The sequence below is a fragment of the Anaerococcus lactolyticus ATCC 51172 genome, assembly GCF_000156575.1.
GTDB classification, from domain to species: Bacteria; Bacillota; Clostridia; order Tissierellales; family Peptoniphilaceae; genus Anaerococcus; species Anaerococcus lactolyticus.
Genome location: NZ_GG666046.1, coordinates 66,213 through 123,883, shown reverse-complemented (window position 1 = coordinate 123,883; position 57,671 = coordinate 66,213). Strand labels below are relative to the sequence as shown.

The following is a 57,671-nucleotide window of genomic DNA, read 5'->3' as shown; positions in this document are numbered from 1 at the left end:
AGAATTAATTGCCAAAGACTATACAGATGAAGAAATTCTTGTAAAAAAAGAAACTTGGTATGGGGAAAGAAAAATCGAAGTAAAACTAAACACCCATGCCGAAAAAATTGACAAAGAAAATAAAAAAGTAATAAGCAAAGATGGTGAAGAATTTGAATACGGCAAGCTTTTAATAGCAACCGGATCTCGCGCCTTTGTGCCACCTATCAAAAACGCTGATGCTAAGGGAGTATTTGCTATAAGAAGCTCAGAAGACCTCAAAAACTTCAAAGCCTACCTAGCCAACAAAAAGAAACTAATAATCATCGGTGGTGGTATCCTAGGCCTTGAAGCAGCAAACTCAATTTCTCAATTAGGTATTGAAATTACCATAGTTGAAGCCTTCGACTACCTACTAGCTCGCCAACTTGACAAGGACTTATCACAAAAATTAGAAAAAGCCCTAAATGATATGGGCATGAAGACCCTAACAGGCAAGTTTAGCGAAGAAATCCTAGTAAAAGACGGCGCTGTTTGCGGTCTAAAACTAACTGACGGCACAGAATTAGAAGCTGATGCTATCATGATCCAAGCAGGTATTAGGGCAAATATTGATATTGCTAAAAATTCAGGCCTTGCCACAGACAGGGGCATCCTTGTTGGCGAAAACCTACAAGTAGAAAATGAGGACATCTACGCTGCAGGCGACGTTGCTCAAATAGGAAACTTCTCAATAGGTCTTTGGACAGCATCTATGGAAATGGGTAAGATTGCCGGCGCAAACATGACTGGTGATAATAAATTGTACGAGAAACCAAAACCATTCTCAACCCTCATGCTAGGCGACATCAAGCTATTTTCAGCAGGCCAAAACGCAGGTGATGGCATAGAAGAAGTCAAAAAAGAAGACGGAGAAAAAATCTACAAATTATTTAAAAATAGCGATAAATTTGTAGGTGGCATCCTTTGGGGAGATATCAAATACCAAATGGACGTTAAAAAAATAGTCTTTGAAGGAATAGACCCAAAAGAAACCAAACTCGGTGGGGAAATATTCGGTCTATAAGAATAAAGGTCAGTGCCAAATGGCGCTGGCTTTTTTATTTGAAATTAACTAAGATCTTGCGAATCAAAATTATAAATATATATTTTTGTAAAAAGCTTATTTATATGCTATAATTACTTTAATTAGTTATTTATTAGTGATAAATTGGGGGACATTTAACATTTTTACTTGCCTATGTAAGTGTTAAATAAAAAATATGACAGAATCAAAAATCAAAAAAATATTAAAAGAAATCTTAGACTGGGTGAAGACCATTGCCATTGCCCTTTTGATTACATTTTTCATAAAGTTTTTCATAATAGACCTTACCCGCATTTCGGGACATTCTATGGAAAATACCCTCTTTACTGATGACCTGGTTGTGGTTGAAAAAATCTCGAGAAATATCACCCACAAATATAAGCGTGGGGATGTGATAATCTTTCATAGCCCAACAGAAAATAAACTTTATGTAAAAAGAATAATCGGCATGCCAGGAGACCAAGTCGACCTTAAGGATGGAATGTTTTATATAAATGGTGATGAACTTGACGAACCATATTACACAACAGGAGATTTTACTGAAAGTAAGGGTGAAAATCAGTGGTTCCTAGGCTACGATGAGTACTTCATGGTGGGCGATAACAGGCCAAAATCAAACGACTCAAGAAAATTCGGCCCAGTCCACGAAACTAATTTCCTAGGCAGGGCAATTTACAGAGTTTACCCCTTTGATGAGATGAAGAATTTGAATTAAAATAAATACTAATATAAATATGCTATTAATATTTAGGATCTTAGATATACAATATTAAATTTCAAATCTTTTTCAAAAAAATAGTGTTGGCAAAATTCATCTTTCTTTTACCAACACTATTTATTTTCTTTAAAATATATTTATCCTAATGATTGAATCTATATAAGATAAACTATATGCAATCTTAAGCTATGATAATTTTTTACTATTCATTTTAATATGGAATTTCGGATCTAGAGGAATCTCTGGATTTATTCCTTTTAATTCGGGTATTTCAGCACAAATTACCCAAATAGGAATTATATAACTGAAATGTTTTGAACTAGAATTTTTGGAGTTAATAATTTTAAAATCAGCATTTTCTTTTTCTGAAATTATATAAACTTGTTCAGTCCATTGTTGTAATACCTTTTTTAAATTATCAAACCTTTCTTCTGAACCATCATCTAATATAAAGACATTAGTTTCACTGTTTGTGCTATTATAAATTCCATGAATGAACTGCTCCATTTCGTATCCACTAACCGGTATTCTCATAGCTTCTAATAATTTTAAAGCAGATTCTTCAACGTCTCCATATTGATTATAAGCACTAACAACTTTTATCTCTTTTATTTCTTTAAATTTATCCTTATTTAATTCAACCCAATTTAAAGAATTTTCAATATTTATTTCTATTTTTTCGAAGTCTTCTCTTAAATTATTGACTTCTCCATCGAATACATCTTCACCAATGATGTCGTGAGTCTTTCCATATATTAATGCAAATAATATTAAATTTAGCTTAGTGCAAAAATATCCCTTTGTCTTAGCTCCAGCTTTTTCTTCACCGCATTTTATTTGATAATTATAAGATGCTTCATCATCAATAATAGAAGTTTCTTCACCAGTCATTGATGCTGTAGTTATTCCCATTTTATTTGCAATTTTTAATGCTTGGAGAGTAGAATAACTACTTCCACTTTGTGATATTCCAATTAGTATTTTTTTCTCATCACCAAATTTTAAATCATCTATATCAAAAGTATTTAATACAACAACCTTTTTATTGAGAATTTTTTGAATATAATATTTTACATCCAATGCAGCATTAAAACTTGTACCGGAACCAGTTATATATAGCTCATCAAAATCTAGCTCAGCCACTGATTCAAAAGTTGACTCTGATTGGTCAATTATATGATTTAAATATTTCGGTGTTTCTTTTATATATTCAATAATTTTCATTTTTCTTCCCCTAAATAATTCCAATAAAATGTAAAATCATTCCGCCAATTAGCATAAATACAGTTATTTTTGCAACACTGTGTTTTTTAATAGATTTAAATGTCAAAAATGTAACTACTAGTGCCAAAAGATTTGGTAAAATTTGATCTAATATGTCTTGAACTACGACATCTGCTCCACTAATATTCCATGATAAAGGAGTATTAATATCTAACATTGTAGCTACCATTGCACCAACTACTGTCAATCCAATGATGCTTGCAACAGACATAAGTTTATCCATGACTCCATTTTTGTGAATTTTTTCAAGAGAATTGACTCCCAAATCAAAACCAAATTTTAAACCAAAAACCCTAACTAATATATGTGGAATATTATAAAGTAGCAAAAAGATTAGAGGTCCAACTATATTTCCTTGGCTGGCAAATGATATTCCAATTCCAGCTGCTATAACTCTTAATGTCCCCCAAAATATAGAATCTCCTATACCTGCAAGAGGTCCCATTAAAGATGCTTTGACAGCATTGATAGATTCTTCATTAAAATCTGAATTTATTGAATTTTCTTGTTCCATTGCAGCTGACACACCCATAATAAATGGTGAAACAGCAGGAGTAGTATTAAATATTTCTAAGTGTCTTTGTATAGCTCTTGTTTCTTCAACATCATTGTCTTTATATACTCTTTTTATAACTGGTAACATAGAGTACATATATCCAATATTCTGCATACGTTCATAATTAAATGCGCCCTGTAGAGCAAATGATCTCCAAAATACTTTATTAAGATCTTTTTTATTAACCTTATTATTCAAAATCTATATCTCCTTCCACTAAATTATCTGATACAACTACTGCTTGTTTATCATCTTTTATATAGAATTCTATTATCATTGCAATTGCTGCAATAATTAATGCTATACCAGTGATGTTTACATTAAAGTATGACGCTAATAGAAATCCAACAAAGAAGAATGGAGCAACTTTCTTAGACCATAACATATCCATTAATAGGGCAAATCCTATAGCAGGCAGTAATTTTCCAGCTACTGATAATCCATCTAATACAACTTTTGGAATTGAGTTAATAAAGGCGCTTACATGCTCGGCTCCTAATAGCATAGCTAAAAATGTTGGTAGGAAAGTGCTTAAGAAAAATAAGAAAGCAGGTATCCACATACAAAGTGCTAATCCTTTATAATTTCTCTCAATAGCATATCGGTCAGCTTTATGACTGTAGTATGCATTTATTATTCTTACAAGTACACCTAGCGATTGTGCTAATACTGATATAGGTACTGCAACAGCTAGGGCTATTTCAGCTCCCTTACCAGAAATAATAGCAAAAGCAGTTCCTAAAACTCCTCCGGTAACAATATCTGGAGGAGTTGCAGCGCCAATACCAGCAACCCCCATCCAAATAAGCTCTAATTGTGCCCCTATAATTATTCCTGACTTTAAGTCACCTAATATTAATCCAACAAGTGCTCCTAGAACAAGTGGCCTATCTAGCATAAGTTGTCCTAGTATTCTTCCATCAAGAATTCCTATGCCAGAGACAATTCCTATCAATAATGCTTGAATAAACATAAAATCTCCTATTTACTAAAATCTTCTAGACTTTTTTCGTTGTCGTGTGGCAACATCCTAAATTCAACTTTTATATTCTTAGATTTCAATTCTTTAATCATCTCTATTTCGTATTGATCTAGATATACGTTCTCACTTAATTTTTCTTTATTATCCACCTTATTCAAACCTCCTACATTTATATGCTGTATTGATCCTTTTGATTCATTTGCTAAATAATAGGCATCCTTTATATTTGAAACTATTACTAAAACATGGCTTTTTTGAGAATCTTTAAATTTTTCAACTATATCACAAGATTCTTCTAAGCCCCTCACATAGAGTCTTGTATTGGCTGGTTTTGCCAAATCATAAATCATCGCCTTTGTTTTGTCGTTCTTAACCTCATCATTAGCTATTAGTATGGTATTAATCCCAAGATGGTTTGACCAACTAATCGCTACTTGACCATGCAATAACCTATTATCAACTCTCATTAATGCAATTGTCATAATTCCTCCTTACAATAACGCGCTATTTGTATAATCAATTATATAATATGTATATACAAATGTCAACAGTTATTTCTTTTATTCTATAAAATTCGCAATACTTTTTAGTTGTTCTAATTTAATTTTGAGGTTTAATCATGTATAGTGAAGGATATTAACAAAATTTAAATTTATTTAATTCATTTGTATAATGTTTTATACCGCTTTTATATGAAAAGTTTTGCCCATAATAGATTAAGTAATGTTATATATAATAACTTTATTATCATTAAATCAATGAATCTTTAAAATAAATTAATGATTAAATGTTACTTTTTTTAAAAAGTGCAGGTTCAATTTGTATTTGCTAAATGTATATACATTTTATAACTGCATAAATTTAATATCTACAAGGAGAAAATTTGAGTAAACCAAAATACAAAATTATTGAAGATTACATAGAAAATCAGATAAATAAAAATTTATTAAAGGCCGGAGATCAGATAAATACTGAGGAAGAACTAATTAAAAAATTTGGTTTTAGCAGAATGACGATAAATAAAGCCATAAATAACCTAGCAAATAGAAATCTAATCTACAGAAAACCAGGAATTGGAAGTTTTGTTAAACACAGGCCAATAAAAAAGGAAATAAATAATCTATCAATTAGTTTTACTGAGGATATGACTAATAATGGACTCGTAGCATCTTCTAAGTTACTAGCTTATTGCCTTATTAAAGCGAAAAAAAATGAAAATGTAAAAAAAATTCTTGAATTAGATGATAATGATAACATTCATTATTTTAAAAGGCTTAGATTTGGAAATGGTAGTCCAATTGCAATTAGCGAAAGTTATATTTCAGCTAAAAATATAAGTGATTTTAACTTATCAGCTTTAGATTCATCCTTATACGATTATTTACATTCATTAGGGTTTGAAATTGTAGATTCTCAGATGGAATTTTCTGCAGCTATACCAAATAAGGAACAAGAGTATTTATTAAAACTGGATAACACAGCTTTATTTGTAAGTAAAACCATAATGACAGCAAATTACAATAATATTGAAGAAAAGACTGAATATACAGTAACTTATTATAATGGAGATATATACTCATACAAAATATAGTTTATTATTAATAAAAAAATATGTTAAATAGAATGATATGAAATTATTAATTAAAGCAATCCTAGACCAAGTCAAATCGATTGTCTTCTATATTTTGGTGCAAAAACTATGTGGTATTTGCATCTCCACTTGGTATGTGATAAACTATTCTTGTCCAAGTTTTAACCTCCTTGTTTAATTGTGCATGTGATTATCACAATTATACTTTAAGGAGGTTTTCTTGGTGCTTGAAGCTAAAGCTAAGTCCCTCCACCTGCATAGCAGGTGGTTTTTTGTTTCGCTCTCTTTCGTTCGCTCAACTCAATTAAGTGAACAATAAAAATTTCAAGGCGTCTGGCAATCTTTTTTGCCAATATTTTTCATTATGAATAGCCCCTTGGTCTACGACATACTTTATATCTAACTTGTCTTTCAAAAATCCATAGGCCATTTTTGACAAAGAAACATAAGATTTTTGGGTGATTTCATCATCAAATTCTTTCGTGCCTGTATCTAGATATATTTTTTGATTATTTTTGGAATCATATTTTGCTAAAAACTCGCCCATTCCGACAGGCTCTAGGATAAAATGAGTTGACATGGCCAGAACCTTATCAAAATATTCTGGATAAGCACTTCCCATATATAGGCTCATAATTCCGCCCATTGAAGATCCTCCGATGAGCCTTGATGAGGTTTTTTTATTTTTTTCTACAAGAGGAAGTAGTTCTTCTACAATAAATTTACCAGTCAAAATCCCTTTAGGATTTAGTTTTGCATTAGTTTCTTTATTAGCAAAATTTTTAAAAGGCGAATATTCATTTGTTCTTGCCCTGCCTTCTTCGCCCTCAGCACAGTATATTCCAACAAGATTTGCCCTAAGTCCAATTTTTTCTACGGCCTTATCAAGCGCCCAAATTTCTCCCATAAAGGATTCCTTCTTGTCATAGAGATTGGCACCATCAAAAAAATACAAAAATATATCTGAACCTCTGTCCTCTATAAAAGTATAAGTCACTTCCCTTTCTAAATATTTTGAATATAGCTCTTTTTTCTCTACCATATCTTCCTCATTTCTATTAATATTATATTTTTACCCAAAAAAATCCCCCGCACCTAGGCGAGGAATATTTTATGAAATTTTGTCCTTTACTTTTGTTTTCATTCCCATACTTATAAGGATAAAGACTAAAGAGAAGGCTAGCATTATTCCTATGTTTGGCAGGATTGTTCCAAAGCTAGGGTTTTCTAAGACCATCTCATTATTTTTAATATAGTAATAGGATGGGAAAATTTTTCCTAGTGTCAGAGCTGTTTTTGAAAGTAGGGCTTGAGGTACAAAGGCCCCGCACAAAAATGATGATCCCAAGGACACTACTTGCATAACACCTTGAATGGTGTTTTCATTTGATATTAGGCTTGAAATGAAAACTGCCATGGTCACTACACTGATTGTGAAAACCAAAGAATTTACCATCATTAAATTTATGTGGGCAGCAGAGAAGTCATATTTGTAGAGGATAACAAATAATAAAATATATAGGGCCCACACTATAAGCCCTGTGCTTATGTGGCCTAAAATCAATTCCAGATTCATCCTAGCCCTTGGCATTGGACTTACAGCATTTCTCATGGCTAGGCTTTTCTTTTTATAAACACTGACTATGGTTGACACAATCAAAAGTACCTGGGCTAGGATTAGATAATTAATGAAATTGAAATAAAATACCGAATTATCTTCCTTAGCTAAATCTATTTTGCTTTTTATCTTGACATCGACCTGTTTTGCCAAATCTTTATTTGTGTATTTAATAGCTTCATTTGTAGCAAAACCAACTTTCTCATAGGCATCAACCTGGCTTAGGTACTGGTTTACATGCTCTTTAACAGCCATTCCATACATATCATCAGGTGCCTGTTTAAAATTCACCTTCCTTGTTTGGTCAAAATCTTTTGGTATAACAAGACTTGCGCTTATTATCTGATAAAAAAGCTTATCTTCAACTAGGTCTTCGTCCATCTTCTTAATCACAGCTTTCTTATCCAAATAATCATATAGTCCCTTTGATAAATCAGTCTTTGCCTCATCTTTCAAATAGATATTGGGCCTTACATTTGTATAGAAAGCATTCTTATCAGACTTGGTTGAAAAACTTAGAATGGCAAGAAAAATTAGGGTGTATAAAATTATCGCGACCTTGTGGGCCATGGCTATTTTAAAATAATTTTTAAAGACTCTCATATTCCTTACCCCTCATAAAAAACAAAGATCCAACCAAGAATACAGCACTAATTAGCATTAAAAGACCAAGATTTTCATAAAACCTAGATGTAGAATCGTAGTAATATAAAGAATAAATCGCATCTGTGACCACAGCCACAGGATTGATTTTGCCTAGGATTGGGAAATTCTCTTGAACAATGACTTTCATACTTGAAATCATCATTCCCGATAGAAAACTCATTAGCATGGTAATTGCAATTCCAAGATTTATTTTAAATTCAATATTTTTCTTGTTTGAAACTCCTATAAAAATCCCAAAGGCAACCCCAGTTAGAGATGAAACCAAACATAGAAGTATCAAAAGCGGCTTTCTATCCCCGAAATCAACTCCAAGAGCCCTATCAAGGTAGAAAATAAATACCATGGTGATTATGAAATTTATAAGCCAAGAAACAAGGACAGATGCCAATAGGCTCACCGATTTTTTTATAGGTGCAACTGCATTTCTCTTGGCATTTACTGACAAATTTGCCTCGTATTGGTAGATTACGTAAAGTCCCCACATATAGCCGTAAATGGTAGTCATGCCTATCAAAGTGTAAAAAAAGGCATTAATCGGATCCATATTTTTCCTAGACTCATCTTTAATGTGGTTTTCGACATTTAAAAGTTTTGATATATCGGTATGAGGATTTTTTTCCATTGCCTTTTTTATCATTTCAGATTTTTGGACATAGGTATTTATAATTGTCTCTACAATAGTTTCCTGGATGCCAGATTTTTTAGTAATAATTTTATCCTTTGATTTTATATAGGCCCTGACATCAGGATTTGTATTTAAAATTCCCTCATCTTTTGCCTTTGTAATCCTAAAATAATCCTCATCTTCCATAGTTTCTAGGAAATTTTTAAAATTTTGATCCTTAAAGGCCAATTCGCTAACCCCAATATCAATAGGGTCAAATTTGTTATTATCACTTATGCCTCCAAAGGCCAGTTTAAAAAACATTCCCAAAATTATAGGAAAAACCAAGGCCCAAAAGACCATGGCCCTTTCCCTTAAGAGGAATTTAAAAGTATTTTTAAAAGAATGCCAAAACATACTAGTCCCTCAAATCCTTGCCTGTAAGGTCTAAGAAAACATCATTTAGGCTTGGTTTTTCAACATTAATAGACCTGTAAGTGACTTTAAAACTAGCTAGGATATTTACAAGGTTTATCAGATTTTCTTCTCCCTTAGAAAAAGTCATCTTGCAAGTTTCATCCTTGTAGGCAAAATCTATGATATGGTCCATATTTCTAAGCTTTTCTTTAACCTCATCAGTCAAATCGTTCGCCTCAAATGAAATTTTTTCACCAATTTGAATCATATCCTTAAGCTCATTTGAAGTGCCCTTGGCAATGACTTTGCCCTTATCGATTATAACTATATCATCGCACAAAAAATCGACCTCATCCATATAATGGGATGTATAAATAATGGTAGAGCCTTCCTCGTTTAATTTTTTAATTCCCTCCAAAATATTGTTCCTAGATTGGGGGTCAACAGCCACAGTAGGCTCATCGAGGATTATTATATCGGGTCTGTGGGCAATGCCACAGGCAATATTTAGCCTTCTTAGAAGACCACCTGAAAGTTTTTTGGGCTTAAATTTTACAAAGTCATTTAGGCCAACCAGGTCCAAAGTCCTCTGAATTAGCTTTTCTCTTTCCTTTTTATCCCTTATATAAAGACCACAAAAATAGTCGATATTTTCGTATACAGAAAGCTCGTCATAGACGCCAACGTCTTGGAAAACCACCCCGATTTTTTTCTTTATATCATAGGCATCTGGACTCATTTCCTTGCCGTAAATTTTTACACTACCAGCGTCTTTCTTTAAAAGACTTAGCATGCAGTTAATTGTTGTCGATTTTCCCGACCCATTTGGTCCCAATAGACCTAAAATACGGCCTTTTTTTACATCCAAATCAAGACCGTCAACAGCTGTTAGGTCCTTGTATTTTTTGACAAGACCTCTTACTTCAATTAAACTTTCCATAAGACCTCCCATTTTTAACGTTTTCCCATATTCTTAAGTAAATTATACATGGAAATATTATAGAATCTATAAAAATAATGTAAAAATTTCGTTAAAAAACCACAGGTTCTTAACCTGTGGTTTTTAATTTGATTTGATTTTATAGTTTCATAGAATTTTGTCTTCTTCTAAGTCTTGTGATTGTAGCTTTTTCGTCAATTTTCACCATGGACATATCTATTACGGTATCCTTTGGAATATCAACAATTGCTTCAGTTTTTGGAGTGATTAGACCTATTGGTAGAAGGTCTTCTTCTAGGGATCTTGCGTGGCTAGTTAGTTTGCCAAAGACCTTGTTTGAGCCGATTCCGTCTAATTTTTCACCCTTTTTAATATCTCTTTTTGCAATTGTTACAGTATCTGCCACCTGACCATGAATTGGCGCTATGGTTGGCTCATTTTCAACAACTGCATTGAAAATTGTAATAGGTGCTTCAAGACTTGTTAGGTGGTAAGGTCTGTAAAGCAAATAGTTTGGACCATCGCCAAATCCTAAAAATTTCATCAAATCTCTTACATCTTCTTGATCACTTGTTACGATTATAAAGACGCCTGGTGCCATGCCTGGAGAAAAATCCACAACTCCATATGAATTTAAAATTCCCCCATCTCTTTTTAGCTTAAAGTCTTCCACAACCTTATCAGGACTTGTGGTAATGCCATGGCAACCAAAGGTATCTGGCAAAAATCCTATAGCATTACATACAGAGTTTAGCTCTATCATGGTGTTTGTCCCATCTACAAAGCTTGTTAGCATCCTTGGTGATAATTTTTTAGAATTTGCTTCTGCTTCTAATTCTTCATTGGTAGCGTAATTATTTAGTGGATTATTTTTGCCCTTAGCAGCTACTAGGACTTCAAGACCCATGCCGTAAGCATTGTCCACAAGTTCCATAATAGCTCCTGGTTCATCTCCTAAAATACCAGTATAAACTACGCCTGCTTTTTTCGCCATGTCGTGAAGAACAGGACCAACAGTAGCTTCACACTCAACATTAAAACTTATCATGTGTTTGTGGTATTGGATAGTTTTACGAGCTATGACTGCACCAAAAGGTGGGTTTCCTGTACAATCCACAACAGCATTTATTTGCAATAATTTATAGGAAAGTCTATAATTGGTAGATACTGCTACATAGCCCTTTTCAAGAACTTCGTAACCTTCATTGTAATCATCTGTGTAGATTATTTTATCTTCAGAAATTCCAGCTTGGGTCAAGGCCTTGATAGCCTTTCTTGGATTCCTATCTACAACTAATTTGACTTCCATAGCGTCAAGTTTGGATAATTGGCTAATAAGTGAACCACCCATCTTGCCACAACCGATGATCGCAAGCTTAATGCTTTCGCCATTATCTCTCATTTCTCTTAACTTTCTATTTATTTTTAACATTTATTTCCTCTCTGTTTTTGGCTAATAGGCCTTCTGCACACGCCTTGGCTGACGAATAGGCCCATTGGATATTATAGCCTCCACAAGCCCCGTCCACATCAAGGACTTCGCCTATGAAGTAAAGGTGCGTGATGATTTTCGATTCAAAAGTGTTAGGATCTACAAAATCTGTATCAATGCCACCAATTGTCACCTGAGCATTTTCCTCATCATTTATAGTCGTAACCTTAAATTTCAAATCCTTGATTGTCATGATAAGATTTGCAATCATTTCATCACTCATATCGCCGACCTTCATCTTACTTTTTAATTTTACCCTATTTAGGACATCTATTATAAGTTTTGCGTGCAAAAAACCCATTAAAATTTCTTCAATGGTTTTATTTGGATTTCTCCTTTCCAGATTTTTAATAATCCTGGCAAGTTTTTCTTCTGGATAGGCTTCTAATAAATCAAGTGACACCCAAACCTCTTTTTTATCTAGGAGGGCATATGAAATATGGTTTGAAAGGTCAAGAATAGCTGTGCCTGTAAGACCATAGGCTTGGAAAATCACGTCATCGGTGGATTCCTCGATAAATTTGCCATCCACAAAAAGACGTGCCCTTGCACTTACCCTCACCCCCTTGGCTTTTTTTGATAGGGGATTTGCTGTCTTGTAATTTGTAATCCCATAGCTTAGCCTTGTGACCTTGTGAAATGGCCTTAGGATGTCAAGCATTTTCCCATCTGACCCAGAACCTGGAAGACTAATCCCACCACTTGCTATGACTAGGTTGTCGTAATAAATTTTTGATTTGTCAGTGATTACCAGATGGTTTTTAAAGTCAATGCCTTTTACTTCACTTTCAAAAATAAACTTAGCCTTGGCGTTTAAGTACAAAATATCCCTAATTGTCTTGGCACTTAAGGTTTGCGGATAGCACCTACCTGAAGGGAAGGAAGTTGTCAAAATCCCAAGGTCATTTAAAAAATTTATCAAATCAAAATTGTCATATTTTTTAAGGGCCGCCTTATAAAAATCTTTGCCAGAAGAATTAAACTTATCTAGCGATAGGTTCAGATTTGTAAAATTGCACCTGCCATTGCCTGTAGCAAGGAGTTTCCTTCCAGCAACTTCATTTTTTTCAACAATAATCAGGTCGCCATCGTAGAGATTGGCAAAAAATAGTCCTGCCACACCCCCACCTATCAACACAGTTTTCATATTTTTTCCAAAGTCTCTCTAATAGTCGCTTTTTCATTCCAAGGAGTTTTTTCATTGCCATGTAATTTTATGAAATTTTCCTCGCCCTTGCCCATGAAAAGCACATAATCACCTGGCTTTGCCATCCTAAGTCCTGCTTCGATGGCCTCTTTCCTATCTTTAATTAGGGTGTAGGCCCCATAATTTTCTGCCATGCCAGCTACTATATCCTTTGAAATATTCTCGTATGTGTCAAATTTTGGATCATCTGTAGTTACTATTGCATAAATTCCGTAATCTGAAACAGTCTTTCCAATTAAGTTCCTAAACTCAGGATTCCTGTCACCCTGGATACCAAAAACTGCAATTTTTTTCTTATCCCTTGGTAGGGATTTGAAAATTTCCTCAAAGGCCCTTGGTGTGTGGGCAAAGTCTACGATTATATTTAGGCCCTTATCATTTTCTATATATTCAAACCTAGAGCCTACTCCTGGAAAATCAGTTATTACTTCACTTAGCTCTGTCAAACTTGCTCCCAAGCTCTTTAGGGTGGATATTGCAGCTAGGTAATTATTTAACTCGAAGTCTGCGATTGTTCTTATGAAAAAATCCACGCCATCAATCTTAAAAGAAATCCCCTTGTCGGTTTTACTAATGTCGGTTGCCCTGATGTTGGCTTTTTCGTCCTTGCCAAAGCTTAGGGTGGTTGGGAAAAGTTCTACAGCCTTCTTGCCCCAAGGATCATCTATATTTGCAATTGTAATTTCAGAATTTTCAAAAAGAATCATCTTTGCCTTAAAATATGCGTCCATAGTCTTGTGGTAGTCAAGGTGTTCGGTTGAAAGGTTGTTAAAAATCCCCACCTTAAAACGAACTCCAGCAAGTCTTTTTTGGACTAGACCATGGCTTGAAGCCTCTAGGGTTACATATTTAATTCCCTTTTCTACACATTTTTCTAAGATTCGATTAATTTCAGTTATATCTGGAGTTGTGTTTGAAGTTTCAATTATCTCCCCACCCACATTTGCTCCGTCAGTGCCGATATTGGCACAAGGTCCAAAAACTTTTTCAATCAGATAGGCGATTAGTTTTGATGTAGTAGTCTTGCCATTTGTGCCTGTAACACCGATTACCGATAATTTTTCTGATGGAAAGTCTGTGATTAGATTTGAAATTTCTGCCAAAGTCTGCCTAGGGTCAAAAACTCTTATATAAGTGATATCTTCCCTATATTCAACATCTTCTGTGTGGACAACTGCCTTAGCACCTTTTTTTATGGCCTCGTCAATATACTTGTGTCCATCAAAAATAGACCCCTTGACTGCCACAAAAATAAAGCCCTCTCCTACTTTCAAAGAATTGTTGGTCACTGCTCTGACCTTAAAATCTGCTCCGTGCTTAACGTCTAAATATTCTATTTTCCTAACTAAATCGCTTAGTTTTATCAATGTATTATATATCCCTTCTTGGCTATTACTTCTCTAATTTTATTTGCATGATCCTTGCCATTTGTTTCTAAAGTTAGCTCAACGTTTATGTTTTTAAACCTGCTTGCTTCCTTGAAACCATCGTGTTCGATTGAAATTACATTGGCCTTGGTTTCGGCAATTTCTGTTAAGAGTGCTTGGAGTTTGCCTGGTATATTTGGAAGCTCAACTTCAATCCTTGTGATACGTCCTGTTTCATAAAGTCCCCTATCAATTAGTTGAGAAATGAATGACATGTCGATATTTCCACCAGAAACTACGCAAACTACGTTTTTATTAAAGAAATTTAGCTTATCAAGAGCTGCTAATGGTAGGATACCAGATGGCTCTGCAATTAATTTATGTTTTTCAATTAATTTTATAAAGGCCATAAGGATTTCTTCATCAGTTACTGTTATCCAGTCGTCAACATTATCCTTGCAGATTTCATAATTTAGCTTGCCAACTGTGGCAACAGCAGTACCATCAGCTATGGTATCAACCCCTTCAAGGGTTACAATATGGCCAAGTTTCACTGCTTCTTTCATACTCCTTGCAGAATATGGCTCAACGCCTATCACCTTAATAAGAGGTGAAATTTGTTTCAAACATTTTGCCACACCTGAGATGAGACCACCACCCCCAACTGGCACTAAAACATAATCCACATACTTAAGCTCTTCTACAATTTCAAGGCCGATTGTGCCCTGGCCTTCGATAACGTCTAGGTCATCAAAGGGAGGGATAAAGGTATAGCCTTTTTCTTCGGCAAGTTTTAGAGCGTGGTCTTTGCATTCATCAAAGCTTGCCCCATGCAAAACTACTTCAGCGCCGTATTTTAAAGTGCCATCCACCTTAATCATCGGAGTATGCTCTGGCATACAAATAACAGCCTTCATGCCAAGTTTTTGAGCAGAAAAAGCTACCCCTTGGGCGTGGTTGCCGGCAGAAGCTGTGATAATTCCCTTATCAGCCGACTCTTTATCAAGTTTTGATAATTTATTGTAGGCTCCCCTTAACTTAAAAGAACCAGTTTTTTGAAGGTTTTCTGGTTTTATGTATACGTTATTATTAGATGAATCTGAAAATACCTCCGAATAAATTAAATGGGTAGGATTTATTACCTCATCAACTCTTTCTTTTGCTTTTTTAAAATCGAACATATGTCCCCCTTAAGTTCATTAAGCACAAATTTAAGTAGGAAATTTAATACACCCACTTACCTATTATAATTATATCACGTATTTGTAATTTTTTTAAGGTAAGTGTAAAATATAGTGAAGATTTCAGAAGTCAAGAGGAAAAACAAATGAGATATATTGATAAGAAAAAATTTTATATAGGCTCCTTGCTAATAGGCCTTAGCGTCCTTGCCCTTTGTTTTATCTTTAGATATTCATATATAAATTTTTTGGGTTTTGATAGGCCCCTCAAATTAGCCTGCATTCTCTGCGCCATCCTTGGCACCCTAGGTGCCATCCTTGCCATCGTAGATGGGGTTAATAAAAATTTTAGAAACGGCATCCTCCTTATTGGCATCTTAAATTTGATTATGGCCCTTGCCTATCCAATCTTGCTTACAACAGAAAAAGCCTTGGAGCCTACAAAAAATCCCTATGAAACCACAACACCAGATAAGGGCTATTCCACAAAATTTAAGAGAGATGCGTCCTTCATTATAGAAGGAGAACTTTATAAATTTCCTCTTAGCCTTAAAGATTTTACCAAACATGGTTTTACTTATGATTTAAAAGAAAAAGATAACCATATCGTTGCAACCATCTCAAGGGTTGGGGATTCTTTTGATCCCAAACCAACCTGGTTTACAGACGGGATTAACAATGAAGTCTACAGGGAGTTTTATCTCCTAGAAGCCATCTATGACCTTAGTGAAGACAAAGAAAAAATCGAGAACGCTCCAATAAAAGAGCTAACCGCTTCTGTCATAAATAACAATAGAGACTTTGAGATTATGGGAATTAAGCTAGAAGATTCTATCTATGATATTAAAAAAGCCTTCCCTAAAGAGCTCATAGAAGACAAAAACAACAAGACAGCCTCAATTAAAATCTACTACCTAAAAACAAGTGACGGACACACCGTTAGACTAAACGCCCATAATGGCACCGTCCAGTCAATTGATATTTACTAAGCCCAGCCGGGCTTTTTTTATTATTTTTTTATTTTGTTGTATAGTAATAGTAGAACGGAGCTAAGATGGAAAATATAAGCAAAGTCCTAGTCGATCTTTTTAAAGACGATGCGGAATATATCAAGGAAAATAAAATAAACAAGGAAGTAATATATGCCAAGGCATACTCCTATGACGAAAACTTCCTAAGAAAAATCCTAGGGGAAAACCAATTAAGATCCAGATTTTTTAAAGACTTAGATGGGATTTCTATTTTTAAAATCACTGAATTTATTTCCTTTGTCGGCCAATCTGACCTAACTATAAGGGAAAAATCACTCGAAAATGGAATATCCTATACCTTCTATGAAGATAAGGCTAGGCTTAATAAGTTAAAAATAAAATACAAGGACAACTTGCTTTTAAAAATGAGTAAGGATATTGACTACAAATTTAAAACCAAGTTTCGCGTCTCCTACCTAAAAGGAGATAAGATTACCGGCAAGCTAAGGCTTGGCGATGTCAAATTATATAAGGAAGAAGAAAGTTTTGAAGATACAAGAAAGATAGCCAACCTCAAATACAAGTCCTATAACTTATTAAAGGAAGATTTTAAGGAAAGCTCTGGGCTTATATCAGTTGATTACGGAGAAATTAAAAAATTAAAGACCTACATCACTGTCTTTTCAAGTCCTTCCTACTACTTAAATATGTTAAAGGCCTTGGGAAAAGAAAATACCAGGCAAGTCCTAACAGACTTAAATGACCTAATCTTAAAAGATAGCGACTATTTTGAAAACAAAAATATGGGCTACCACACCATAATCAAGGACTCACTTCTTAGGGAATTTGATGGTTTCAACCTTTCCTTCCTAAAAATTGCCAATGTCCTAAATGATTTTAAGATGACCGATAAAATTTTTGAAATCTTCGCCCTTATAAATAAAAAATTAAAAAAATATCCAGACCTAAATATCATATACGAATTCATAGCCCAGGCCCTTGAAGCTCTTGGCAATCTTGATTTTAATGGTGAAGCAAAGAGCAAAAATTTTTATAAGTCCTACCTGACTTCTTTAGAGTATGAATTTAGGGATAGCCTAAATATTTTTGAAAAACTTAATAATTTTTATAGGATTTTGCCTCAAGATGAAGATAATTTAAGACGATACGAGGAGGCTATTTCTTATGATATAGACAGGATTGTAGAACTTTTGACAGTAAAACCTTCTGACTACGAAAAACTTAAGGATGCTGAAAATAGGATTTCAATTGGCCACTACACTTCCCTCGATATCCTAGGCTACCTTATTGACGGTGATATTGAAGAAATAGATCAAATCTATAGAAACAAGCTAAGACTTACCAATGCAAGGATGATGAACGATCCTATGGAGGGCAAGGCAGTCTTTGAATATTTAAATGATGGCAACGAAGATTATATCAACCTAAACAACTACGGCAACAACAAAATCTACCTCCTATCTGCATCCAATATGGCTGACAGCCTCCCTATGTGGAAACAATACGCAGATGATACCAAGGGAGTTTTTCTTGAATTTTCAAAAGAATTTATAAAATCGATTATAAATGATAAAAAAATCAAATTGGTCAAGGTCTTTTATATAGGTGACAAGGCCATTAACTATAACCAAAAATCTGATGAAATAAATGGTCTTCTTAAGAAGCTAAAGGTGGATTACAAGGCCTACTTAGAAAAAATTTCTGAAACCTTAAATAAGGATTCAACAAATAAAAGCCAACTCTTGAGAAGTTTCAACAACGAAATTTTCTTAAAACTCGATAAGATTTCATACTATTTCAAAAAAGATTCCTATGCCTATGAAGGAGAGTACAGGATAGTTGTTGACCTTGATGAAGACGAATCTCGCGATCATTTCAAGGAAATAAAATACCACAACCCAAATTTCCCACTCCCATTCTTGGGCACCTATCTTACAGACTATGAACTAAGGTACCAAAGGCTCATCTTTGGTCCAAAGGCAATCGACAAGGACTATCTCGTTCCTTACATCAAATACTGCCTTGGCAAGGACATAGAAACTGTAAATTCCAAGATCAAATACAGATAATAAAAATTTCCAACCTAAAAGACCTGCTAGCATAGCAGGTCTACTTTATTTCAATTTTTCTTCTATAACTTTTTTGTCAAAACCAACAATATCTTCGCCGTCGATGTTAATTACAGGCACTCCCCTATAACCCTTTTCGATTAGGTAGTTGACAGCTTCCTTGTCTTCGTCAATATTTCTTTCTTTGTATTCAATATTATTTTCCTTGAAATATTGTTTAGCCGCCTTGCAAAATACGCAAGTGTTTGATGTGTAAATTGTAATATCGTGCATAATAACCCTCTTTCTATTTCTCTATTTTATATATACCCAAAAAATAAAATTAGTATAAAATAAAAGTAAGACCCAAGTCTCAATTAGAAGTATACCCCAAAATTTGACTTATAAACAAGGAGGAGTCATGAAAAATCAAAATTTTTCCTATAAGCACCTTAAAAATCTACTAGAAATAGGCCATGAAATTGAATTTGTCTATAATGGTGTATTTTGTTCTGTCAATAACTGGACAGATGAAAATAACGAAAGTGCCTGGTTTTTTTCTACCAATCAAAAAGGCGAGTATACCAATACTTTCCTTGCTGAATTTGATGACAGGAAGACCCTGCTCGAATCTCTAGATATAATAAAAATCAAAGAAAAAAGCCTAGAAGAGATCATAGATAAAAAACTCTATGACCCTTCCAGGCTAACAATTTTCTAATTCATTTACAATTTTTATATAATCATCAAGAGAAAGATTTTCTGCCCTGAGATTTTCCTTTAAATTTAAAATCTCAAAAACTTTTTTGAGGTCATCTTTTTCAGCTACAGCCGATAGGGAATTTAGGATGGTCTTGCGTCTTTTTAAGAAGCCCGCCTTAACTAGGGCAAAAAGCCTTTCCTTATTTACTTTTTCATCATAAATCCTCAAATCAAGTCTTAGGACAGATGAATCTATCTTTGGTTGAGGCATGAAAACTGATTTTGGAACCTTGGTTAAAAGCCTAGCCTCAGAATAATATTTCACAAAGACAGACAAAGACGAATAGTCCTTGTCTTTTTCTGTGGCGAGCATCCTATCTGCCACTTCTTTTTGGACCATGATAGTCATGGAGTGGCAATCAAGGTCTTCTTCAAAGATTTTTTCGATAATTGGTGTTGTTATATAATATGGAAGGTTTGATACAAAGTCAAAAGCCTCCCCTCCAAAATATTCGTCTTGAATCTTTTTTAGGTCAGTTTTTAAAATGTCTTGGTGGATGATTGTGACATTATCAAAGTCGGACATATTTTCTTCCAAAATCGGAATAAGACTTGAATCAATTTCAATTAGGACGAGCTTTTTACAAGTCTTTGCCATTTCATAAGAAATTGTTCCAATGCCTGGACCTACTTCAATCACGTTTTTGCCGGCTATATCAGCGCCTTCTACGATTTTATCAACAAAATTTTTGTCAATCAAAAAGTTTTGGCCCAAAGATTTGGAAAACCTAAAGCCATAGAGGTCGATTATGTCCTTTACCACCTTTGGTGAATATAATTTTCTCATAAGCTTTCTACCGCCCTTTCAAATTCTTCACGGCTTACCCCAAAGGAATTTAGCTTTGCCAAAAGTCCCTTGGAATTATAATATCCAATCCCCAATATTTCTCCAAGCTTAGCTCTTTTTTCTCTAGCACCATCCCCGATTGAAAGACCATTTCCAACCAAGTCTGCCATGCTAAATTCTTCCCTGCGAGTAGTTTCTTCTGCCTTAGCCCTTTTTAGGGCATCTATAATTACCTCTGGTTCTGCATTTTCAACGCCCAGGTCGCCCTTTTTGATGGCTTTTTTCCTGTCGATGTAGGCGTGTTTGGCAGTCGGGATGTGACGAGCAATCCTTGCCCTAATTCTTTTTCCTGCATAATCGGGGTCGGTTAGGATTATTATTCCACACCTAGCATTTATTTCTTCAAGCCTTTTTATAAGGTTATCTCCAAAGGCTAGGCCATTTGTGGCAATCATTTCGCAATCTACTGCCCTTTTGACATTGGCTATGTCATCTTTTCCTTCAACTACAATTGTCTCTTTTATCATAGGTCAAAAAACTCCCTGGCATTTTTGCTTGTCCACTTAGCAACTTTTGACAATTTCATTCCCCTTATTTCCGCAATTTTTCTTGCCACTTCTATAATTTTTCTAGGATCATTTCTAAGGCCCCTATAAGGCTCAGGAGTAAGGTAGGGACTGTCTGTTTCAAGCATGAGTCTTTCTATAGGAACAAGGGCTGCTGCCTGCTTTTCGTTTAGGCCAGTGTTGTAGGTCACAACCCCTCCGATTGAAATATAAAAACCCCAATCCATAAAGGTTTTTAAAGTTTCTTCATCTGTCGAAAAGCAATGGATTTGAACCTTTAAGTCCTTATAATTTGATAAAATCTCCATTATATCTTCAGTTGCTTCCCTATTGTGGATTACAACTGGTTTCGCAAGTTTCCTTGCCATATCAAGCTGGGCAATGAAAACTTTTTTCTGTAAGTCCTTGGTTTCTGTAGTCCAGTAATAATCAAGACCAATCTCCCCGATTGCTACAGCATCTTTTGCGAGTTTTTCAATCTCAGCGAGGTCGTTTTCTCCCATTTCCTCCACGTCTGATGGGTGGATGCCTACCTGGGCATAGAAATTTTTAAATTCCTTTGCAAGCCTTACATTTTCCCTTGAATTTGCGAGATTAACCCCCGGATTAATTACAGCTTCTATAGAGAAATTAGACAGGTCTCTTATTATAAAGAGCCTGTCTTCGTTAAATTCTTCGCTTGTTAAATGGGCGTGTGAATCAATCAAATTCATTAAGAAACCTTACTTCCTGGTTTGATGTCCGCAAGTGTTGAAAGCATGGTCAAGTCTTCACCAAAATCTGCTGCAAGAAGCATGCCTTGAGATTCGATTCCTCTCATCTTTCTTGGCGCGAGATTTTTAACCACGATTACATTTTTGCCGATTAAATCTTCTGCCTTGTACCATTTTTTGATGCCTGATACAATTGTTCTTACTTCAGATCCGATATCAACCTTGAAAACTAAAAGCTTATCAGCATTTGGATGGTCATTGGCTTCGATAATTTTTCCTACAACTAAGTCTAGTTTTGTGAAGTCTTCGTAGGTAATTTCTGGTTTTACTTCCTCTTCTACTGCTGGTTCTTCTTCTTTTTTATCAGCAAGTCTTTCGTGGATTAGGGCATTATTTTTTTCATGAAGTTTTACTAATTCTTCCTCTACATCTAGCCTATCAAAGAGGTTTTTGCCCTTAGAAACTTTGGCACCTTCTTCTAGAAGACCAAATTCCTTGGCAGATTCAAAGCCCTTGTTGTCTGTGCCGAGTTTTTCTAAGATTAATTTTGTAGTATCCTTCATGGTTGGCTCTATTAATTGAGCAACAATCCTCAAAGTCTCTGCAAGGTTGTATAAAACCCTGTTTAATCTTGGAAGATTTGCCTCATCACGACCTAAAATCCATGGCTCAGTTTCATCTACATACTTATTAGCACGACGAATTAATTTCCAAATTGTTTCTAAAGCTTCGTTGAATTTGAAAGAATCCATTAAGTCTGTAAATCTTGTGTAGGTTTCTTTAGCAAGAGCGATTAATTCGTCGTCAAATTTGCCTTCTTCAGTGCCCTTTTCAATCACTCCACCGTTGTATTTTGAAATCATTGATGTTGTTCTTGAAACAAGGTTACCAAGGTCATTTACAAGATCTGAGTTATACCTATCCATAAATTTCTTTGAAGAAAAGTCCCCATCAGAACCAAAGTTAAATTCCCTAAGCATGAAATACTTAAGGGCGTCGTTGCCGTAAAGTTCTACAAGTGGCTCTGGATACATGATATTACCCTTTGACTTACTCATCTTGTCGTTTTCAAACAAAATCCAACCGTGGGCAAAAACTTTTTCTGGAAGTGGAAGGTCAAGGGCCATCAAAAGTGCTGGCCAAATTATAGTGTGAAATCTCACTATATCCTTACCGATTAAATGAACGGAAGCTGGCCAATATCTTTCAAATTTCTCCTTATCATCCCCATAGCCAATGGCTGAAAGGTAGCAAGAAAGGGCGTCAATCCACACATAAACAACGTGCTTATTATCAAATGGCACGTCAACTCCCCAGTCAAAGGAAGTCCTGGTTACAGAAAGGTCTTCAAGTCCCTTGTTTATAAAGTTATTAAGCATTTCCTTTTGCCTAAAGGCAGGCTCAAGAAATTCTGGGTGGTCTTTGAATAATTCTTTGAGTTTATCTGCATATTTGGATAATCTAAAGAAATAAGTTTCCTCTTCTTGGTAATTAACGTCCCTGCCACAATCAGGGCACTTGCCGTCTTCTAACTGGCTTTCAGTCCAAAAAGTTTCACAAGGTGTGCAGTAATATCCCTTGTATTCTCCCTTATAAATATCGCCTTGCTCATAGAGTTTGTTGAAAATATCTACTACGTCTTTTTCGTGTTGTTTACCTGTTGATCTTATAAAGGTATCGTAGTTAATATCAAGCTTTTCCCATAATTTGATGGTCTCAGCTGCGATTTTGTCTACAAATTCTTGAGGCTCCTTGCCATGGGCATGAGCAGATTCCATAATCTTTTGACCATGCTCGTCAGTACCTGTTACAAGGTAGGCCTCGTAACCTAAAAGGGTCTTATATCTTTTTAAAACATCTGCAATTATTGAAGTATAGGTATTTCCTATATGTAAATTGGAGTTTGGATAATATATTGGTGTTGTAATATAATAAGGTTTTCTATCTGTCATAATAATCCTTTCATAATTCTAATGAATATACTTATTTTATCATACTTCAACCAAGCCTATAAATCATTAGGAATTTACTCTTTTACCTATCTATTTTGATATTAGTTTTTTTATAAACTCAAAATTCGTAAAAAATTTCTAAGATAAATTTCTAAAATATTTTGCAATAATGATAATCATTATTGATTATTTTTAAAAAATGTGCTATACTATAAAAGTAAAAAAATATATAATGAGGTGAAAATATGAAATTAACCCAAGAAATAAAAGACTTAATTGGTGAACAGCTTGCTTATATGGCAACTGTCGATGAAAATGGCAATCCTAATATAGGACCAAAAAGAACTATGAGAGTTCTTGATGACGAACATCTCATCTATTGCGAAAATACCGATGGCAAGCACCATGCCAATATTAAAAATAACGGCAAGGTTGCTATCGCCTTTGTAAAAAGAGAAGACAACAAGGGCTTTAGGATTGTGGGCACAGCCAAATCCTATACTGACGAAGAGCATATGAACCTAGCCAAGGAAAAGGCTGGTGTTATGCCAAAGGCTGCAGCCGTAATCATAGATATTGAAAAAATCTATACCCTTGATTCAGGTCCTATTGCAGGAAAATTATTAGAAGCATAATTCCCCATAGTTATTTATAGTCTACAAAAATGTCTGGTGCATGAAATTTCATGCACCAGCATTTTTTTACCATAATTTTTAGCAAATGAACTTATTTATTCTCTGTATTTCAAACTAATAAATATTTAAATTTCGATTTCGGACAATTTTCTTTAGGAAATTTCAAATACTTCCTTAAGCAAATTAAGAAATTTTTCCTTCAACATAGGCAATTTGCCTTAGGACTTCTTCGGGAGCAGGTCCACCTTGGGATTTTCGGTTTTTTAGGCAGGTTTTTAGGTCAATGGCTTCGTAAACATCCTCTTGAAAAAGATCAGATTCTTTTTTATAAGTTTCTAGGTCAAGGTCTTCTAAGGCGATATTTCTCTCTATTGCGTATTTTACAAGCCTTGCTGCTATGTGATGAGCATCCCTAAAGGCGACTTGTTTTTTTACTAGATAATCTGCCAGGTCAGTCGCATTCAAAAACCCAACCTTGCATGCTTCTAGCATTTTTTCTTTATTTACACTTAGACTTTTGATTTGCCCTGCCATTATTTTTAAGGAAATTTTTATGGTGTCGATGGAGTCAAAGATAAATTCCTTATCTTCCTGCATATCCTTGGCGTAGGAAAGCGGAAGAGCCTTCATCATTACAAAGGCCTGGTTCATATTTCCAATAATCCTTGCTGATTTTCCCCTGATTAGCTCTGCCATATCAGGATTTTTCTTTTGAGGCATAATAGATGAGCCAGTTATAAATTTATCATCTATTTCTATAAATTTATAGGCTGGTGAAGACCAAATTATAAGCTCTTCTGACAACCTAGAAAGGTGGGCGGCTATTATTGATAAAACCGAAGCTAGGTCCATGACATAGTCCCTATCGCTTACCGCATCCATGGAATTTCCCATGACTCTTTCAAAACCAAGGTCATTTGCCACAAAATCTCTGTCTATGTCATAGGTTGTTCCAGCTAGGGCACAGGCTCCAAGTGGGAGTTCGTTTAACCTTTTGATGCAAGCTTCCATCCTAGATATGTCTCTCAAATTCATGAAGGCATAGGCCATTAGATGGTGGGCGAAACTTACTGGTTGGGCAGCTTGAAGGTGGGTGTAGCCAGGCATGATGGTCTCGGTATGGTTTTTGGCAAGGTTGGTTAGGCTTTTGCTATAAATTTTTAAGTAGTTAATTATTTCCAATCCTTCCTTTTTTATATAAAGTTTTAAATCGGTTGTGACTTGGTCATTTCTAGACCTTGCTGTGTGCATCTTTTTGCCCACTTCCCCTATCTCAGAAATTAAAGCTCCCTCTACAAAGGTGTGGATGTCTTCGCAAGCCATGTCGATTTCAAGAGTCTTTGCCTTCAATTTTTCTTCTATTTTATTAAGGCCTTTGATAATTTTATCCGCTTCATCTTCCCCGATAATTCCTTGCTTTCCGAGCATTTTTACATGGGCAATCGATCCAGTTATATCATCAAAAACCAATCTCTTATCTATTTTTATCGACGAGTTAAAAATTTCTGCATCCTTATCCAAAGACCCGTCAAGCATCCCACTCCATAGTTTCATTTACTTCTTTTCTCCTTCTTTCATGGCCTTTGCATAAATTTTTGTTGATAGACCAAATAAATTTATAAAGCCTGTAGCATCTGATTGGTTGTAAACATCATCTTCTTCAAAGGTTGCATATTCTTCTAGGTAAAGAGAATTTGCCCCATATATACCAGCTGGTTGCATAGCACCCTTGTAGAGTTTAACTTTGACTTTGCCTGTCACATTTTCCTGAGTTTTTTCTATAAAGGCATCCATAGCCTCTTTAAGGGGTGTCATCCACTTACCTGCATAAACGAGTTTAGCATAGTCAAGGGCCATTTTTTGCTTGTATTGAAGACAATCTGGGTGGAGGGTGACTGTTTCTAGCTTTTCGTGAGCAAAGTATAAAAGGCTTGCTGCCGGATTTTCATAAACTCCCCTAGACTTCATGCCAACCATCCTAGATTCAACAATATCATCTATTCCAATTCCATGCTTGCCTGCAAGGTCATTTAATTTTTTAACCAGGTCAGAACCCTTTAATTTTTCACCATTAAGCCCAATTGGTTTGCCTTTTTTAAATTCAATTTCTACTATCTCAGCCTTATCTGGTGCTTTTTCAGGTGGTGTCACCCAGTGAAGGATTTTTTCTAAGTTTGCTGGATTTTCTGGGTCCTCAAGGTCAAGTCCTTCGTGGGATAAGTGCCAGATATTTTCATCCATAGAATAATCTTCATCTTTAGTGAAATTTAAGTTTATACCATGGTCCTTGGCATAAGCTTCTTCTTCGCTACGTCCTTTGATATCCCAGAACCTCCATGGAGCGATAACTTTCATATCTGGAGCTATAGCCATTATTGAAAGCTCGAAACGGATTTGGTCGTTGCCCTTACCGGTGCAACCGTGGACTATTAAGTCTGCTCCTTCTTTATTAGCCACATCAACCAATACTTTTGAAATTAGTGGACGGGCTATGGCTGTGCCTAGAAGATAGACATTTTCATATTTGGCCCCTGCCATTAAGGATTTAAAATCGTACTCTTCAACAAATTCATCTTCTACATTGATATTATAAAACTTCTTTGCACCTGATTTTATGGCCTTTTCTTCCATGGCCTTAGGGTCTTTTACCTGGCCTAAATCAACTGACACACAAATGACTTCTTTGGCCCCATTTTCCATAAGCCAAGTTACCATCACAGATGTATCAAGGCCTCCAGAATAGGCCAAAACTACCTTCTTTGCTTCTTTTAAAACTTCATATTCATTCTTTATCATATTTTCCTCCTAATTTTTTATCAAAACTAGTCATTTGTGCCGCTTTTTTGATAATAAAAAAAGCCTCCGTCCCAAAAAGGGACGAAGACTCGTGATACCACCCATATTCATCTATTTCTCACAAAATAGACCTCTTCAAGTACTAACATACTCTAACTCTGTAACGGGAGTGCCCGTATAAGTCTCCTTGTATCGACCTATAAGCTCTGAGGTTCTTTTCACAATCTCTCACCTTATCCCCTCACACTCTACGGGATTCGCTGTAAGCCTTAAGAAAGTTACTCTTCTCTTCAACACTTTTTCTAACTAATGATTTGATTGGTTATATTGTAACCTGGTATTTATCCTTTGTCAAATAATTTTCCCAAAATTTAGCCGATATTTTTTAAAAATTTAACTATCTTATTGAAATTTCAGGATTCTGTAAAGATTTATTTTTTATTAAAATCCAGATTTTTTTATATTTATGACAGTAATCCTAGATTTTCCTAGAATTCTAATTTCATGGATGATAAAGCTGAGACATTTCTAATATTGGCTATAAAGGACCTTAATATTACCAAAAATTCGTCTTCAGAAATACCAGAGGATTCTACCAAATATTCATTATCCAAATCTTTAAACTCAGCCCTATATAAACCTCCCTCTTTATAGGAAGAAAGTAGCATTTCTTGGCCATAGAAATTAGAGATTTTTTTATCTTTCAAGGAATAATCGCTCCAGGTTTCTTCATCCTTGCCTGCCATCTGAAAGAGGATTTGTGAGTCATCCCTAGTTAAATAAATTTCCACAAAAAGTCTCTGATCATAGGCACCTGATTTCGACTTGCCCAAGACTTCTGTTGGTTCTCCAAGCTCATATCCATCAAGATTTTCCACAAGTTTCTTTACTAACTTTCCGCCATTTGCATCAGTAAGTTCCCTAGATTGGGCATCTAGTTTAGCACTTGAAATTCCTTGGTTAAAAACAATTGTATCTTCTGCCCCGCAAGACTCAATTTTCTCAAAGCTTAATTCAGGCTTATAGATCATTTTCAAGGTCTTTTCATTTGTGAAGTCACTATCAGCAAGGCCCAAAGAATTAAAATAATCACGCGCATTTTGGAGAGTGATTGCCCATTTTTCGTAATGATCTACCCAACTAGCCTTGGTAAACTTTCCAAAAACAGGGTCGGTCATGGTCTTAACTTCCTTCCACCTAGCCATGTTTTTATCGCCAAACTTATACCAGACAATAAGATTTTGGTAATATTTGTTGTATAGCTTTATCAATTTCTTAACCTTAGGTCTTTGAAGGACTGCTTTTTTCTCTTTTTGAGATATCTTTCCTACCTTGCTAGCTCCATAAGGATGGACCTGCCTACCCTTTGTTACACCAAAATGATATAGGGCTGGTAAATACATGCCATCTTCATAGGTATAATCTCCCTTAAAATCATCCGAACCTGCCACATCCTTTTCGTCGGCAAAGGCACTTGCATTTGGAATTAAAAATATAAGGGCAAGGGCTCCTGCCAAAAATTTCTTTTTCATGATTGCTCCTTTCTATTATTATCAATCGTTTTCTTATTATAAATATACCCCCTCTTGCGAGGTTTCAATAATTAAATACCTCAATAAAGTGAGATTTATTTGACAAAAGTTCGCCTATAGTGTTAAATAGTCTATAAGAATAAAACTTACAATGAATTCAAGTAGGAAGGGCCTGGAATGGCTTTTTTGAAATTACACTTTCATTTTGTTTAAGGCAAGCCAAGTTGTCTGTACTTGGCAATGAGTATAAAAAAAGCTGGTACCGCAAGTCTTTGCGCTTTTATGCTCTTTTTTTGTGCCTATTTTGAATTAGAAGTCCTGTTTTTATGGGATTTCTCGCTTGAATTCCATATGACACACAAAAGAAAAGAAAGGAAGATTTATGAAATTTACTTACGAAAAAGAATACGATAATGTTTTTGATGAGCTTGTAGATCGTGGCTACTACGAGCAAGCTACAAACGAAGAAGAATTAAAGAAAAAACTTGCCACAGAGTCTGTAAAATTCTACTGTGGTTTTGATGCTACTGCAGATTCCCTAACTGTTGGCCACCTTATCCAGATCATGGTTATGATGCGTATGCAAAACTACGGTCACAGACCAGTTGCCCTTCTCGGTGGTGGTACAACCCTAATCGGTGACCCATCAGGCAGGTCTGACATGCGCCAAGTTATGACAGTTGAAAGAATCAACCACAACGCTGAGTGCTTCTACAAGCAATTCCAAAGATTTTTAGACTTCTCTGATGAGGGCGGAGCAGAAATGCTAAACAACAAAGATTGGCTACTTGACCTTAACTTTGTTGGATTTTTAAGAGATGTTGGAAGCGAATTTTTGGTAAATGAAATGATCAAAAAAGATGCCTACAAAAACAGGATGGCAGCTGGTGGTCTAACATTTTTTGAATTTTCTTATATGCTTCTCCAATCTTACGACTTTTTGAAAATGTACAGGGAAAATGGCGTAACCCTTGAAATGGGTGGGTCTGACCAATGGTCAAACATCATCGGTGGTGTTGATTTAATCAAAAAACATGAACAAGGCGACGCCTACGGCATGACCTTTGCCCTCCTTACAACAGCTGACGGAATTAAAATGGGCAAATCTCAAAAAGGTGCAGTTTGGCTTGATAAGGAAAAAACAAGTCCATTTGAAATGTTCCAATACATGAGAAATGTAGATGACAGGGACGTGGAGAAATTCCTCCTCCAATTAACCTTCCTACCAACAGCTGAATGTAGAAAATTAGGACAAGCAACAGAAGCAGCCGAAATAAACAAAGCAAAAGAAATCCTAGCCTACGAAGTTGTTAAACTCGTCCATGGCAAAGAAGAAGCAGACGCTGCCCTTGATGCAGCAAAGGCACTTTTCTCTGGCAAAGGTGATGAGAGCGCCATGCCAACAACACAAATTTCTGCATCTGACCTACCAAAGGGCCTTTTAGCCCTCATGACAGAAGTAGGCCTAACCAAATCAAATGGTGAAGCAAGAAGAACTGTCCAACAAGGTGGCGTGTCAATCAACGATGAAAAAATCACAGACCCAGCCTTTGAAGTCACAGAAGAAATCTTTGAAGATAACAGAATAATAATCAAAAAAGGCAAGAAAAACTTCCACAAGGTGGAATTAGCCTAAAAATTTTCCTCCAAAACTTTGGTTTTGGGGGAATTTTTTCTCTTAATCTTGTATAATAATCCTAGGTGCTAAAATGAATAGAAATGAAGAATACTTAAGTAAAAAACGTGCCAAAGAACTTTGGGATCTTGGCCTTATAAATAATTTTGAGGTTGGAACTTTTAAATCTTTAAAAGACATCCACGCCTATCTTTTCCAAGACGTCTTTGACTTTGCTGGCAAAATTAGGACTGTAAATATTTCCAAGGGGAATTTTCGTTTTGCACCCTTGCTTTTCCTAGAATCAAACCTTGCAATTATTGAAAAAATGCCAGAAACAACTTTTGATGAGATTGTGGACAAATATGTTGAGATGAATATAGCTCATCCTTTTAGAGAAGGAAACGGAAGGGCTACAAGGATTTGGCTTGATTTAATCCTTAAGAAAAACCTAGGTAAATGCATCGATTGGGATAAGATCGATAAGTTTGCTTACCTGTCCGCCATGGAAAGATCGGTTGTAAACACACTTGAAATCAAACATCTTTTAAAATCTGCCCTTACAGATGAAATTAATAACAGGGATGTTTTCATGAAGGGAATCGACAAGTCCTACCTCTACGAAGACCTCTACGACATTTCCATAGAGGATATAAACTAAAAAACGAGCCAGCAAGGAAATCTTGCCAGGCTCGTATTTTTTTAATCTTTTATTAACTTTTCTGCCAAAACTTTTACTATTATCACAACAATAATACAAGAAATTGTCGAACCTACAAGGAGGTCCATCTTCAAAAATACCCTGTTTGCGATAAAGCCGATTAGCCAGATTACCATGTTTTTGTAATAGATATCAGCTTCCGATTTATCTTTATGTAGGATGAAGAAGTCAGCGATTTGGATGGCTATCATTGGAGCGAATACTGAACCGATTAGGTATAAAAAGTCTGTTATATCATCCATTGGGAATAAAATTGCTCCAATTGTACCAATTATGGTGACAAATATTCCTATCTTCTGACCATTAATTTTTTTAGAAAGTGATTCGGCAGAAATTCCTGCTGAATAGGCGTCTAGGAAGGTGGTTGTTACTGTTGATAAAATTATAATCAAAATCGCAGCCAAGCCTAGACCTGATTTTACCATAATCATTGCTATATCGCTCTCTTTTGTAAGTAGGGCCATGCCCATGCCTATTACATACATCCACATAGAAACTAGAGTGTAGATTACAGTTGAAGTGAGGGTTGCTCCTCTTGGGTCTTCTGCCTCCCTGGTGTAGTCGGATATTAGTGGTAGCCAAGAAAGTGGCATGGCTACAGCAAGTTCTATGGCGAGACCAAAGCTCATAGCATCGGCTGTTTCTTTTGAAGCAAAATTTACTCCTTGGAATACCTTAAAGGAAAGTAAGATTGTAAGGATAAATAAAAGCGACATAGAAACTGTGTTTAGTTTGCCAAGATTTGAAATGCCGACCATTATCCAGACTAAAACCAAGGCTCCTATTACAAGTGCCCAGATTATATGGCCTGTAGAGAAAACGTGGGATGTTGAAATCGCCCCGTCGTAAATCATAATAGCAGTCCATCCTACAAGTTGGAGGACGTTTAAAAGTGCAAAAAATAGTCCGCCCTTTTGGCCAAAGGACATTTTTACTGTCTCCATAGCTGATTTTTCGGTCTTGCCACCGATAAGACCTGCCATATATAAAAGAACAGCACCGATAGCGTGACCAATTAGCATTGCCAAAAGACCTTTTTTAAATCCTAGGGGTGCAAAATATGTACCGGTAATAATTTCTGCTATAGATACGCCCGCACCAAACCAAATTAGGCCATTTTCAAAATTAGAAGTTTTTTTCATTTTTCTTCTCCTTTCTTTTCTTGGAATTTTCTTTCCCCAAATAAGTTCATCATCTTTTTCATGAAATCTCCTTTTTCTTATTTACAAAAAAAGAACAAGCCAAGGCTCGTCCTATAAGTTCAAAAAAATATGCATAAAAATATACATCCCTACGTTGGCATTATCCAAATCAGGTAAGGTCGAGGCTAGGCCTCCTCTCAGATCTTTTAAGAACTCCCTTGTATGCCTTATATTTTAAATCTTTCTCAAATTTTTGTCAAGGAAAATTTTCCCAATCTATACTTAGATTAATATCGAATATAAGACTATTGATGTTAGATGAGATTTATCTTATAATTAAGTTAATAGAAATCTAAGATAAAAATATTTATTAGATATAATTCTAAGAAAGGATTCACAATGAAAACTAATTTCTATAATTTTAAGCTCATAGAACATCCCTTACTTGTAAATGAAGCTGGTCTAATGGTTTACCTTTATACAAACTACCTAGCTGCAAAGAACAAAAACTTCTTCTCTTTTGAGGATTCCTATCCAGGTTTTAATTACTCCCAGGATATGAATTTAACCTCAATAGATACTGCTTTTTACAACAACAAGGCCTATATAGACTTTGTTAGAAGTGTGAAAAAGGAATCCCTTCCCTATCTAGAAGAGTTTTTTCACGACCAAAATGAGGATATTCTAAATCTTTTTTATATATTTATAGAAAACGATGGAAATTATTTGCCTTTTATGGCAGGTGTTTTCCAAAATATCAATGTTAGCTCTATTAAAGAATTTTCCTATGAGATCTTTGACCTAGTCTTCAACCTAGCTTTTTTAAGATGTATAGGTGTTGACATAGATGATCCAGAATTAAAATCAGCAAACTTAAAAGAATGGTCAAAAAAAGCTTTAAAATCAGACTTTCTGAGCTTAATAGCTAGTCTACCCTACGGAGATAAGCATTCTATGGCACTTTTAAGGTCTTTTTCTAATAAGAAATCAATCTACGATAGACTCTATCCTCTTTTAGAAAAAATTTGCCAGATTTTAGAAAATAATTTTCCAAAAATTCAAGATGAGTTTACAGAACATTTTGAAAAAATAAAAAAAGATGGCTACAAAAAGGTAAGTGAAGTAATAGACCAAGTTGGCTTAGCAAGTTTTTTAAGCAAAAGAGATGAGCCTTTAAACATCTATGGCCTTATCCTTGCACCAAACATGATCATGATTCAGTTTATATCAGAAGATTACGATGATGCCTTTATCAAATTTGGAATTTATTCAAATAAAGACTTCGTTAAAAAGGAAAACAAACTAAAACACCTTAGCCAATACCTAAAAATCCTAGGAGATCCAACCAGGATTGACATTCTAGACCTCTTAAAAGAAAGAAATTACTATGCAAAAGAGCTTTCTGACAAGCTTTATATAACGCCAGCGACCCTGTCTTACCACATAAGCCAACTTCACGTTTGTGGCTTTATTGGAGCATACATTGAGGGCAGGAAGACTTATTATTATCTGAGAAAACCTGGTTTTGAAAAAGTTATAGAAGAACTGACTGAATTTTCTAAAGACATAAGGGAGGAAGATTATGGAAAAGAATCTTAAAAACCTAAAAGAAAATCTCGCCCAAAATCTAAAGGACGAAGAAGTCATAAAATCATATCTAAGGGCCGATAAGCTTTCAAATTTTGACCTTCTAAAGATGGCCTATGCGCCTTTTAAGGACAATCTAAAAATAAAATCATCCCTAATTCTTTATCCTATCACAGCTGGTCTAATACCAATTATAGAGGCCTTTATCATGTATTACTTGGTAGGTCTGATAGAAAAAAATACTGATCTTAGGACCATGATTTTAACAATCCTAGCCTACGCCCTAATAATTTTCATCTGCTCCATGGTTTCAAACCAGATTGAGCGTAGGACTTACTCGACTTATATGGGCACAAGGCTATCTACCTTCATCAAAGCTTCTGGGCCTATTATGGAAATGGACTACGGCCTTGGGGAAAATTCTCTCTTTATGGCTGAATTTTCCAGAGGTTTTGAGCCTTTTTCTAACAATGTCACAGGCCTTGAGGGAGTTTACCACGATATGTATAAGCTTTTGGCAAATCTTATCTCCTTTGTGATAATATCAGTGATTATGGCAAAGCTCTCTCCCCTTATTTTTATCCTTGTCATAATTTCAATTCTAATTCAACTTGGGATTAGGACTTATACTGACAAGTACAGGCATGCCCACATGGGAGAGCTTAACAAGGTCAAAAGAAAAACCGAAGCTTATTACAAGGAAGCATCCGATTTTCGTTTTGCCAAGGATATTAGGGTATTTTCTTTCAAAGACAAGTTTATAGAGGGATTTAAACCTCTTGTGGCAAATGTGGTTAAGATTTCAAGGACCTTTATCAAGCCTGAAATGTACCTATCCCCTATCCTTGCAGTCCTCCTTGTAGGAGTCGAAGCCCTTTGCTTTTATTTCCTAACAGGAAAAATATTGGCAGACCAAATCACACTAAAAAACCTAACTTTAATTATCACTTCTGTGGCAATCTACAGCTCTGTTATCTCAAATCTCGTGATAAATATTGCCCAAACCAGGTCAAACCTACTTTATGTATCAGATGGCTTTGATATGCTAAGGGTAGATTTAAAATCAGAAGAAGGATCAGAAAAAATTACCGGACCAATGTCAATAGAATTTAGAAATGTATCTTTTTCCTATCCCCTATCTGATAAAAATGTTTTGGAAAATCTGTCATTTACTATTAGACAAAAGGAGAAAGTTGCCATTGTTGGTGTGAATGGAGCTGGCAAATCTACCATTGTTTCCCTAATCCTTGGCCTTTATAAGCCAACTGCAGGAGAAATTTTTATAAACGGTACAAATGCTAATGACCTTGACTTAAAAGAAAGGTACGCTGCCTTTGCCACAGTCCTACAAAATGTAGAACCCCTCGCAGTTTCTATCGCAGAAAATGTGGCAGCGACCGATGAAAATATCGACAGGGACAGGGTTATCGACTCTCTAAAAAAAGCAGGTTTAGGATATAAGCTTGACCAATTACCAAAAGGAATTGACACCCAGATGACCAGAAATATCCACGATGATGGTACACTTTTCTCTGGAGGGGAAAATCAGAAACTTGCCATCGCAAGAGCACTTTACAAGAAAGATTCAGGAGCATTAATCATGGACGAACCAACAGCTGCCCTAGACGCCCTCGCAGAAGAGAAAATCTACAGGGACCTTGATGAGATTAGCAAGGATAAGACTCTTATCTTTATCTCCCACAGGCTAGCTTCAACCAGATTTTGTGACAAAATCATGCTCCTTAATGGCGGCAAAATCACCGAATACGGAACCCATGATGAACTTTTAAAACAAGATGGGCTCTATAAGGAAATGTACGAATCCCAAAGAAAATACTATTTGGAGGAAAATAATGAAAAATAAATTAAAGGCCCTCTGGCTTTTTGCAAAAATCACCGCAAAAAACGATCCTCTTTATATACCGGTGATTATCCTAAATGCCCTAGCCCCTGCGGCGGGAACCTTAATCAATGTCTTTGTACCAATGATTTTTATTAATCAAATCACAGACCCAAGGCCAGCTGACCAATTTATAAAAATTGTAGTCTTGTTAATTATAGGGAAAATCCTCCTAGAAAGCCTTGAAAGACTTCTAAACCGAGAGGAATTTGTAAGGCGCCAAGGGATTAATGATTACCTAACCTTTGAACTTGCAAAAAAAGCCATGGATTTAACCTACCAAAACATAGAAAATCCTCATACGCTAGTTCTAAAGGAAAAGGCCAATGCTGCGATTAATATGGGAGCTATCCATAACTTGCTATCATGCCTTAAAGATATTATAACGAGCGTGGCAACCATGATAGGAACTGCCCTTGTAATCATATCTTTCTCCCCTTACTTGGTTGGTTTTTCAATTTTGATTTCCCTTTTAATAATCCTTGTAAATGGCAAAGAGTCTTCCTACACCAGCAAGTTTAACCTAGAGATTGTTAATGTAAACAGGAGATTTTCCTATTATTTCTCCCTCATGGCAAGTCCCCACTACCAAAAGGAAATAAGAGTCTTTGACCTAGGAGAAATGCTCCAATCCAAAACACAAGGATACTTAGACCAAATGATGGATGGCTTTGAAGATAAATTTGGCTATGAAGCAAATATGGGTGCTATAAAAATCTTTTTAGAATCAATCCTAAGGCTTGTATCCTACACCTATGTAGCAATTAGAACCCTATCAGCTGCCTACGGCCCACAAATAAGTTTTGGTTCCTTTTCTGCCATAATTGCTGCGAACGAAAACTTTATGAAATCTTTTCAAACCATGTTTTCAGAGCTGGCGGACTTTATTATGAGTTTAGCAAATCTTGAACCTCTCTACGATTTTTACATCCTAGATTCTGATTTTGAAGAAAATCTAGAAAAAGCTAGTGATTTCCAAAGCTTGGAATTTAAAAATGTAACCTTTGCCTATCCAGGATCAGACAGAAAAATCATCGATAATTTATCATTTAGGATAAATAAGGGAGAGAAAATATCAATTGTAGGTGTAAATAACGCTGGAAAGACAACTATTGTTAAACTTCTCCTAAGGTTTTTCGACATTGATTCTGGAGAAATTTTGTACAACGGGGTAAATATAAAAAATATTAGCAAAAAGTCTCTTTATGAGAAAATTACTGGAGTTTTCCAGGACTTTGCAATCATGCCCTTTACAATCAAGGAAAATATCATTGGAGATAAGGAATTTAGGAAAAATAAAACTGATGAAATTATAAAACAGCTAGATCTTTGTGAAAAGATAAAAGAACTTCCTCGTGGGATTAATACTTATCTCAATAAGGACATCTACGAAAATGCCACAGACTTATCACTTGGCCAAAAGCAAAAGCTTGCCATAGGACGTGCCCTTTATCAGAACGCAGATTTCCTAATCCTAGATGAGCCAACAGCATCACTTGATCCCCTTGCAGAAAGCAAAATCTACGAGCATTTCAATGAAATGACAGAGGGCAAAACTGCAATCTTCATCTCCCACAGGATGAGCTCATCAAGGTTTACCGACAAAATCCTCTTACTAGACGGAGGAAAGGCAGCAGCCTTCGATAGCCACGAGAACCTAATGAAATCTGACAACCTCTACTCCAAACTCTACAAGGCCCAAGCCCAGTATTTTGAATAGGATTAAAATTACTAAAGTTACAAATGGCTTTTCAAATACATTATTATTTCTTCATGATAATTGCATTACATTTGTATCTACAGTTTTAACGAGTATAATACTAGTAACCATGAAGTCAAACACAAAGCATGGAATCACAAAAAGAGACGAGTCGGTAGCTCGTCTCTTTTTATGCTAATTATCATCTTTTTTCTTGCCAGCTAGCCATTTGCAGATATAGTTACCAACTACTCCTGCTGCGACGGCAAGAATGAAATCAAACACTTCTCGCATGGTCTCACCTCCTCTCATGCTATGAGTGTTGATGATAACACTTGTATTATACTTCAATATCACTAGATTTTTACATTAACATATATACACTCATTAAATCCTCAAAACAAAACTCCCTCCCGGAGTTTTGTTTTGCTTATTTGATTTTCCAATATCCATCCTTATCAATGCCTATATACTCAATTGTTTTTTCATCTGCGAGAATTTTTAAGTCTCTTTCAATAGTTCTTTTTGAAACTTTAAACTCTTTTGACAAGTCATTGGCAGTTATTTTAGAATTTGTTTCAATAATTCTTACTATTTGTTTACGCCTATCATTTGGTCTTAGTTTTTGACCGACAATTTGACCGTCATTTTGGGTGACATAATTTAAATTCTTTAGAATTGTAGTACTGGAATCATAGTTCTTCCTTGGTCTACATAAGTTTTTACATCCATATAGGCTGTTGTATTACCATCTTTATAGATGATGTTATAGAAGTTTTTGTCTACTTGGAAAACTGCAAATTCTTTTTCATATTTAACTTGTTTTTTGCCTTGTTGTTCCTCTTTCTTTTTCATCTTGTTAAGATCAGATTGATTTAGGATATTCTTGTCATCAGCTTTTAAAAGTTCATCTAATTTCTTAGATAGGTCTTGGTTTAGATTTTTTTAGTTTATATGCTTTAAATTTACCAACTCGGCTTTTGTGTAATCGCCCTTGAAATATTTGTAGATATTATTTATAGTATCTACCGCCCCTTGCTTGAAGGCATCTTGTGAATAGAAAGCTATGTGTGGGGTTATAAATACCTTATCTAGATTGATAAGCTTATTATTGTAAACATCTGGCTGTTCGGTGGAAAGTACATCTAAGATTGCATAAGAAAGTTTCCCTTCCTTTAGAGCATCATAGAGGTCATCTTCATTTACCACTCCTCCTCTTGAAGAATTGATAAACACCGCTTCTTCTTTTACAAGAGAGAAAAGCTTTTTGTCTATAAGTTTTTCTGTACTTTCATTTAGAGGAAGATGGGAGGATATATAATCGCATTTTTCAAATATTTCTTCAAGGCTCGCTTTTTTTACACCAAGTTTTTCAAAGTCTTCATCAGAAACAAAAGGATCATAAGCTAAAACATCTGCCCCAAATGCCGCTAATCTCTTTGTAACTAATCTTGGTATGCTTCCAAAGCCAATGAGCCCAACCTTTTGCTCGGCTAATCTTCTCATACTTGGAAATAACTCACAGTCCCATTTTTTGTCAATTTTTACAGAATTATTGAAATCATACAATCTCCTATTGTGCATAAGGATGGATCCCAAGACCCAATCAGCTACTTCTTGTGTACAATACTGGCTACAGTGGCCCACTGGAAGTTTGATTTCGTTGGCAAAGTCTAGGTCAATTGAGTTAAATCCTATAGACCTGTACATAACCATCTTAAGATTTGGTAAGGATTCTAAGACCTTCTTTGTTAAGGGTTCATACACAGCTATGATTACATCAGCATCTTTTGCATTTTCAATAACTTCTTCTTCTGTTGTGGATGGTCTTACCAAAACTTCAGCACAAAATCCCAATTCTTTTATAGTTTTTTCTTCGACTTCATTCATATTATCTTCGAATAATCTAACAATTTTTACCATATATAACCTCCTAAGCTATTAATTTTACGAACAAAACGACAAATGGTAGAGCTATGAATGTTCTTTCCAAAAAGATGATAATTACATCAATAAATCTTGGAACCATTTTTGTAGATGTAAGTAAGGTTGCTGTTTCTGATAGGTAGATTATAGATATAATACTCATCATCGCGACTATTACTCTAGTTTGAACACTTTGGATTGATTCTCCTATAATAACTGGCAAGTAGTTATCTGCTATGCCTGACATTATAGCACTTGCAGCCACCTTAGATTCCTCAACTCCCATAAAAGATAAAATCCACTCTATTGGTAAAGATACATAGGAAATAACTGGTGTATGTGTTGCTAAAATAAGGGCAGCAGTCCCCCAGAAAACTATTATTGGTGTTAACCAAAATATATAGAAGGTCATATTATCAATCTTTGAGATGAAATTTTTACTTGTTACTTGGGATGCTCTGTTTGAAGCTTCCTCAGTTGCTCTTGCTATAACACTTCCTTGCTTAGCTGTATCGTTTTTAATTCTTGTTGCCTTATTACTTTCTGAATATACATCAGCATAAGAAGAAACTGGTTTTATTCTAACGGATATGAAAGCAACTATAATAGAGACTACAAATAAACCCAATAATATAGAACCAAAGTAATCCATAACTCCGAGTACTGAGGAAACAACAACTACCCAACCTATACTACCAGTTGTAAATTGTGTAGATATGATTGCTGCTTCTCTAAGAGTGTAATATCCTTGGTCAAACAACTCGCTAGTTCCCATAATCGCTGCATTTCCAGGTCCTACCCAAGCGCTTATTATGCTTGTCGCACAAATTTCTGAAACTTTAAAAAGCGGTTTTACTATCTTTCCAACAAACTGTCCCAAAAATTCCATAGCTCCAAATTCTAGGATAAAGGTTTGAAATAAAAGCATGGATGGAACAACAACAGAAAGTTGAGTTGCTAATGATAACATAGAGCCACCAGTATCTTCTGAAATAATAAAGTCAGGTCCTACTTTAAAGTAGATCATAAGTGCTAAAATAGCTCCTATAATCCTATTTGCTACATAAAATGGTGATGTAACAAATAATTTTTTCATAAGCCTGTCATTCGCAAAGTAAGTCCTATTATTAAACAAGTTAAACAAGGAAATTAAGGCACTAAAACAAATGCACAAAACTACCAGGGGTGTAAGAATGTTATTGAACTTACTTACAAATAATTTTACATAGTAAAATAGAACAGTATCTACCTTCCCGTCAAAATTAAAAGGCACTAAAACAAAAAATACTCCAAATAAAGTTCCTAATATAAATTTAATTATATTACTTTTTCCAACGTTCTTAGTCATACAATCTCCTTTCTTATTTTCGGGACGCCGTCCCTTCTTATACATTATATACTATTAATATTTTTTTTACAATTAAAATCTTAACTTCATAATATATTTTTCTTTTTTTCATATATGTATTAAAATATATATAGGAAGGAGGCTATAATGAGCCCAAAATCGGATACCATTCAATCAATTATAAATGCTGGAAAAATTATGGATTTTATAAATGCCAAGGGACAGGCTGGGGTAAGAGAGATATCAAAAAATTTGGATATTCCAAAATCAACTGTTTTTAGAATACTAAAATCCTTGGAAGAAATTGATTATTTGCTTTCAACAAGTGATGATGAGTATGCTATAGGCTACAAAATACATAGCTTAAAACCTAGTCTTAACAAGGATACTTTGTTGATAAAATACTCAAAAGATATCCTAAAAGACTTCGCTGACCTTATAGGAGAGTCAATAAATTTAGCTGTAAATCAAAAGAACAAGGCCTATAATATTGTATATGTTGATGGAGAATACTACACCCTCCAAGCTAATATGCCACCAGAATCAGACCTTTACTGCTCAAGCACTGGTAAAATTTTTCTTGCTTATATGGATGAAGCTAGCTTAAAAAAATATTTTAATGACGAGCTAGAAAAAAGAACCATAAATACAATTACAAGACTAGATGATTTCCTAAAGGAAAAGGAAGAAATCTTAAAAAACGACCTATCTTATGACAACGAGGAGTACGAATATGGCCTATCATGTATCGCTACTCCGATAAAAAAAGATGGTGAAGTAATCGCTGCTATGAGCATATCAGGTCCAACAACAAGGCTTAAATTTAAAAATTATGATAAACTCAAAGAAAAACTTCTTGAGGCTAAGAAAAAAATAGAAGAAAATATCATTTATTAAAAGTTTATCCATATCTCTCTTACAGTTTCTTCATTGATTCTCATCTTGTATTGCTTTTTTATTAGAATATAGAAGTCTAACTTACTTGCATCAAAACTACCAGCTTAGCCGGTAGTTTGCACAGCGCCTATAAGGCGCGAATACCGGCACGCTCCTATTGGGGCTCTGAGTATTCTATCACATGCACCACTATCCCAACTACTGCTTAAAAAGTATTTTTATCCAAGATTACCTCCTTGTTTAATTGTACATGTAACTATCACAATTATACTTTAAGGGGGTTTTCTTGGTGCTTGAAACTAAAGCTTAATCCCTCCACCTGCATAGCAGGTGGTTTCTTATTTCGCTCTCTTTCGTTCGCTCAACTCACTTAAGTGTACAACAAAAAAACTCCCTTACCGGGAGTTTTTCATTTCATTTTATTTTTCGAAATCTGCTTTAAATTGTGGTGCGAAGGCTTTCATTTCTGCTTCTACATCAGAATTTGGATTTGATAGGATTTCTTCAAGTTTGCTTGCTATGTCGTTGTAAGCTTGTTGGCTACCTGGTACAAGTGGTCTTGAGAATAATTTTTCACTTGCTGGTGCAAGGATTTTTGGAATTACTGAATCAGCATTCTTGTAGCTATCATCTTCAACTGCTGATTTTCTAGCTGGCATGTAGCCTGTTGCTAGAGCGAATTTGATTTGGCTTTCCTTGCTTGCTACGAATTTAAGGAACTTAAATGCTGCATCTTTTTGTTCATCGCTTGCGCCATCAAACATATAGATGTTTGTACCTTGTTGAACAGCCTTATCTGCAGGATATGCTTGAGCTGCGTATTTAAATTTGCCATCAACACCTTCTTTAACATAGACTTCACCAGCATTTGAACCGATGTAGCCAGCTAATTGTTGGTTAGAAAATGGTCCTGATAGGTATTGGTCAGTACCTGCTATTCTGAAGTAACCTTCTTTGATACCATCTAGGTAATATTTGATTGCTTCGATTGATTCTGGGCAAGTAACGTCTAAGTCTGGACCAAAATCAATTCCCTTATTCTTTAGGTAGGTTACATAGAAGTTAGAAAGTGCATCCCAACCGAAAGCTGGAATATTTTTCTTAGCTTTGATTTTCTTAGCAACTTCTTTTAGTTCTTCAAAGTTTGTAGGATTTTTAAGGCCAAGTTCATCAAATATGTCTTGGTTATACCATAAAACTTCTGTTGATTTATTAAATGGAATACCGATGATTTTACCATCTTGTTCTATTTCATCTCTTACACCTTGGAAGATATCGTCGTAATCTTCGATACCATTTTCGCCCTTAACTCTTTCAGTAAGGTCAGCTACCATACCAGCTTCGCTAAATTGTAGCATCCAGTCTGGATAAGCTTGGGTAATAGTTGGTAGATCTTTAGGTGATTGCATGGTTGCAACTAAGATTTGGTTAAGATCCTTATAACCACCTTGGTGTTGGAGAGTGATTTTTATATCTGGATTTTCCTTTTCAAAATCTTTAACAAGACTTTCTAAGGCTTCACCTTGTCCGCCACCCATAGCATGCCAGAATACTACTTCTGTTTGACCATCTTTAGCTTTCTCTTTGCCTTCTTCGGCTTTTTCTTCTACCTTAGCTTCTTCTTTTGGAGCTTCTTCTTTTGCCTTGTTTCCACAAGCTGAAAACATTCCGATAGATAAAACTAAAGCTGCAAGTAATGTTAATTTTTTCTTCATTTCTTCCCCTTTTAAAAAAATTCACCTAAGTTTGTTTACAAGCAAACTCATCATTCTTACATTTAATATATACCCTTAAAAGTAATCTTATTCAATCCTTATCCCTTAATTCCTCCAAAAGAAACTCCTCTTAGGATTTGCTTCCTAAAAATGAAGTAAAGGATTAAGATTGGGAGGACGGTAATGGTTGAAGCTGCCATTTGAAGGTGGATCAATTGCCCAGCTTCTGTTGCAAAGGCTGATAGACCATTTGAGATAAGTCTCATGTCCTTTGTGTTTGTAACAAGGATTGGCCACAAGAATGAATTCCAACCTGTAATAAAGTTTAAAAGTCCAATGGTAAATAAACTTTGCTTGCACATTGGAATCATAACTTTTCTTATAAATTCAAAATCACTCGCTCCATCAACCTTAGCCACATTATAAAATTCCCTTGGGACAGATTTTAAAAATTCTTTCAAATAGAAAATATAAAATACTGATGCCATAAAAGGAATTATAAGAGCAGCATAGGTATCAAGAAGTCCAAGTTTTGCTATTGTTGAATAGTTTGTAAAGATAATTATTTCAAAAGGTACCATCAAAAGTGCTAGCATAAAGTTTTGCAAAATATTCTTGCCCTTAAAGTTCATAAAGTTTAGGGCGAAGGCTGCAAGAACTGTTGTTGTCAAAGTTCCAAGTGTGTTTATTAGTGATACAAAAACTGTATTTACAAAATACCTTTCAAAAGGTGCTGCCTTCATCGCCTCAGCAAAATTTACAAATTGTGGACTTGCTGGCAAGAGTTTTGGTGGTATAGAAGTTACCTCCCTAAAACTCATAAGAGCTGATGCAATCATGTAGAGGAATGGAAATAGGGTCACAGCTGCCATTAGTATTATAAATATGAAGGCTAGGCCTTTAAAAATCTTTTTCATCTCCTACCTCGCTATCTTTCTTATGATTGCTCTTTGGACAAAGGTCATAACTAAAAGGAATAAGAACAAAATCACAGCAGCAGCCATAGCCTGGCCATAGCGATATTCTACATAGAATTTTTTATAAATATAGAACACTGCGGTTACTAGCCTATTTCCTACACCCGCCTTACCATTAAATAGAGCAAAGATTTGGTTATAAACCTTAAAACTTGCTATAAAACTTGTCAAAAATAAAAAGGTAATTATATTTGTTAGCTGTGGGAGGGTTATTTTTTTAAACTGTTCCCAGCCACTTGCACCAAATGTGTCAGCTATCTTGTAATAATCCTTGTCGATACCCCTTAAACCAGCCAAAATAACGATAATATTAAAGGCAAGCCCATTCCATACACCAAAGATGATAGCTGCAAGCATATTGTAGTCAGGATTATTTAAAAATTCTATAGGCCCTACTCCAATAAAGGATAGCATGTGGTTGATAAAACCGTATTGACCATTAAATAAATACCTAAATACAATACCTACAGCGATGACACTGGTTAGGTAAGGTATAAAAAATATTGTTTCAAAAAACTTGTTGCCCCTAATTTTTTCATTCAAAATCAAGGCTATAAACATTGAGATTATGATTGATAAAGGCACAACTGTAATCGAATATATTAGGGTATTCTTCATGGCAAGGATGAATAATTTGTCATGAAAAACTGCTGGAAAATTTGCTAATCCAACAAACTCTGGCTTTAGGATATTATTGCTGTGGACAGCCATGTAAAAAGTCCTAAAGAGTGGATATACGTTAAATACTAAGATAAAAAACAGAGCTGGTAGAAGAAAGAGCCAAGCCTTGTTGGTGGACTCTGCCCTGTAGGTCATTTTCTTTTTCATTAGTAGACCCTTTCCCCATCTTCTGTAAATAGGTAGATTGCCTTATGGTCAACTGCTACCCTCACCTTATCTTTTGGATTTATCGCAAGGGCTGAATCAACAACCATCCTTGAGGCTTGTCCGTTTAAATTAAAGTGGAGGATCATATACCTACCAATCATCTCGCGTGACTCAACTTCAATTTCCAAATCTCCATTTGGGTCAAGCTTGAAATGCTCAGGTCTAATCCCTACTTGGTAGGTCTTACCACTAAGGTCTGATTTTTTTCTTGAATCAATTAATTTTTCTTTATTGATAAGTAAGTCCCCGTTGGCAAAGACATCTCCCTTATTTTCTACATCGTAAATATTTATAATTGGATTACCAATAAATTTCGCTACAAAAAGGTTGGCTGGTTCGAGGTAAAGATTTTGTGGTATATCATATTGTTGGATAACCCCCTTATCCATAAGGGCTATGTAATCACTGATTGAAAGAGCCTCTTCTTGGTCGTGGGTTACGAAAATTGTTGTTACTCCAACTGTTTTTACAATATTTCTAATCTCTTCCCTAATAGAAAGTCTAAGTCTAGCATCAAGGTTTGAAAGGGGCTCGTCAAGTAAGAGAGTCTTTGGATTTTTAACTAAGGCTCTAGCTATAGCCACCCTTTGTTGTTGACCACCTGATATTTCCTTTGGTCTTTTGTTTTGAATATCGGTAATATAGGTCAAATCCATATATTTTTGGGCAATCTTAATCGCTTCTTCTTTTTTAATCTTATGTTCTCCAACAACTAGGGGAAAGATTATATTTTCAAGAACAGTCATATGTGGATAGAGGGCATAATTTTGAAAAACCATACCAATATCACGGTCTTTTGGGTGTTTATTTACAATAGATTCACCGTCAAATTCTATATCTCCATCTGTTGGATCCAAAATACCGGCGATGATGTTAAGGATTGTGGACTTACCACACCCACTAGGTCCAAGCAGGGTCACCAAAGCCCCGTCTTTGATATCAAGGTTTACAGACTTTAAAGCCTCATAACCATTGTCGTAAATTTTCTTTAAGTTTTTGATATTAATCATATAGTCCTCTTTTTCATATTAATGGAAATCTTAATAATAAGTACAACATTACAACCATAAGGGCTATCCCAATCCAGGTAAAGGCATCAATTTGCTTTTGCAAAGCCAAAATCACCAGCGAAATCGATAATAAAAATAACAATAAATACAATTGCATGAACAAATCGCTATTTGGATTTATCACAGATACAACCAATAAAATGGCGGCAATAAATCCGGTGACCACACTTACATAAATAGATAGCTTCCTGCCATCCACTAGAAAGTTAATAAGGCTAATTACAGCAACTACCGTAAAGATTGGCATAAACATATTTTTTATTATATCAATCATTTAAACCTCTCTGCTTTTATTATAACATATCTTTATAGAAAGATGACATAAAATTAGAGGTTGTTAGAAAATTAACAACCTCATTAGCTTAATTTTTTGTTAAAAGGTCTGATCTTATATATCCAGTTTTGCCATTTACAGTTACCCTGGTCCAACCTTCAGTCTCTCCTAGGTTTAGGATTTCATCATCTGGTCCAACTTCAGAAACTACAGCAGAGTTTTCTGATGGAGCAAGACGCATATTTACAGTATCTTCCACCCTAAACTCAACCCCATCTGATATTTCATCCCTAACCTTATCAGTCACTTCTTCTTCAGTTTTTTCTTCTTTTTGATCTTCGTTTTCTGCTTTTTTTGCCTCATTTTCCTTAGTTTTTTCAACAGATTCACTTTCAACATTTTCAGGATGTCTTACTGATGTATATGAATCATTCATGCAAGATGTAAGAGAAAATACTAGGACTAGGGCTAAAATCGCACTTATCTTTTTCATTATTTGCCTCCAAAAAGGTCATCAAGTTCATTGTCTTCGTAGACATAATCTGAAATTATAACTCCCTTGATATCAGCACCCGCTTTTTCTAGCTGGCTTTTAGATTCCTCAAGGAGGTAAGATTTTAAATTTGCCTCTGTGCTAAAGATTACTGTCTTATCAGCAAGGCCACAAAATACATTAGACTCAGCTATGCCGATATTTTCCTTGGTATTTATAAATACATAGTCATACCTATCCTTGCAATCTGCAAAAAAATTAGTGATTGCAGAAGGCTCTAGGTACATATCTTCATATTCGCTAACCCTACCTGTCATTAGTAGGTGAAGGTTGTCACTTTCCCTAACAATAACATCATCAAGTCTAAAATCTCCCAAAAGACAATCAACAAAACCTCTTTTGTTGTAGAAACCTTTCATTTCTTCAAGTTCGTCTGCCCTTAGGTTTGCATCTATTACAAGGATTCTTTCATCCTCTTCTGCAAGATGACCTGCCATGATATAAATAGAATCCATTTTCATAACCATATCATCAGTCGCAGTAAAGGCAATCACTACATCATCAACTCCTAGGTTTCTTGTTAGCTTATCTTCAAGATTGTAAAAAGCTTGGAGGAGGATTTCTTTTTTTTCATCAACTTTTTTTCTTCTAAACATCTAAAGCTCCTCTCTGATATTTTGGAAGTTTGCCCAAAATTTCAAGCTTGTTAGCGTCTCTTTCTTCCTCGTTTACTTCCTCAGCCCTTTGCTCATCTTGTTTTCTTGCCATTTCTATATCTTTGCTATCTAACTTCCTTGTAGCTTCAAAGTCTTCATCAGCTACCTCATCTACTGGGCTAAGAGGTCTTGTTCCTTCCTTAACTTCTTCAAAAGGCTCCTCATCTTTATAAGATTGTTCAAATTCATCTTCTAAATCATAATCTTTATCGTCAATTTCGTCATCAAACTTATCTACTAAGGCTTCTTCATTTTCTTCGATTAAGTCTTTGTTCTTCTTAACCTGGTCCTTAGCTTTTTTTTCTAACTTTTTTTTACCCTTAATCCCACCTTTATTAAGCTTATGGTTGTGTCGACTTACAGATACTAGGGAGATTACAAGATAAATTACAAATCCTGCAAGGCCAGCATAAATCGCATAATTTAGAGTATTATCAACTGCGTTTGCATTTTTGTAGGCATATTCCATCACATTTGCCCCGGTGTTATAAATATTATTTATAACGGTCATTGACAAGTCAGCATACTCATCAGCAAGGTCTTCTGCCCTTAGCTTATTGGTATCTGTTACTGAAATTTCAATTATTGGTGAGCTTGCAATTGGTGTTAGGCTAAGTTTATTATCAAGCTTAGATACAGGCCAATCTATCTTTAAGTTTGCTAAGGTCCTCTCCTTAATCGCCTTGGAATTTAGGGTTGCTGCATAGCCCTCTGCAGGGTTAGTTTCAGTTAAATTTTCTACAGAAGTTGTAACAAGTTTTGCGGAAGCTCTATATTCCTTATAACCTGCAATATTGAGGCCAAAATATACAACCATGGCCACAATTACACCAGCTATAATAGATGATAAGAACGCTGTAAACTTCGATTTTCTATTTTCCATTATATCCTCCAAAATCTCTAGCACCCTCATACATTTTTTCTTTTGCTTTTTCTTTTTTTATTTCTCTAAGCATTTCCGGGTGCGAATACAGAAAATACCCTATATATAGTTTGTATAATCTAGGGAAAAGTGCCCTTGCTAGGACTCCCTTATCGTAGAAATACTTTTCATTATATCCTTCAAACCAGTTTGAATTATCGTTGTAAACCTTGGCAATTAGGCTTTTGTTAGTCCTTACCTTCAGTCCTTTTCTAATGGCTGATAGGATAAAAATCGAATCTTCACCAGATCCTATATTTGTCCCTGATCCAAAGAGAGTATTTAGATATAAATTTTCTCTCGCCAAGACTTCTCTTCTAAAAACAAAGTGGACTGATCCATACCTTAGACAGTTATAGAAACTAAGATTTTTTTCTTCCTTAACCTTAATTATTTCCTTGCCACCCTGGTAAACTATAGTCTTAAATACGAAAAAATCAACATCTGGATGTTCTATAAAACCATCTTTGATTCTTTCTAGATAACCCTCTTCAAAAACCTCATCATCATCTGCGAAAATAACTACATCCGCAGTTGAATTTAGAAGGGCAAGGTTACGGGATACCGCAAGGCCCCTTGTGTCTGTGGTAATCATTCTGATTTTTTTGCCACCATCATAGACTTCTTCATAAGCGTTTTTACCAGCCTGGTTTATAATAAGGGCATCACATTCTAAGTTAAACTTCTTATAAAAATTTATATCCTCCACATTCATAGCGGAGATTAACACTTCAACTCTCATAGTTTCCTTGTTGTTTCTGCCTTTTCCCAAGTAGCCTTTGAGCCACCCTTAAGTTCCTTATATCCTCCTAGGATTTGGGCGAGCATCATGGCGCAATAATATCTTGGAAAATAAAATACCTTACTCTTTGCTCCTGATAACTGGCCGATTACAGCTAGGGTGTAAAAGGCAACTTGGCCTAGGAAAAATAGTTTATAAAATATTCCATCATTTAAAACACCAAGGTTAGCTATAAATAGGACAATGTGAAAAAATGCCTGCATATACCTTAGGGTCTTATGGCCAAAGTGGAAAAACGAAAACCAACCATATTCAAAAATATTTAGCCTTCTTAGATTAGTAAAGATATTTGTAAGAATCCTTCTTTGCATCCTTACCTTTCTCTTAAACTCATCGGCTGTAGTTTGGCCCGCCTTTTCAACAGCGATTGCCTTTGGATTATAAAGGGCTCTCTTGTGGTTAAGTCCAGCATATAAAGGAAGCTCATAGTCATGGCTATTAACCAAGTCTATGTGCCTGTAATCCTTCTTTCTTACGGCATAAATCGCTCCATTGCCATTTACAATGGTCTTTATATTTGACTCGATTTTTCTTAGCTTAAGCTCAAAATTCCAATAGGTATTTTCCGCTACAGCAGAAGAAACATCCACATCTTCCATATAGATTAAAGATCCACAAACATATTCAATATCATCTGCTGTGAAATATGAAACAAGTTCGTCGATGGCATCTGTTTTAAACATAGAATTTGCATCTGAAAATACAATAATCTCGCCTCTTGCAACCTCAACAGCCTCATCTTGGGCATTGGTCTTGCCGAGGTGGTTTACTACGGTGTTGACTCTGATATTGTAAGCTGGGTTCTCTTTTATAAATTTTTCACAAATCTCAACTGTCCTATCATTTGAGGCATCATTAGCAATTATTACCTCATAGGAAGGATATTGAGTTTTTATTATGTTTTCTAACTTTTTTTCAATCACATCTTCTTCATTGTAGGCTGAGATTATCACAGAAACAAAAGGCTTATAGGAATAATCCTGGTCATTTTTTCTTTTGATAAACTTTTCCAAAATGAGAAGAACAAGTGGATAGCCTATCATTGCGTAAAATAAGGCAAATCCTGATAAGTAAAATAAAATTTTCATTCTTTCTCTCCTATCTTACTATTATATTATAAAAGGCATCGCCTTTTCAAGAAAAAGCCCATAAATATTGTTATTTTTACAAAAAAAACTATAATATTTCTACATCTTAGAATTTTTTTACCAAAAAGAGGAAACCATGACCCTACAACTAGATATCTTACAAAGCCTCGGCATAGCAATCATTGCCCTAGTCCTTGGCAACTTAGCAAAAAACAAATTTTCTTTTTTGAAAACTTTTTTTATACCAAGTCCAGTCATTGGAGGACTTATCATTTCTATTCTTGTCCTTATTTTAAAAGAAACAAAAATAGCAAGTGTAGAATTTGACAAAATCCTCCAAGATTTCTTTATGAATATATTTTTTACAGCCATAGGCCTTTCAGCTTCCTTTTCCATGCTCAAAAAATCAGGAGTCCTAGGTCTTAAGCTTGCCCTTGCCATAATAATTCTCTTGCCCCTCCAAAACCTAATCGGCGTGGGCTTAGCTAAAATTTTTGGCATCAACCCCCTCCATGGCATAGCCATGGGCTCAACATCAATGACAGGTGGGATTGGATCTGCCATTAGTTTTGGCAAAATCATGGAGAAAATGGGCGCTGAGTCAAATATTACCATAGGCGTCGCTGCTGCAACCTTCGGACTTTTAGCTGGCTCTCTTGTAGGAGGACCTACAGCAAGACGTCTTATCGCAAAAAATAATTTACAAAGCAAGGGGGCTCTTTCAAGGGACACCTTGGCTGATATAAAAGCAATTACCAACCAAAAAACTCTCACAAAAGCCATCATCATTATTGGACTTGCTGCTTTTTTGGGGACTTTTATCAATAAAATCCTTGCTAAAACTGGTCTTAACTTCCCTTACTATGTTGGTTGCCAGTTTGGAGGACTTATTGTAAGAAATGTCTACGACTTTATCAAAAAACCTATAGATATGGATAATATTGACCTGGTTGGAAATATTTCGCTCAGCCTTTTCCTATCCTTAGCCCTTATAAATTTAAATATTTCGGCTATCCTTACCCTTGCCGGTCCTATGCTTGTGATCATGCTTGCCCAAGCGATTTTTATCGCCATCTACACAAGTCTCGTAACCTTCAACCTCTTGGGGCGTGACTATGATGCGGCTGTAATGGTTGCCGGTCACTGTGGGGTTGGCCTTGGTCAAACCCCAAATGCCATGGCAAATATGGAAGCAATAATCGAGGAAAAAGGCCCCGCAGATGCCAGCATGTTCATCTTTCCTATAGTCCTTGCCATCGCTGTTAACTTCACCAACCCTATCGTGATTACATTTTTTATAAATCATTTCTCATAAAAAAAGACTGTTAATTCAGTCTTTTTTGCTCTTATTCTTGTTTTTTCGCCTTAACTGGTGTTCCTTTTAGGTAGAGATTTATCATTTCGGTTAGGTTTTCGGTCAAATCTTCTTCGCCCAAATCAAAATCTGACTTAAGGCTTAGGTCCATGGTCATAGTCCTTAGCATATTTACTTGGCTTATCCCATGTTCAAGTCCCTTATTATCAGTGATTTTCATGTCCTTTTCATAGGCTGGGAGCAGGTCGTCGAAGGTTTTTTCAACCAGAGTTTTTTCGCCTGTTTTTTCCATAACTTCAATTATTTTTTCATATATTTCCTTGTAGGAAATTTTTGAAGTTGCAACAACATAGGTCTTCTTATCTCCCTCAAGCTCTAGGGCATAAATCGCAGCCTTGGCTAGGGCATCGGCTGATATTATAGGAATTACTCCCTTTGTAACAGGAATTTTTTTATTGGCCTTAACCAAGTCAATGTGGGCTTCCAAAATTGATTTGTTTGCCTTGCCGATTACCACGCCCGGTCTTAAAACAGACACATTCATTAAAGGTTCTGCCTCAAAATTTGCTATGGCTTCTTGCATAAACCTGGTTTGGATATAAGGCTCCTTGTGGTAGCCATTTTCCCTCAAACTTATATTTTTTTCAGCAAGTTCTGTCTTATAGTCTCCCAAAAGTAGGAAATTTTTGATGCCAGCACGTCTAGCAAGTCTAGCAACCCTACCTGTTGGCAAAACATTTCTCTCATAGAAAAATTTACCACAAGGCTTTCTTGGCACAGATAGGTCACTAACTCCACCAGCATAAATAAAGCTATCACAATCATCCATAAGTTTTATAGCTTCAGCATCTGAAAGAGAAAAGAAATCCTGCAAGAAAAATTCAAGATTAGGTAGCCCCTCAAGATCACTCGGTCTAATGAGATCGACTGCCTTCACAGCATATCCAAGCTCAAGCGCATATTTAATTATCGTCTTGGCAAAAAGATTTGCCCCACCTAGTATAAATATTTTCCTGACGTTTTTCATGATTTTCCTAAAATTCTATATCAAAATAATTTTCAACAGCGACATGTTGGGTGCCATACTTAATTTCTTCTTTCGCTTCCTTGCCCTTGATAAGCTCTATAAGCCTAAGAGCCAAATAATTTGTAACAGCAGCACCCCTACCTGTTGTGACATTGCCATCTGTTACTACTATTTCATCATCCATATATTCCCCAACATTCTTAAGTTCTTGTTTGATTGTCGGAAAAGATGTCGCCTTTTTATCAGCTAGGACACCTGCCTTATCAAGGACAATTGGTCCTGCGCAAATCGCTGCTATTAATTTATTTGCTGCCTCAAATTTTTTTACAATCTCTATTACCCTATCATCATCCCTTAGAGTTTCTGCACCCTTGGTACCACCTGGTATATAAACTCCATCGTAATCTTCTGGATTGATTTCTTCAAGCAAATAATCAGCCTGATATCTTACGCCATGACTTGTCACAAGGTCCTTAGACCCTGTTGTTGATACCATGTCAATTTTGATATCTGCCCTCCTAAGATAATCCACAACTGTGAGTAATTCTATAGTTTCATTGCCATCTGCAAGTAATTCTAATATTTTCATATTTCCTTCTTTCCTAAGGTTATTCTCCTATTATTATATACAATTTGCCACAAAAAAGCTATGGTCTTTTAACCATAGCCTTTAAAATTTAATAAAATTTTTGTTTTATCCTTGCTACAATATCTTCAGTATTAAAACCGAGTTTCTTAGCAACATCTCCACCTGGTCCTGAAATACCGAACCTGTCAATTGAGATATTCAAGCCATCAAGACCTGTAAATTCTCCCCAACCAAAAGATGTTCCCATCTCGATTGAAACCCTATTTCTAACTTCACTTGGGAGGATTTTTTCTTTATAACTAGCATCTTGGGCTCTAAATAATTCCATAGATGGCATAGAAACAACCCTCACAGCCTTGCCTTCTTCTTCAAGTACCTTTGCACATTCTATAGCAACAGCCACTTCTGATCCTGTTGCAATTAGGATTAACTCTGGATTTTCAACATCTTTTATGATGTAGGCGCCCTTTTCAATTGATTTTAGGCCCTCAGTTTCTTCAAGGTTTGGTACATTTTGACGGGTAAGGGCAATTACAACTGGCTTATCCTTGCTTTCTAAGGCAATTTTCCAAGCAAGTCTAGTTTCATTAGCATCTGCCGGTCTAAGAACAAGAGTGTTTGGGATTGACCTAAGCATAGCAAGTTGCTCGATTGGTTCGTGGGTTGGTCCATCCTCACCTACTGCCACAGAATCGTGAGTCATCACATAAGAAAGTGGCAAGTTAGACAAAGCTGATAACCTTACTGCAGCCTTTAGGTAGTCAGCAAAGACAAAGAAGGTTGATACGTGATGGAAACTGCCACCATGGGCCATAATTCCATTACCTATGGCTGCCATAGCAAATTCACGCACACCATACCAAATATTTCTGCCTGCAGGGTCATCTTTGAAAGAAACAGAGTCAACTATATTTGTCTTGTTTGATGAGAATAGGTCGGCAGAGCCACCCCAAATATTTCTAGAAACTTTTGCAAGGTCTTGAAGAATTTCTCCACTTGATGCACGAGTAGCGATTGGCTTATCTTCGTGGCTATATTTTTTAACCTGATCGAGGAAATTTTCTGGAAGTTCTCTATTGATACCAGCCATTAATTCCTTATAGTCAACCGGATATTTTTCAGCATATTCTTCTAAAAGCTTATCCCAAGCTGCGTTAGCTTCTGCACCACGCTTGCCAATGCCATTTTTAAAAGTTTCATAGATATCATCTGAGATAACAAAATCATCGTCTTCCCACTCGTAAGCTTTTTTAGCAAATTCAAAGTCTTCTCTTCCAATTGGTGCACCATGAACCTTGTTTGTTCCTTGGTTCTTAGAACCAAAACCAATCACAGTCTTAATTTCAATTAGGCTTGGCTTATCATTTTCCTTAGCCTTTTCGATTGCCTTTAAAATTGCTTCCAAATCTTCTCCATCTTCAACCCTGTCATAGGCCCAATTTTGTGCAAGCACCCTGTCCTTCACAGATTCAGAAAAAGATGTAGAAAGATTTCCGTCAAGACATATATCATTTGAATCATAGAGGATAATTAATTTATCAAGCTTTAAATGTCCAGCAAGACTCATAGCCTCATAAGAAACACCTTCCATAAGATCACCATCACCACAAATAGCATAAGTGTAGTGGTCGATTATCTTAATATCTTCCTTATTATATAAACCGGCTAAGTGTTTTTCAGCTGCAGCAAGTCCCACAGACTGAGCTATACCTTGACCAAGTGGACCTGTCACCACCTCAACACCAGGAGTCAGCCCAAGTTCAGGATGGCCTGGAGTAATAGAACCAATTTGCCTAAAGTTTTTTAAATCCTCAATACCAACACCATAACCTGATAAATGTAGGAGGGCATAGAGCATAGCAGAACCATGGCCAGCAGATAAGACAAACCTATCCCTATTAAAAAAGCTAGGATTAGAAGGATTTGCCTTTAAAACCTTGTTGAATAAAGCATAAGCCATAGGGCTAGCCCCCATAGGTAGGCCAGGATGACCAGAATTAGCCTTCTCAATTTGAGCGATAGATAGGGTCCTTATAGCATTGACAGCCTTAAAATCATCTTTGTTAAACATTAAATCTCCTTTGATAAAAAAATTTTCCCAAGAAAACGTTAGTAATTTCAAGGCTATTATACTCTTATAAAATCCTTATTCCAAATGTAAAAGTTAGCAAGAAATTGACAAAAAAATATTATGTTTTTAGCCTAGAATATATAAGGTCTTACTGTTTTGTAAGATAAAAATCCATTCGAATATCCTGCTCCTTATTTCATTGGATTCCTCGTCGACGGTAGTTTTCGGATTAAGACTTCGCCAAACGGCTTGCTTCATCTCGAAAATCCTCGATTAAACAATTTCATCAATTTACTTTTTTTACTGTGCCAATTCCATTAGCAATGGCGTTAGTACTACGAGTAAGACTCATCCAGCAATGTTTGGCGAAAGCCAAACGAGCTTAAAAAAATAATATTTCCATAATTAAAAATCTTGAGATAAAGAATTTTGTAAATGAAGGAGGCGTTAAAAAATTTGATTGTCTGAGCGCAAGCGAGTTATCAAATTTTAGCCGACTGAATGTCAAAAAACATAAAATCTAGTCCAACCTAAACAGGGGCTCCTCTATATTAAAAGTTTGCCATAGGCAAACACAATATCCCCCGCGAGGGGTCGCCCGGAGGGTGTAACGGAAGGGGTTTTAAAGGGGACCCGATGAGGGAACGTGCGAAACGTTCCCTTGGGGTCCCCTTTTTGCTAAGATTCAATTGTAAATAAAATAGTTATTTAAAATATAAAATAATTATTTAATATTATAAAGAAAAGATTGTTTCGTCTCGGACGAAAAGCTAAGGATAGTATTCTTTTTATCTCCGTCACTATAGGTGTAGTTTTCCCCCACAAAATAGTCATTTAGGTAAGTCTGTGATTTTTCTCCTACTTTCTTAGTTCTTTTACCAAATTTGACACAAATTTAAAATTAGGGTCTTTGCTGTCAACTGCGAGATCAAAGAGGATTAGCTCTGTATTTACAAGAACAGCCCCCATATCTCTTAGGGATTTTCTCGCAATTTTCTTAAGCTCATCGCTATAAGATGAGATGGCATCGTCAACATAAAATACATCAAGGCCTAAATCCAAAAGGCTTCTAATGGTTTGGTAGATGCAAATGTGGCCCTCTGCGCCTGTCACAAAGACTTTTTCAATTTTATTTTCCTTAATGAAATCATAAACTTCTGGTGTTAGGGCATTGAAACTTGTCTTGGCAAAAATTTTGTCTTCCTCAATTTCTGCCAAAATTTCTTCATCAGACCTGCCAAGTCCCTTTGGATATTGCTCTGTTGCCAAAACTGCCATGTCATATTTTTTGAAGGCCTTGATAAGACCAACTGTATTCCTAGTTGTCCTTTCGCCCTTATCCATAGTTACCATAAGCTTAGGCTGGATATCAACTACCAAAAGTAGTGACCTATCCTTGGCAGTATAAGTTCCTTCTTCGCTTAGTGAGTTTGTAAAAAATCTCTTATCTAATTTTCTTTCCATAAGTCCCCCTGTCTAAAATTTTTATCTTTCATCATTTTATCGATACTTGTCAATATCTTAGCCTTGTTCTTTGACCAAAGAGGGTAGGCGATTTTGTCATTTATCCCATCGCCTGTCAACCTATTTATAACTATCTCTGGTCTTAACTTCCTAAGTATTTCTACCACTATTTTAACATATTCTGCCATATCCATGCTATAGGCAAGTCCCTTTTCTTGGTAAAATTTTTCAAACCTGCTAGCTTTTTCTATGTAGAGGTTGTGAATTTTAATTCCCCAGACGAAGGCCTCATTGATGTAGGCTATATCCTTCATGTAGTCATCAAAATTTTCATAAGGCAAACCAACAATCATATGGACTAGGACCTTGATGCCACGAGCCTTTAACTTCCTAAGACCCAAGTTGAAAGTCTCATGGTCATAGCCCCTATTAATAAGCTTGAGGGTCCTATCATTTACACTTTGCATCCCCAGCTCAACTACCAGAAAATATTTCTCATTAATTTCTTCTAATAGGCCGAGGACCTCATCCGACAAGCAATCAGCCCTAGTTGCTATGGCAAGGCCAATCACATCATCAGCTGAGAGTGCTTCATAATAAATTTTCCTAAGTCTAGCGACTTCGCCATAGGTGTTGGTGAAGTTTTGAAAATAACCCAGATAGGCCTCAACTCTTCCTTCCTTTGATAGCCTAGCCTTTTGATAGGAAATTTGATCTTGTATAGATTTTTTTCCAAATGTCCATTCACCAGAGCCTGCCTCGGAGCAAAAAATGCACCCTTCTTTCGATAGGCTTCCGTCCCTATTGGGGCAGGTAAAGCCCCCATCTAAGGGTAATTTGATAATTTTTTTTTGAAATTTTTCCTTCATATAGGAATCAAAGTCCCTATAGCGTTTTTTATTAATTTCAAGACTCATAGTATTAATATACTCTATTTATAAAAATCCCTAAAA

At 35.6% G+C, this 57,671-nt stretch carries 53 protein-coding genes, 2 pseudogenes, 1 riboswitch and 1 other annotated feature (1 of these 57 only partly in view); of the genes and pseudogenes, 14 read left to right on the top strand and 41 right to left on the bottom strand.

Annotated elements, in window-relative coordinates:
• Both HMPREF0072_RS05175 and lepB read left to right on the top strand, forming a co-directional pair.
• Positions 1-1,045 carry the 3' portion of an NAD(P)/FAD-dependent oxidoreductase gene (locus HMPREF0072_RS05175; RefSeq protein ID WP_004827958.1) on the top strand. It extends 137 nt beyond the left edge of the window, so 1,045 of the gene's 1,182 nt are visible here — the last part of the coding sequence; its start codon lies off the left edge, out of view; its stop codon occupies positions 1,043-1,045.
• 196 nt (positions 1,046-1,241) lie between these two features.
• On the top strand, positions 1,242-1,781 hold the full coding sequence (gene lepB, locus HMPREF0072_RS05170) for a signal peptidase I (RefSeq protein ID WP_004827956.1): 540 nt from the start codon (positions 1,242-1,244) through the stop codon (positions 1,779-1,781).
• 189 nt (positions 1,782-1,970) lie between these two features.
• Here lepB and HMPREF0072_RS05165 read toward each other — a convergent pair whose 3' ends face one another.
• Genes HMPREF0072_RS05165 through HMPREF0072_RS05150 form a run of 4 tightly spaced genes read right to left on the bottom strand, consistent with a single transcriptional unit; the run spans position 1,971 to position 5,088 of the window.
• Positions 1,971-3,008, bottom strand: a complete 1,038-nt coding sequence (locus HMPREF0072_RS05165) for an SIS domain-containing protein (protein ID WP_039931164.1) — start codon at positions 3,006-3,008, stop codon at positions 1,971-1,973.
• A 10-nt stretch (positions 3,009-3,018) separates the two neighbouring features.
• Positions 3,019-3,822, bottom strand: coding sequence for a PTS system mannose/fructose/sorbose family transporter subunit IID (locus tag HMPREF0072_RS05160; protein WP_004827953.1), 804 nt, complete (start codon positions 3,820-3,822; stop codon positions 3,019-3,021).
• Positions 3,815-4,597 carry a PTS mannose/fructose/sorbose/N-acetylgalactosamine transporter subunit IIC gene (locus tag HMPREF0072_RS05155; RefSeq protein WP_004827950.1) on the bottom strand — a complete coding sequence of 261 codons (783 nt, stop codon included), beginning with the start codon at positions 4,595-4,597 and terminating at the stop codon, positions 3,815-3,817. The genes HMPREF0072_RS05160 and HMPREF0072_RS05155 overlap by 8 nt, the downstream gene beginning before the upstream one ends.
• Positions 4,598-4,605: 8 nt before the next feature.
• Complete coding sequence (locus HMPREF0072_RS05150) at positions 4,606-5,088, bottom strand: PTS sugar transporter subunit IIB (protein WP_004827949.1); 483 nt, start codon at positions 5,086-5,088, stop codon at positions 4,606-4,608.
• 401 nt (positions 5,089-5,489) lie between these two features.
• Here HMPREF0072_RS05150 and HMPREF0072_RS05145 point away from each other — a divergent pair, with 401 nt between their 5' ends.
• On the top strand, positions 5,490-6,197 hold the full coding sequence (locus HMPREF0072_RS05145; RefSeq protein WP_004827947.1) for a GntR family transcriptional regulator: 708 nt from the start codon (positions 5,490-5,492) through the stop codon (positions 6,195-6,197).
• 74 nt (positions 6,198-6,271) lie between these two features.
• Here the strand turns inward: HMPREF0072_RS05145 and HMPREF0072_RS11980 are convergent.
• The 9 genes and pseudogenes from HMPREF0072_RS11980 to ilvA all read right to left on the bottom strand — a co-directional run.
• Positions 6,272-6,355 (bottom strand): annotated as a pseudogene (locus HMPREF0072_RS11980) (IS200/IS605 family transposase); the annotation flags it as partial.
• A 146-nt stretch (positions 6,356-6,501) separates the two neighbouring features.
• Positions 6,502-7,239 carry an alpha/beta hydrolase gene (locus HMPREF0072_RS05140; RefSeq protein WP_004827945.1) on the bottom strand — a complete coding sequence of 246 codons (738 nt, stop codon included), beginning with the start codon at positions 7,237-7,239 and terminating at the stop codon, positions 6,502-6,504.
• Positions 7,240-7,308: 69 nt separating this feature from the next.
• The gene (locus tag HMPREF0072_RS05135) at positions 7,309-8,418 is read right to left on the bottom strand and encodes an ABC transporter permease (RefSeq protein WP_004827943.1); all 1,110 of its coding nucleotides are present in this window, start codon (positions 8,416-8,418) and stop codon (positions 7,309-7,311) included.
• Positions 8,405-9,502 (bottom strand): ABC transporter permease, encoded by a 1,098-nt coding sequence (locus HMPREF0072_RS05130; protein ID WP_004827941.1) that lies wholly within the window; start codon positions 9,500-9,502, stop codon positions 8,405-8,407. Before HMPREF0072_RS05130 ends, HMPREF0072_RS05135 begins: the two co-directional genes overlap by 14 nt.
• Position 9,503: 1 nt before the next feature.
• Positions 9,504-10,442, bottom strand: coding sequence for an ABC transporter ATP-binding protein (locus HMPREF0072_RS05125; protein WP_039931162.1), 939 nt, complete (start codon positions 10,440-10,442; stop codon positions 9,504-9,506).
• A 139-nt stretch (positions 10,443-10,581) separates the two neighbouring features.
• Positions 10,582-11,874 (bottom strand): NAD(P)H-dependent oxidoreductase, encoded by a 1,293-nt coding sequence (locus HMPREF0072_RS05120; RefSeq protein WP_039931161.1) that lies wholly within the window; start codon positions 11,872-11,874, stop codon positions 10,582-10,584.
• Positions 11,858-13,081 (bottom strand): aminoacetone oxidase family FAD-binding enzyme, encoded by a 1,224-nt coding sequence (locus tag HMPREF0072_RS05115; RefSeq protein ID WP_004827936.1) that lies wholly within the window; start codon positions 13,079-13,081, stop codon positions 11,858-11,860. Before HMPREF0072_RS05115 ends, HMPREF0072_RS05120 begins: the two co-directional genes overlap by 17 nt.
• Positions 13,078-14,508 (bottom strand): UDP-N-acetylmuramoyl-L-alanyl-D-glutamate--2,6-diaminopimelate ligase, encoded by a 1,431-nt coding sequence (locus HMPREF0072_RS05110; RefSeq protein ID WP_004827933.1) that lies wholly within the window; start codon positions 14,506-14,508, stop codon positions 13,078-13,080. Before HMPREF0072_RS05110 ends, HMPREF0072_RS05115 begins: the two co-directional genes overlap by 4 nt.
• Positions 14,505-15,689 carry a threonine ammonia-lyase gene (ilvA, locus tag HMPREF0072_RS05105; RefSeq protein ID WP_004827930.1) on the bottom strand — a complete coding sequence of 395 codons (1,185 nt, stop codon included), beginning with the start codon at positions 15,687-15,689 and terminating at the stop codon, positions 14,505-14,507. Before ilvA ends, HMPREF0072_RS05110 begins: the two co-directional genes overlap by 4 nt.
• Before the next feature lie 146 nt (positions 15,690-15,835).
• Between ilvA and HMPREF0072_RS05100 the strand changes: the two genes are divergently transcribed.
• Together HMPREF0072_RS05100 and HMPREF0072_RS05095 are read left to right on the top strand one after the other, a co-directional pair.
• Positions 15,836-16,678, top strand: coding sequence for a hypothetical protein (locus HMPREF0072_RS05100; RefSeq protein WP_004827929.1), 843 nt, complete (start codon positions 15,836-15,838; stop codon positions 16,676-16,678).
• A 65-nt stretch (positions 16,679-16,743) separates the two neighbouring features.
• Entirely contained in the window at positions 16,744-18,750 is a 2,007-nt protein-coding gene (locus tag HMPREF0072_RS05095) for a DUF2971 domain-containing protein (RefSeq protein WP_004827926.1), read from the top strand.
• Between the two features lie 45 nt (positions 18,751-18,795).
• On the opposite strand, the gene HMPREF0072_RS05090 is transcribed toward HMPREF0072_RS05095, so the two are convergent.
• Positions 18,796-19,023 carry a glutaredoxin family protein gene (locus tag HMPREF0072_RS05090; protein WP_004827924.1) on the bottom strand — a complete coding sequence of 76 codons (228 nt, stop codon included), beginning with the start codon at positions 19,021-19,023 and terminating at the stop codon, positions 18,796-18,798.
• Positions 19,024-19,150: 127 nt separating this feature from the next.
• Here HMPREF0072_RS05090 and HMPREF0072_RS05085 point away from each other — a divergent pair, with 127 nt between their 5' ends.
• On the top strand, positions 19,151-19,450 hold the full coding sequence (locus HMPREF0072_RS05085; RefSeq protein WP_004827923.1) for a hypothetical protein: 300 nt from the start codon (positions 19,151-19,153) through the stop codon (positions 19,448-19,450).
• Here HMPREF0072_RS05085 and rsmA read toward each other — a convergent pair.
• From rsmA to metG, 4 genes are read right to left on the bottom strand one after another with little or no spacing between them, the layout of a single operon-like run.
• A complete protein-coding gene (gene rsmA, locus HMPREF0072_RS05080; protein WP_004827921.1) occupies positions 19,436-20,278 on the bottom strand; it encodes a 16S rRNA (adenine(1518)-N(6)/adenine(1519)-N(6))-dimethyltransferase RsmA in 843 nt (280 codons plus the stop codon). The genes HMPREF0072_RS05085 and rsmA overlap by 15 nt on opposite strands.
• Positions 20,275-20,805, bottom strand: coding sequence for a ribonuclease M5 (gene rnmV, locus HMPREF0072_RS05075; protein ID WP_004827920.1), 531 nt, complete (start codon positions 20,803-20,805; stop codon positions 20,275-20,277). The genes rsmA and rnmV overlap by 4 nt, the downstream gene beginning before the upstream one ends.
• Positions 20,802-21,557, bottom strand: a complete 756-nt coding sequence (locus tag HMPREF0072_RS05070; RefSeq protein WP_004827917.1) for a TatD family hydrolase — start codon at positions 21,555-21,557, stop codon at positions 20,802-20,804. Before HMPREF0072_RS05070 ends, rnmV begins: the two co-directional genes overlap by 4 nt.
• Positions 21,557-23,509 carry a methionine--tRNA ligase gene (gene metG / locus HMPREF0072_RS05065; RefSeq protein WP_004827916.1) on the bottom strand — a complete coding sequence of 651 codons (1,953 nt, stop codon included), beginning with the start codon at positions 23,507-23,509 and terminating at the stop codon, positions 21,557-21,559. Before metG ends, HMPREF0072_RS05070 begins: the two co-directional genes overlap by 1 nt.
• Before the next feature lie 245 nt (positions 23,510-23,754).
• On the opposite strand from metG, the gene HMPREF0072_RS05060 reads away from it, so the two are divergent.
• Positions 23,755-24,144, top strand: coding sequence for a pyridoxamine 5'-phosphate oxidase family protein (locus HMPREF0072_RS05060; protein WP_004827914.1), 390 nt, complete (start codon positions 23,755-23,757; stop codon positions 24,142-24,144).
• Between the two features lie 183 nt (positions 24,145-24,327).
• Here HMPREF0072_RS05060 and argH read toward each other — a convergent pair whose 3' ends face one another.
• The 3 genes from argH to HMPREF0072_RS05045 all read right to left on the bottom strand — a co-directional run bounded on the left by argH (position 24,328) and on the right by HMPREF0072_RS05045 (position 28,472).
• A complete protein-coding gene (gene argH / locus HMPREF0072_RS05055; RefSeq protein WP_004827913.1) occupies positions 24,328-25,698 on the bottom strand; it encodes an argininosuccinate lyase in 1,371 nt (456 codons plus the stop codon).
• The gene (locus HMPREF0072_RS05050) at positions 25,699-26,940 is read right to left on the bottom strand and encodes an argininosuccinate synthase (protein ID WP_004827911.1); all 1,242 of its coding nucleotides are present in this window, start codon (positions 26,938-26,940) and stop codon (positions 25,699-25,701) included.
• A gap of 74 nt (positions 26,941-27,014) precedes the next feature.
• Positions 27,015-27,243: a binding site (T-box leader), on the bottom strand.
• Between the two features lie 185 nt (positions 27,244-27,428).
• A complete protein-coding gene (locus HMPREF0072_RS05045) occupies positions 27,429-28,472 on the bottom strand; it encodes a hypothetical protein (RefSeq protein WP_004827910.1) in 1,044 nt (347 codons plus the stop codon).
• A 382-nt stretch (positions 28,473-28,854) separates the two neighbouring features.
• On the opposite strand from HMPREF0072_RS05045, the gene tyrS reads away from it, so the two are divergent.
• Positions 28,855-30,108, top strand: coding sequence for a tyrosine--tRNA ligase (gene tyrS / locus HMPREF0072_RS05040; RefSeq protein WP_004827908.1), 1,254 nt, complete (start codon positions 28,855-28,857; stop codon positions 30,106-30,108).
• A 73-nt stretch (positions 30,109-30,181) separates the two neighbouring features.
• A complete protein-coding gene (gene fic / locus HMPREF0072_RS05035) occupies positions 30,182-30,748 on the top strand; it encodes a protein adenylyltransferase Fic (RefSeq protein ID WP_004827907.1) in 567 nt (188 codons plus the stop codon).
• 41 nt (positions 30,749-30,789) lie between these two features.
• Here the strand turns inward: fic and cytX are convergent, their stop codons facing one another.
• Complete coding sequence (gene cytX, locus HMPREF0072_RS05030) at positions 30,790-31,950, bottom strand: putative hydroxymethylpyrimidine transporter CytX (RefSeq protein ID WP_004827905.1); 1,161 nt, start codon at positions 31,948-31,950, stop codon at positions 30,790-30,792.
• A gap of 128 nt (positions 31,951-32,078) precedes the next feature.
• A riboswitch (TPP riboswitch) is annotated at positions 32,079-32,180 on the bottom strand.
• A gap of 169 nt (positions 32,181-32,349) precedes the next feature.
• On the opposite strand from cytX, the gene HMPREF0072_RS05025 reads away from it, so the two are divergent.
• From HMPREF0072_RS05025 to HMPREF0072_RS05015, 3 genes are read left to right on the top strand one after another with little or no spacing between them, the layout of a single operon-like run.
• Complete coding sequence (locus HMPREF0072_RS05025; protein ID WP_004827904.1) at positions 32,350-33,549, top strand: ArsR/SmtB family transcription factor; 1,200 nt, start codon at positions 32,350-32,352, stop codon at positions 33,547-33,549.
• Complete coding sequence (locus HMPREF0072_RS05020) at positions 33,533-35,401, top strand: ABC transporter ATP-binding protein (RefSeq protein WP_004827902.1); 1,869 nt, start codon at positions 33,533-33,535, stop codon at positions 35,399-35,401. Before HMPREF0072_RS05025 ends, HMPREF0072_RS05020 begins: the two co-directional genes overlap by 17 nt.
• Entirely contained in the window at positions 35,391-37,157 is a 1,767-nt protein-coding gene (locus HMPREF0072_RS05015) for an ABC transporter ATP-binding protein (RefSeq protein ID WP_004827900.1), read from the top strand. The genes HMPREF0072_RS05020 and HMPREF0072_RS05015 overlap by 11 nt, the downstream gene beginning before the upstream one ends.
• Positions 37,158-37,566: 409 nt before the next feature.
• Here HMPREF0072_RS05015 and HMPREF0072_RS12440 read toward each other — a convergent pair whose 3' ends face one another.
• The 4 genes and pseudogenes from HMPREF0072_RS12440 to HMPREF0072_RS12435 all read right to left on the bottom strand — a co-directional run bounded on the left by HMPREF0072_RS12440 (position 37,567) and on the right by HMPREF0072_RS12435 (position 40,410).
• A complete protein-coding gene (locus tag HMPREF0072_RS12440; protein ID WP_282633092.1) occupies positions 37,567-37,731 on the bottom strand; it encodes an HTH domain-containing protein in 165 nt (54 codons plus the stop codon).
• 89 nt (positions 37,732-37,820) lie between these two features.
• Positions 37,821-38,081: pseudogene (locus HMPREF0072_RS05010) on the bottom strand (leucine-rich repeat protein); the annotation flags it as partial.
• The gene (locus HMPREF0072_RS05005) at positions 38,082-39,059 is read right to left on the bottom strand and encodes a C-terminal binding protein (RefSeq protein ID WP_004827894.1); all 978 of its coding nucleotides are present in this window, start codon (positions 39,057-39,059) and stop codon (positions 38,082-38,084) included.
• Positions 39,060-39,069: 10 nt separating this feature from the next.
• Positions 39,070-40,410: a YjiH family protein gene (locus HMPREF0072_RS12435; protein ID WP_039931160.1), complete on the bottom strand. Its 1,341-nt coding sequence runs from the start codon at positions 40,408-40,410 to the stop codon at positions 39,070-39,072.
• Positions 40,411-40,557: 147 nt separating this feature from the next.
• Between HMPREF0072_RS12435 and HMPREF0072_RS04995 the strand changes: the two genes are divergently transcribed.
• Complete coding sequence (locus HMPREF0072_RS04995; RefSeq protein WP_004827890.1) at positions 40,558-41,307, top strand: IclR family transcriptional regulator; 750 nt, start codon at positions 40,558-40,560, stop codon at positions 41,305-41,307.
• Positions 41,308-41,726: 419 nt separating this feature from the next.
• Here the strand turns inward: HMPREF0072_RS04995 and HMPREF0072_RS04990 are convergent, their stop codons facing one another.
• The 10 genes from HMPREF0072_RS04990 to HMPREF0072_RS04945 form a co-directional block, all read right to left on the bottom strand.
• Entirely contained in the window at positions 41,727-43,022 is a 1,296-nt protein-coding gene (locus HMPREF0072_RS04990) for an extracellular solute-binding protein (RefSeq protein ID WP_004827889.1), read from the bottom strand.
• 98 nt (positions 43,023-43,120) lie between these two features.
• Positions 43,121-43,939, bottom strand: coding sequence for a carbohydrate ABC transporter permease (locus HMPREF0072_RS04985; RefSeq protein ID WP_004827887.1), 819 nt, complete (start codon positions 43,937-43,939; stop codon positions 43,121-43,123).
• Positions 43,940-43,942: 3 nt separating this feature from the next.
• Positions 43,943-44,827 (bottom strand): carbohydrate ABC transporter permease, encoded by an 885-nt coding sequence (locus HMPREF0072_RS04980; protein WP_004827885.1) that lies wholly within the window; start codon positions 44,825-44,827, stop codon positions 43,943-43,945.
• The gene (locus tag HMPREF0072_RS04975) at positions 44,827-45,897 is read right to left on the bottom strand and encodes an ABC transporter ATP-binding protein (protein ID WP_004827883.1); all 1,071 of its coding nucleotides are present in this window, start codon (positions 45,895-45,897) and stop codon (positions 44,827-44,829) included. Before HMPREF0072_RS04975 ends, HMPREF0072_RS04980 begins: the two co-directional genes overlap by 1 nt.
• A 13-nt stretch (positions 45,898-45,910) precedes the next feature.
• Positions 45,911-46,231, bottom strand: coding sequence for a hypothetical protein (locus HMPREF0072_RS04970; protein ID WP_004827880.1), 321 nt, complete (start codon positions 46,229-46,231; stop codon positions 45,911-45,913).
• 88 nt (positions 46,232-46,319) lie between these two features.
• Positions 46,320-46,724, bottom strand: a complete 405-nt coding sequence (locus HMPREF0072_RS04965; protein ID WP_004827879.1) for an SH3 domain-containing protein — start codon at positions 46,722-46,724, stop codon at positions 46,320-46,322.
• Positions 46,724-47,380, bottom strand: coding sequence for a tyrosine-protein kinase family protein (locus tag HMPREF0072_RS04960; protein ID WP_004827877.1), 657 nt, complete (start codon positions 47,378-47,380; stop codon positions 46,724-46,726). The genes HMPREF0072_RS04965 and HMPREF0072_RS04960 overlap by 1 nt, the downstream gene beginning before the upstream one ends.
• Positions 47,373-48,323 carry a YveK family protein gene (locus HMPREF0072_RS04955; protein ID WP_004827875.1) on the bottom strand — a complete coding sequence of 317 codons (951 nt, stop codon included), beginning with the start codon at positions 48,321-48,323 and terminating at the stop codon, positions 47,373-47,375. Before HMPREF0072_RS04955 ends, HMPREF0072_RS04960 begins: the two co-directional genes overlap by 8 nt.
• Positions 48,313-49,134 (bottom strand): glycosyltransferase family 2 protein, encoded by an 822-nt coding sequence (locus tag HMPREF0072_RS04950; protein ID WP_231549517.1) that lies wholly within the window; start codon positions 49,132-49,134, stop codon positions 48,313-48,315. Before HMPREF0072_RS04950 ends, HMPREF0072_RS04955 begins: the two co-directional genes overlap by 11 nt.
• Positions 49,101-50,252: a glycosyltransferase gene (locus tag HMPREF0072_RS04945; protein WP_004827872.1), complete on the bottom strand. Its 1,152-nt coding sequence runs from the start codon at positions 50,250-50,252 to the stop codon at positions 49,101-49,103. Before HMPREF0072_RS04945 ends, HMPREF0072_RS04950 begins: the two co-directional genes overlap by 34 nt.
• 136 nt (positions 50,253-50,388) lie before the next feature.
• Here HMPREF0072_RS04945 and gltS point away from each other — a divergent pair, with 136 nt between their 5' ends.
• Positions 50,389-51,567, top strand: coding sequence for a sodium/glutamate symporter (gltS, locus tag HMPREF0072_RS04940; protein ID WP_004827870.1), 1,179 nt, complete (start codon positions 50,389-50,391; stop codon positions 51,565-51,567).
• A gap of 31 nt (positions 51,568-51,598) precedes the next feature.
• Here the strand turns inward: gltS and HMPREF0072_RS11075 are convergent, their stop codons facing one another.
• From HMPREF0072_RS11075 to mnmL, 5 genes are all read right to left on the bottom strand, one after another.
• Positions 51,599-52,594, bottom strand: coding sequence for an NAD-dependent epimerase/dehydratase family protein (locus tag HMPREF0072_RS11075; RefSeq protein WP_004827869.1), 996 nt, complete (start codon positions 52,592-52,594; stop codon positions 51,599-51,601).
• A 7-nt stretch (positions 52,595-52,601) separates the two neighbouring features.
• Positions 52,602-53,183, bottom strand: coding sequence for a DJ-1 family glyoxalase III (locus tag HMPREF0072_RS04930; RefSeq protein ID WP_004827867.1), 582 nt, complete (start codon positions 53,181-53,183; stop codon positions 52,602-52,604).
• 88 nt (positions 53,184-53,271) lie between these two features.
• The gene (gene tkt / locus HMPREF0072_RS04925; RefSeq protein ID WP_004827865.1) at positions 53,272-55,254 is read right to left on the bottom strand and encodes a transketolase; all 1,983 of its coding nucleotides are present in this window, start codon (positions 55,252-55,254) and stop codon (positions 53,272-53,274) included.
• 858 nt (positions 55,255-56,112) lie between these two features.
• Entirely contained in the window at positions 56,113-56,718 is a 606-nt protein-coding gene (locus HMPREF0072_RS04920; RefSeq protein WP_004827862.1) for an isochorismatase family protein, read from the bottom strand.
• Complete coding sequence (gene mnmL / locus HMPREF0072_RS04915) at positions 56,703-57,635, bottom strand: tRNA modification radical SAM protein MnmL/YtqA (protein ID WP_004827861.1); 933 nt, start codon at positions 57,633-57,635, stop codon at positions 56,703-56,705. Before mnmL ends, HMPREF0072_RS04920 begins: the two co-directional genes overlap by 16 nt.
• Positions 57,636-57,671 lie beyond the last annotated feature (36 nt).

Coding starts and splice junctions, on each gene's coding strand:
- lepB (WP_004827956.1), top strand. CDS start 1,242: ATGACAGAATCAAAAATCAAAAAAATATTAAAAGAAATCTTAGACTGG.
- HMPREF0072_RS05165 (WP_039931164.1), bottom strand. CDS start 3,008: ATGAAAATTATTGAATATATAAAAGAAACACCGAAATATTTAAATCAT.
- HMPREF0072_RS05155 (WP_004827950.1), bottom strand. CDS start 4,597: ATGTTTATTCAAGCATTATTGATAGGAATTGTCTCTGGCATAGGAATT.
- HMPREF0072_RS05150 (WP_004827949.1), bottom strand. CDS start 5,088: ATGACAATTGCATTAATGAGAGTTGATAATAGGTTATTGCATGGTCAA.
- HMPREF0072_RS05140 (WP_004827945.1), bottom strand. CDS start 7,239: ATGGTAGAGAAAAAAGAGCTATATTCAAAATATTTAGAAAGGGAAGTG.
- HMPREF0072_RS05135 (WP_004827943.1), bottom strand. CDS start 8,418: ATGAGAGTCTTTAAAAATTATTTTAAAATAGCCATGGCCCACAAGGTC.
- HMPREF0072_RS05130 (WP_004827941.1), bottom strand. CDS start 9,502: ATGTTTTGGCATTCTTTTAAAAATACTTTTAAATTCCTCTTAAGGGAA.
- HMPREF0072_RS05125 (WP_039931162.1), bottom strand. CDS start 10,442: ATGGAAAGTTTAATTGAAGTAAGAGGTCTTGTCAAAAAATACAAGGAC.
- HMPREF0072_RS05120 (WP_039931161.1), bottom strand. CDS start 11,874: ATGTTAAAAATAAATAGAAAGTTAAGAGAAATGAGAGATAATGGCGAA.
- HMPREF0072_RS05115 (WP_004827936.1), bottom strand. CDS start 13,081: ATGAAAACTGTGTTGATAGGTGGGGGTGTGGCAGGACTATTTTTTGCC.
- ilvA (WP_004827930.1), bottom strand. CDS start 15,689: ATGTTCGATTTTAAAAAAGCAAAAGAAAGAGTTGATGAGGTAATAAAT.
- HMPREF0072_RS05100 (WP_004827929.1), top strand. CDS start 15,836: ATGAGATATATTGATAAGAAAAAATTTTATATAGGCTCCTTGCTAATA.
- HMPREF0072_RS05095 (WP_004827926.1), top strand. CDS start 16,744: ATGGAAAATATAAGCAAAGTCCTAGTCGATCTTTTTAAAGACGATGCG.
- HMPREF0072_RS05090 (WP_004827924.1), bottom strand. CDS start 19,023: ATGCACGATATTACAATTTACACATCAAACACTTGCGTATTTTGCAAG.
- HMPREF0072_RS05085 (WP_004827923.1), top strand. CDS start 19,151: ATGAAAAATCAAAATTTTTCCTATAAGCACCTTAAAAATCTACTAGAA.
- rsmA (WP_004827921.1), bottom strand. CDS start 20,278: ATGAGAAAATTATATTCACCAAAGGTGGTAAAGGACATAATCGACCTC.
- rnmV (WP_004827920.1), bottom strand. CDS start 20,805: ATGATAAAAGAGACAATTGTAGTTGAAGGAAAAGATGACATAGCCAAT.
- HMPREF0072_RS05070 (WP_004827917.1), bottom strand. CDS start 21,557: ATGAATTTGATTGATTCACACGCCCATTTAACAAGCGAAGAATTTAAC.
- metG (WP_004827916.1), bottom strand. CDS start 23,509: ATGACAGATAGAAAACCTTATTATATTACAACACCAATATATTATCCA.
- HMPREF0072_RS05060 (WP_004827914.1), top strand. CDS start 23,755: ATGAAATTAACCCAAGAAATAAAAGACTTAATTGGTGAACAGCTTGCT.
- argH (WP_004827913.1), bottom strand. CDS start 25,698: ATGAAACTATGGAGTGGGATGCTTGACGGGTCTTTGGATAAGGATGCA.
- HMPREF0072_RS05050 (WP_004827911.1), bottom strand. CDS start 26,940: ATGATAAAGAATGAATATGAAGTTTTAAAAGAAGCAAAGAAGGTAGTT.
- HMPREF0072_RS05045 (WP_004827910.1), bottom strand. CDS start 28,472: ATGAAAAAGAAATTTTTGGCAGGAGCCCTTGCCCTTATATTTTTAATT.
- tyrS (WP_004827908.1), top strand. CDS start 28,855: ATGAAATTTACTTACGAAAAAGAATACGATAATGTTTTTGATGAGCTT.
- fic (WP_004827907.1), top strand. CDS start 30,182: ATGAATAGAAATGAAGAATACTTAAGTAAAAAACGTGCCAAAGAACTT.
- cytX (WP_004827905.1), bottom strand. CDS start 31,950: ATGAAAAAAACTTCTAATTTTGAAAATGGCCTAATTTGGTTTGGTGCG.
- HMPREF0072_RS05025 (WP_004827904.1), top strand. CDS start 32,350: ATGAAAACTAATTTCTATAATTTTAAGCTCATAGAACATCCCTTACTT.
- HMPREF0072_RS05020 (WP_004827902.1), top strand. CDS start 33,533: ATGGAAAAGAATCTTAAAAACCTAAAAGAAAATCTCGCCCAAAATCTA.
- HMPREF0072_RS05015 (WP_004827900.1), top strand. CDS start 35,391: ATGAAAAATAAATTAAAGGCCCTCTGGCTTTTTGCAAAAATCACCGCA.
- HMPREF0072_RS05005 (WP_004827894.1), bottom strand. CDS start 39,059: ATGGTAAAAATTGTTAGATTATTCGAAGATAATATGAATGAAGTCGAA.
- HMPREF0072_RS12435 (WP_039931160.1), bottom strand. CDS start 40,410: ATGACTAAGAACGTTGGAAAAAGTAATATAATTAAATTTATATTAGGA.
- HMPREF0072_RS04995 (WP_004827890.1), top strand. CDS start 40,558: ATGAGCCCAAAATCGGATACCATTCAATCAATTATAAATGCTGGAAAA.
- HMPREF0072_RS04990 (WP_004827889.1), bottom strand. CDS start 43,022: ATGAAGAAAAAATTAACATTACTTGCAGCTTTAGTTTTATCTATCGGA.
- HMPREF0072_RS04985 (WP_004827887.1), bottom strand. CDS start 43,939: ATGAAAAAGATTTTTAAAGGCCTAGCCTTCATATTTATAATACTAATG.
- HMPREF0072_RS04980 (WP_004827885.1), bottom strand. CDS start 44,827: ATGAAAAAGAAAATGACCTACAGGGCAGAGTCCACCAACAAGGCTTGG.
- HMPREF0072_RS04975 (WP_004827883.1), bottom strand. CDS start 45,897: ATGATTAATATCAAAAACTTAAAGAAAATTTACGACAATGGTTATGAG.
- HMPREF0072_RS04970 (WP_004827880.1), bottom strand. CDS start 46,231: ATGATTGATATAATAAAAAATATGTTTATGCCAATCTTTACGGTAGTT.
- HMPREF0072_RS04965 (WP_004827879.1), bottom strand. CDS start 46,724: ATGAAAAAGATAAGTGCGATTTTAGCCCTAGTCCTAGTATTTTCTCTT.
- HMPREF0072_RS04960 (WP_004827877.1), bottom strand. CDS start 47,380: ATGTTTAGAAGAAAAAAAGTTGATGAAAAAAAAGAAATCCTCCTCCAA.
- HMPREF0072_RS04955 (WP_004827875.1), bottom strand. CDS start 48,323: ATGGAAAATAGAAAATCGAAGTTTACAGCGTTCTTATCATCTATTATA.
- HMPREF0072_RS04945 (WP_004827872.1), bottom strand. CDS start 50,252: ATGAAAATTTTATTTTACTTATCAGGATTTGCCTTATTTTACGCAATG.
- gltS (WP_004827870.1), top strand. CDS start 50,389: ATGACCCTACAACTAGATATCTTACAAAGCCTCGGCATAGCAATCATT.
- HMPREF0072_RS11075 (WP_004827869.1), bottom strand. CDS start 52,594: ATGAAAAACGTCAGGAAAATATTTATACTAGGTGGGGCAAATCTTTTT.
- HMPREF0072_RS04930 (WP_004827867.1), bottom strand. CDS start 53,183: ATGAAAATATTAGAATTACTTGCAGATGGCAATGAAACTATAGAATTA.
- tkt (WP_004827865.1), bottom strand. CDS start 55,254: ATGTTTAACAAAGATGATTTTAAGGCTGTCAATGCTATAAGGACCCTA.
- HMPREF0072_RS04920 (WP_004827862.1), bottom strand. CDS start 56,718: ATGGAAAGAAAATTAGATAAGAGATTTTTTACAAACTCACTAAGCGAA.
- mnmL (WP_004827861.1), bottom strand. CDS start 57,635: ATGAGTCTTGAAATTAATAAAAAACGCTATAGGGACTTTGATTCCTAT.